We start from the raw sequence: 57,671 nt of genomic DNA, 5'->3' as shown, positions 1-57,671 counted from the left end.
AGCCGCTCGAAAGAACGGCGGCGCAGCCGATCATCCGCATTGGCGGGAATATAAACGAGCATTAAGTTTCCGTAAGTCTCCAAGCGATCTAGCTCATGGAGCGGTATTTGTTGGATATTTTCCTGCCCGGCCACGCCAAGCGCTTGTCCTACGGTGACTAGGTGATCGTCCGGGTAGACGTTCATGAGCGTTAATTTAACCTCGGAGGCGGTAAAAGCATCATACACTTGTCCAATAACCGTATGTAAACGTGGCCGCAGGTGCTCTCGAGTAAGATCCGCGGCATCTAGAAGCTGAAAACCTTCAATCGGATCGAAGCCCAGCCGCGTAAAAGCCTGGTCGAGGAAGCTCTCGCCGCCAAGCACGGTTAAGGTGATCCCTTCCTCGGATGCGCGCTGCCGAAGCAATTGCACGGTCCGCTCTGCGACCATCGGGTGACCGGGCACCGTGTAGATGATGTTTTCGTTCATATTTTGTTTCGCCATATTCAGCAATTCGAGCGTTATAGCTTCATAGACAGCTTCGAAGGAGTCTAGACGTTCGTACAGATGATCGAAAGTTTCGAACGAGATATTGCGCAGCTTGAGGTCGGCAATCGCCGGGTGGTCGGCCGTCCGCGCATAACGACGGGGCGATTGCTCCAGAACCTTGAGCATGCAAAGAGTTAGTTGATCTTCTCCGCCGGAGCCAAGTCCGACGACTGTAATTGAGGGTGGCATTGTAAGGATCATCCTTCCCGCGATTGCGAGGGTTTATTATTGCGTATAGCGAGACTGTGAAGACGGAGAAGCCAGGTTTCTATGCGGCTGCCGGGAAGACCCGGCAGCTCGCGCCATTGCTGCGGAGCGACGGCGCCCAGGGCGACGAGCGCCGCGGCGAAGACGGCGGCCCCGACGAAGACGCCCGGCAGGGCGACGAGGAGGGCCGCAGCGCGCGCGGGCAAGGCGGCGGTTAGCGCGCCGAGCCCGAGCGCACTGGCCGCGGCCGCGGCGGCCATAGCCGCCAGCGCAGCGGTCGAGCGCCACGCGACGGCTAGGCGCGGGGCGGGCAGTAGAACACGCTGACGCAAGGACAGCGCGTTCAGCACTGCGGCGGTGGCGAATGCCAGCGCCATCGCGGCGGCTGCGCCGCGTATGCCGTACGCGGGCACCAGCACCGCGTTGAGCGTGAGCTTAAGCAGCGCGGCTGCGGCCAGGTTGACGGCGGGCGACCGCAGATCGCCCATGCCCTGCAAAAGCGCCGCGCTCACCGCTTGAAGCGTGCCGCCTACGGCGGCAAAAGCGACGATCGCCATCGCGGCGGTGCCGCTGCCGTCGGCAAACAAAGCTTTATTGATCGGCGACGCAAGTACCGCCAATCCTACCGCGGACGCCCCGCCAATCCACCAGGCGAGGCGCAAAGCAAAGAGCGCGCGCGCCGTATACTCCGCATCATCGCCGCGAGCCCTCGCTGCCGTCAGCGCCGGAACGATCGCCGACGCCGCGCCCGCAGCTCCCATAATGACAAGCTGCAGCAGGGCGACTCCGCGATTGTAAACGCCGAACTGCGCCATGGACCAAGCCGCTTCTATATCCTTCTGTTGCAGCAACCGCGGAATTGAGAATGCATCGATCAACCCGAACAAGGGAGCGACAATGGAGGCAATCGCGACGGGAATAGCTACCGCAGCAATCCGCTTAAGCAAAGCCCGCCGAGATTCCGGCATTTTAACCAAACGTATCGAAGCCCCCGATGCCCCTGAAACCCCTGATGCTCCTGATGCTCCTGATGCTCCTGATGCTCCTGATGCTCCTGATGCTCCTGATGCTCCTGATGCTCCTGATGCCCCCGATGCCCCTGAAACTCCTGATTCCCCTGAAACTCCTGATTCCCCTGAACCCCCGGAAGCTTCGAAACTCTTCCTCGCGCCTGTCGAGCGGATCACAAACGGCTTGTTCCGGTTGCTGCCCGTATGCCATAGCATCGCGATCAGCCCGGCAACAGCTCCGGTTGCCAGACCTCCATGAACGGCCGCTGCCGTGGAAGAAGGCGACCAGGAAGCGTGGATTGCCCAAATCAGGGCTGCGAGCATAAATGCGACACGGGCGGTTTGTTCGCTAAGCTGCGATACTGCAGGTCGAATCATCTGCATCCGGCCCTGACGATAACCTCTAAGAACCGCTGTCGCAGGCGCGAATAACAGAGCCAGAGACGACATTCTAATAGCCGGAGCAGCCGACTCTAACCCCATCCAAGAAGCAAACCTATCCGCTCCCAACCACAGTAAACAGAACATAAAAAGCCCACTTATTCCGAGCAGCCCCAGCGACCACCGAAGAACCCGCTGCGCTCCCTGCTCGTCGCCGTGCGCTGTCCTTTCCGCTACGAGTACGCTTACAGCTACGGGAATCCCGGCCGAAGCCAACGTCATCCACATCACCGCCAAAGCGTACACCGCGCTGTACAAGCCGAACACTTCATCTCCGGCCATGTTTTGCAACGGTATTTTCTGCAGCGTTCCGATCAGCTTAGATAGCAAAGCCGCTCCGCCAAGCAATGCCGCTCCTTGCCAAAGCGCCTTTTTACCTAAATTCTCGGTCTCATATTCCACTCGCATTCCGCCGCATTCCCCATTCCCTATCGAACAACCAAATCTCCGGCTTCCGCAATCTCCCGCTTCATGGCTTATGGTTTAGATTATAAACGAAAGCCGTAAAGCAAAAAAGCTTCCCGATGAACAGATATCGCTTCTGCTCGGGAAACTTTTCCGCACGGCCGATTAGCCTACTGCTCCATTTGCTTAGCGAGAAAACCAGCTGCCGTCTCTACCATCTTGCTTTCCATATCCGCCATGTTTACCTGTTCGTCCTTGCTGAGCAATACGACGGTTCCGATAGGGTCGCCGCCCGCAACGATCGGCGCGGCAACGAAGGAACTTATCGTTTCGGTAATATCGCGCAATATTTCATAACTGCCAGGCGAATTCTCCATAATGATTTTCCTGTTCTCCATACAGCTCTCGAGCAGGTTTCCGATCGCTTTGTCGAGGTACTCCTTCTTGGAAGCACCCGCCACGGCAATAAAGGTGTCCCGATCGGAAATCATGGCAATGTGTCCCGTGCTCTCAGACAAAGATTCCGCATATTCCTTGGCGAAGTCGCCCAGTTCACCGATTGGGGAATATTTTTTGAGAATGACTTCGCCATCCCGGTCCACGAAAATTTCGAGCGGATCCCCTTCCCGGATACGTAACGTGCGGCGAATTTCTTTCGGAATGACGACCCGTCCGAGGTCATCAATACGGCGTACAATCCCGGTTGCTTTCATAGCTCGTGTTGCCCCACTTTCATTGGTGTATTCACTCTGCGCTACCGGCGCGAATGACTTGCCGGCCTTTATGACGAACACTAGCACAAACGGAAAAAGGTGACATTGAATCGTGAATGTAGTATTCAACCTCTCCCATTTTCTTATGCGTTCACCCTGCACTGGAGGAAACATCCATTTAAAGGGGTTTGGCTTTCTCCGTTAATTTACCCGGTTCCGCAGCGGGACCCGTACTCTTCATCATTAGCTTCCAGATCATCTGCGCCGCTTGCTTTACCGTGCGCGGGCGCTGATCTCCGGCTCCTTGCAGCAAGCGGAACGGCCGGGCCAGCCGAGGCAGATGAAGCGACGCCCGCTCCAGCAGTTCGTCCTCGTATAATAAATCGACGGTTCCCGACGCGATTAGCTTACCCTCTTTAAGCAGCAGGACATGGTCAGCCCATTCAGCCGCAAAATCGACGTCGTGCGTGGCGACCACAATGGTCAGTCCCATCCGATGCATGTTTTCCAGCAAAGCTTGCAGCTCATCGCGGCCTTTCGGGTCAAGGAACGACATAGGCTCGTCAAGAATGATCAGTTCCGGCCTCATCGCCAGCACACCCGCTATAGCAACTCGGCGCTTCTGTCCGTAACTGAGCTCGAAGGGAGACCGTTTGCTCATCTCCTTCATTCCGACGCTAATAAGCGCCTGCTCGACCCGCTCCAGGACCTCCTCCTCGTTCAATCCGAGGTTTCGGGGTCCGAACGCCACATCTTCTTCGACCGACATGGAAAAAATTTGATCATCGGGATCTTGATAGACGACTCCGACTCTCCGGCGCAATTGGTGTCCATTATCCCGCTTCACTTCCTCTCCGAATAAACGGACTTCGCCCTTCTGGGAAAGCTCCAGCCCGTTCAACAAAGAAATAAGCGTCGATTTGCCCGCGCCGTTAGGACCCATTAACGCAACCTTGGTACCGACGGGGATGTCGAAGGATACCCCGTTCAGCGCTTTAATATTCCCATAGGTATAGGTTACTTCCCGAACCTCAATGGCCAATGGGGCATCACCCGATTCCCTTAAAACTTTATTAACTCGCGACTCCATCTGATTTTTTTGCATAACCGGCATCTCCCCTTCCAATCCGCCTCTTGCCGACATCGCGATATAGATTCGTTGGCTTCGCTGGTAAGCTCTGAGAAATAACACCCCAATCAATTCACCGAAGCGCCGGTACGTTCTTACGTTCCATGACCAACCGGCAAACCTCATCCCCCGAGACCGCTGCGCCTTGGACATGCTGACCGCTTCGTCCTTGAGCAGAAAAAAGTATCTGAGCATCAACATCATGAGTTCCAGCAAAATAGCCGGCACCCCAACGGTACGCAAGCTGCGAAGAAGAACGAACAAAGGAGTAACAGAGAGCAGATAGGTCAGGAGCAGGTTCGCATTGACGAGCTTTAGCAAAATAACAGTCGCCCGCAGCACCCCTTCCTCCGTCGCCGTGAAGCCTAGGAAATCAAAAACCGGAATGCCCGGCGTATGAAAAGGGATGAAAATAGCTGCCCCTGCGCCAAAAGGCAACAAAAGCAGCATTCTGCCCAAAATATTCTGAATCGATATTCCGCACCACAGCAGCATGAACAGGAACAACCCAGCGGACACGGCAAGAATGCCGGGCTGCCATAAGACCACAACGGTACAAAGAAGCGCAAGAACCGTCCACAAACGGTATGAAGGTTTGTTGATCAGAGGTTTGATCCCTTCCCGCTCATGAAGGGTGATGATCGTTTTCCCCGACATGATCTTCCTCCTCGCGGCGCGTTAGCTTCGACGTCAATCCGTACAATACCAAGAACAACAGAGCCACTCCGATGATACCCGCTAGCCCTACCTTCAGGATAGGGATCGCAATACCCGGAAGCTCATATCCGGAAATCCATGCGGTCCACGATGGTTTCTTGGCCTCATCCAAAAATCCATGATCCGCGGCAACTCTCTCTAATCCATCGGGGTGCGAAGATGCGAAAAAGGAAATAATTCCTGCCGCAATTAACGTAATAATAGCCATGACGATCCACTTGCGCTTATTGCCCGTTACGGTCAAAGGTTTGCTCATGTCGGCGTCACCTCCGGTTTCGGTTGCAGTCCTTCCATATCCACGTTGCGTTCCGTCAAGTAAGCGACAGCAAGCGCGGTAAGCAAACCTTCGCCGATTCCGATCAAGCTATGCCAACCCGCCATCGCTTGAAGCGCAACTCCAATGGGAAAAGTACCGGACCAAGCGAGCAGCAAAGCCACGCCGCAGGCGGCGGAGACGATCGAGCACCACGCGGCCACGAACGTGACTGCTTTCGTCAGGCGGCCCCGCAGCATGATTAAACCAAGGCGGTACACGCCATAACCTGCGTATGAACCGATTACGCCCGTACACAAAATGTTCGCTCCGAGAACCGTAAGCCCTCCATCCTGAAAGATCAACGCTTGAATTATGAGCACCGCGGACATAATGACGACGGCTACCGCAGGTCCGAATAAAATCGATGCCATCGCTCCGCCAAGGAAATGGCCCGAAGTCGCACCGGCAATCGGAAAATTAAGCATCTGCGCAGCAAAAATGAACGCGCCCGTCAGAGCAATCATGGGCACCTGCCGTCGGGACAAGGATACGCGCGTTTTCCTTAGGCTGTAGGCAACCGCGCCCGCTCCGACAATCCCCGTGGTTATACATGTTTTTACGTCTAAGAAGCCATCTGGAATATGCATATCATCTCTCCTCCCTCCGCCAATGAAATAAATCGGCTTAGCCGTCTATAGGACGACACTACACGTTTGTATCGAGCGTTCAAATGAGTATATAGTCAGATGCAGCATGTCAGGAATAAAATAACCGCAAAAAAGAAATAAAAGGACAATTACTGTTATTCCTACAATAATGGTTTACTCCCATTACTATAACTGTAAAAATACCGTTATTATTAATAATAACGGCATACAACAGCAAACGAACGGTAAACTTATGCGATTTATGAGAAAGCCTCATCCATTTTTGTTAATATTCTATCAATGCGCCGTCAAAGCCGTCAACATTCATGGCAGGTATTCTTACTCTTCCTTATGTTTCAATAAGGCAGTTAACTCTCTTCTCAGCTTGAGGAACTCCGGGTGCTCCCGCACCTCGGATGTGCGCTCTGCGGGCAGCGTAACGGGATATTCCTTCAGAATGCGGCCCGGGCCTGCGCCCATGACGACGATACGCTGCGACAAGAAAATCGCTTCGTCGATGTCATGCGTAATAAATAGAACGGTCGTCTTCTCCTTCTCCCATACGTCGAGAAGCGCCTCCTGCATCTCCAGCTTCGTCTGCGCGTCAAGCGCTCCGAACGGTTCGTCCATGAGCAATACTTTGGGTCCGTTAGCCAACGCCCTTGCGATGGCCACCCGCTGCTTCATCCCGCCCGATAGCTGCTTCGGGAATCGGTTCGCGAATGACTCCAGCCGGGTGATGCGCAAATAACGGTTGGAGATGGCTCGACGCTCCAAGATTGAAATGCCCTTAAGCTTCGGGCCATACTCGATATTCTGTCTGACGGTTAACCACGGGAAAAGCGTATAGCCTTGAAACACCATGCCGCGATCCGCGCCGGGTCCGACGACCAAATCGCCGTCCACGCCCACGTCTCCCTCGCTAGCCTCTTCCAATCCCGCTACTATACGTAATAATGTGGATTTCCCGCATCCGGACGGGCCTACGATCGTTACGAATTCATTGGCTCCGATTTCAAGATCGATATTTTCCAATGCCCGGAAAGTCGTCTTCCCCGTCGCGAATGATTTGCCTATGCCTTGGATCGAAATCGAGCCTAAACCGCCCGAAGCCGCACCCTTGTCGTACTTAATCGCCGCCTGCGCGTTATCTGCCATTTTTTCCACCACCTCTATCGCTTTACTCATGGTTTCTGCCTCCCTATGATTCCATTTATGCCCACGGATACAAACGACGGTTAAGGAAAGCAAAGATGCGATCGCTGATCAATCCAAGCAACCCGATAACGATAATTCCGACGAAGATTTGCTCTGTATTGAGAAATCTTTGGGCTTTCATAATGGCGTAACCGAGGCCGCTATTTACGGCGACGAGCTCTGCGACGACCAGATAAGTCCAAGCCCAACCAAGCATCAGTCTAAGCGTGTTAAGCAATCTCGGCTGCACGGCCGGAATAATAACGGTTTGGATCGCTTGCCAGCGGCTAGCCCCCAAGGTGAACGAAGCTTGAACAAGGTCTTTGGATACCAAGCGCGTGTCCGCGGCAACCATCAGAACGAGTTGGAAAAAACACCCGATGAAGATCAGCAAAATTTTGGCCCACTCGCCGATTCCCGCCCAAACCATAATAAGCGGGATGAAAGCGACGGCCGGCATGTAACGGATAAATTCCATTGGCGGCTCAACGAACGCTTCTCCATAACGATAAGTACCGGCTAACAAACCGATTGGGATCGCTACTATGGAGGCAAGCACGAAACCCGCGGATACCCGAAAAATACTGATTCCGATATGGTGCCAGTAGACGCTCGTGCCTAGCTGCTCGAATAAGCTTGTGAGAACTTTATCCGGAGTAGGCAGGAAAATGGGATTAACGAGCTCCCCATAGCTGAGCAATGACCAGAAAGCGAGCATGACGAGAAAAGATAGGGTGGCGGTGATCCCAAAGCCGCGCTTCGGGATATCCTCGAAAATTTGCATGGCATGGCGTTTTCTTTTCACCGCTTGATTCGGCTTACTCATGCGCCATCATCCCCCCGCTGCTTTTTGAACGAACTTAGGCTCCAGCAAAACGTCGACATCCGGAATATCCGAGATCATATCAAGCTTCTTAAGGAACTCAGCCGTTTTCTTCCCCGTGAAAGACAACGAGGTATACTCTTCACGTTTGCCGAATGCATTTACGTTATCTTCTTTCGTGAACAGCTTAATGCTCTCCAGTCCGAGCTTGAAATCCTCAGGCGTCGTCTCGGCCTTCTTGGCCATAATCTCTATGGATTCAGCCTCATGGCCTTTGAAATACTCCAGCGCGTCGAACCAGGCATCGATAATCTTCTGAACATCATCCGCACGATCTTCTACGACGCTTTGGCGGAATACGAGCAAATCGGGAATGAGACCAGGCGTTTCCTTGGACGAAAATAAAACCTTGCCCTTGCCTTCTTTAACCGCCTTCGTTTGGAACGGCTCCCACAATACGGAAGCATCCGTATTGCCCGCGATGAAAGCAGGACCCGCATCGTTAACCGTCATATTTACATAATTGATATCGGTCTCGCCCAATCCGTTTTTCTCCAAGGCGGTCAGCAATAACAAGTGATCTACGGTACCCAGCTCCGTTGCAACCGTCTTGCCCTTCAAATCCTTTACGCTTCCAATGTCAGGCTTGCTGACAATAGCGTCTCCGCCATTCGAATTGTCGTTGACGAGCACGGCTTTCAGCTTAATTCCTTTGGCAGCTGCCGGCAGCGTATCGGATAACGTCTGGCTGTTGGCATCGACTTTACCCGTGGCTAGCGCCTGCAAAGAGTCGCTGTAGACAGGAAACCACTCAAGCTTTACGTTAACGCCGTGTTTCTCGAAGAATCCTTTCTCTTCGACCAGGTACCAGAAGAACCAGCCCGGCCAAGGGCTTAGCGCGATGGAAATCGGCTCGCTTGTGCTTCCCGAGCTATCTTTCTTATTGCAGGCAGATAGAACACAAACCGTGACTAGCAAAATGGACAAAGCGATGAACAAGGTGCTGCGTGGACGTTTCCAAGTTAGGTTCATGACGATCCCACTCCTTTATATTTAGCTTACAGACAAACAAGGCGGTGAAAATAACAAAAGCCTGAGAGAGAGGGTCTCCCAGGCTTTTGTCCTTCCGTGTGATATGGCGGGTCGTCCTTAGCTAACTCCCCCATTGCCATACGCCATCTCTCGGACCAGCTTGACCTTACGCCAACGGAACCCTAGACGACTTTTGCGTTCCCTGTTAAGCGGAACCTTTATTCAATTGTTAATTTTGTTTACATTCTACCAATTACGGCCGTCAATCGTCAACCTTTATGTTAGATATTATTACATAATATTAAAACAATTTAGATTGTTAAATGTTTCATAACGGCCGGATCGTCCAAATCCTCTCGTCCACCCTGCCATACGATGGAACCTTTCTCCATAATGTAGAAACGGTCTCCGACGCTGCGCACGAAATCCAAGCTCTGTTCCACCAAGAGGATGGCCGTCTTCCCTTCATCGTGAATTGAACGGATTACATCTTGGATATCGTCCACGATGGATGGCTGTATCCCTTCCGTCGGTTCGTCGAGCACCAGCAATTCCGGATCCGAAATCAGTGCTCTCGCGAACGCGAGCTGCTGCTGCTGGCCGCCGCTCAAGTCTCCGCCTCGACGCTTGTAGAAGGTCGGAAGAATCGGGAACTTCTCGATCGCTTCCGGGGGAATCACTTTGCTTCTGCGCTTGGTAGAATCCGGGTTCGCCTCAAGCCCGATTCGCAGGTTCTCGTAAACGGACAGCTGGGAGAAAATCTCGCGCCCTTGAGGAACATAACCGATTCCGCTCTTGGCCCTCTCGCCCGGCGCCCGCTTCGTCACGTCTTTTCCCTTGAAGAAAACAGAGCCCTTCCTTGCCCTGAGCAGCCCCATGATGCTCTTGATCAGAGTTGTTTTGCCCACGCCGTTACGCCCCATCAGACAGACGACTTGACCCGGCTCAACCGTAAGCGATACATCTCGCAAAATGACGCTCTCGCCATAACCCGCTTCAAGCTGATGAACTGACAACATCGTAATCCCGCCTTTTTTGGCCCAAATACACTTCCGCTACCCGGTCGTCTCTCTGCACCTCGTCCATGGAGCCTTCCTTAAGGAGCCTTCCTTCATGCATAACCGTGACTTTGCTGGCGAAATTACGAACGAACTCCATGTCATGCTCTACGACGACTACCGTTCGTTTAAGCACGATTTGCTGCAAAAGCTCACCTGTTTTGTCGGTTTCCTTGTCCGTCATCCCCGCTACCGGTTCGTCCAGCAGCAGAATTTCCGGTTCTTGAAGCAGCATCATGCCAATCTCCAGCCATTGCTTCTCCCCATGGGACAGAAGGCCGGCGCGAAGCCGTTTCTTGTCTCCCAATCCAATAAGCTCAAGCTCGGCATCCATTCGTTCCTGGTCCGTCTTATTCATAGATGCGCGCAAAGTAGCCCAAACCCCGCGGTTTTGCGACATCGCGATTTCCAGATTCTCCTCTACCGTCAAGCCGGAGAAAATCGAAGGCGTCTGGAATTTACGACCGATGCCAAGTTGGGCAATCTCATGCTCCTTGCGCCGCGTTACGTCGACCGTACCCTTCCGCCCGTGGAAGGACACCGAACCCGCAGCAGGCTTCACCTTGCCGCATATCGCGTCAAGCATCGTGGTTTTCCCGGCGCCGTTCGGCCCGATGAGAAACCGAAGCTCGCCCGCGGCAAGCTCCAAGCTCATGTCCTGCACCGCCTTAAATCCGTCAAACGACACCGTTACTTTCTGGCACGATAGGATTGAGGTTGATTTCATTCGTTTTCCGCCTCCTTGTTAGCGCTTGGCGCAATTGCCGAACCAAACCGACAATTCCGCCCGGTAAGAACACAGTGACCACGATGAATAATGCCCCGAGGAAAAATAACCAAAAATCCGGGTAGGACGCGCTGAGCTCGCTCTTTGCTTGCGTCATAATAATGGCCCCGATAACAGCCCCGATCAGCGTCCCCCGTCCCCCGATAGCAACAAGAAGCACCATCTCGATCGAAGGTACGATCGCCATCATTGTCGGAGAAATAATGCCGACATGCAGAACGAACAGCATTCCGGCGATCCCCGCAAGCCCCGCGGATACCGCGAAAGCCGCCACCTGGTACATAGCCGGATCGTAGCCCAGAAACCGGGTGCGGTTCTCCCCGTCCCTTATCGCTCTAAGCACTTTGCCGAAGCGGCTTTTGACCAAATATCTGCATAGGAGGAACGAAAAAATTAAGGCCACGACGGTAGCGAGGTACACCATCGTCTTGGCGGTGTCAGATTTCAAACCGTAGCCGAACAGCTTCGTGTAACCCGTAAGCCCGTTCGTTCCGCCCGTATAGGCCTGCTGGCCGACGAATAACGTTACCGTAATAATAACCAGCGCCTGAGTCAGTATCGTGAAATAAACGCCGCGGATCCGGTTGCGGAAAGTAAAGAATCCTAGCAATAGCGCCAAACCCGCCGGAATGGCGATTCCCATTACAGCGGCAAAAGCAAAGCTCTTGAAAGGCTCCCAGAACCAAGGAAGCTTGGTAAGCCCCATCCAATCCATGAAATCGGGAATTCTCGTGCCGCTGGACACCAGCTTTAAGTGCATCGCCATCGCATAAGCGCCTAATCCGAAGAACACCCCATGCCCCAAACTCAAAATCCCCGTATAACCCCACAGCAGATCGAGTCCAAGCGCCACGATGGCAAACGCTAAACACTTCGCAAGCAAGTTCAGCCGAAAATCGTTCAAATAAAGCGGCGCGGAGAACAAAGCTGCCGCAGCGACGGCATAGCCGATCAATAACCAGACACGGCGCGGAATCAAAGTTGAGGACAGCACCGCGATCACCTTCTTCCTTACGTTAATCTGTTTTCTAGTCTAAGGACCGGGTTCGAACCGCGAACATCCCCATCGGCTTCCATTGCAGGAAAGCCACGATGCATAGAAATACGAGCACCTTGCCAAGAGAGGCATCCGTCCACCACTCGAACAGCGTATTGAACACTCCGATGCCAAGCGCTCCCGCCACCGTACCCACTAGCTTACCAACCCCGCCTAGCACGACTACCATGAAGGCATCCACGATATAGTAGGTGCCGATCGAAGGTCCGATAGGACCGATCAACGTAAGCGCGCACCCCGCGATCCCGGCTATGCCGGATCCGATTGCAAAAGTGAAAGCATCCACGCGTCTCGTCGAGATGCCGAGGCAGGCCGCCATGTCGCGATTTTGCATGACTGCCCGCATCCGCCGCCCGGCGTTGCTGCGGTAAATGTACAAATACATGGCGAAGAGACAGGATGCGACTAGTGCGATAATAAACAACCTTTTATAAGGAAGCACCGTCCCCGAAAACAAAGTTAGCCCGCCATCCAGCCACGATGGACTCGCTACCGCAACGTTGGGCGCTCCGAAAATGGAACGAGCAAGCTGCTGGAGCATCAATCCGACTCCCCAGGTGGCGAGCAAACTATCAAGCGGCCTCCCGTAGAGGAAACGGATAAGCGTCACTTCGAGCAAATAGCCTATCGCGAACGCAATAACGAAGCTAATAACAATCGCCACGGGAAAGTAGGCGTCGAATAGGCTTTTGGGAAGGTACGACTTGAAAATCTGCTGCGTCATATACGCCCCGTAGGCGCCGATCATGATAAATTCTCCATGCGCCATATTGATGACTCTCATGAGGCCGAAAGTAATCGCGAGGCCTAGAGCAATAAGTAACAGGATGGAACTCACGCTTAATCCGTTAAAAACCTGCGATACCCATACTTCCATTGCGTTACCCCCTGATCCTATAGCCTTAAAGATATAAGCGAGGGGAAGCCCCGGTTTACACCGAACACTTCCCCCAGCTTGTGCAATGACTAATCTGCTATTTGTCGCTCAGGCCTTTAGCCCAATCATAGGTTTTCAAGTAAGGATCCGGTTTAACAGGGCCGCCGGAGTTCCACAACTCGACGATTTGTCCATCAGCCTTAATTTCGCCGATGCGTACGGTTTTGTAGATATGCTGATTGTCGCCGTCAATCGTCACTTTGCCTTCAGGAGCGTTGAACTCGATTCCTTTGGCCGCCGCCTTAACTTTATCGACTTCGAAGGAACCCGCTTTCTCGGCCGCGGCAGCCCACAAGTAAACCGCTACGTAACCAGCTTCCATCGGATCGCTTGTTACGCTGTCCGCGCCGTATTCTTTCTTGAAATTCTCGACGAAAACTTTGTTTTCCGGCGTATCCGTCGTTTGATAGTAATCCCATGCGACGAGGTGACCGGTTAAGTATTCGGGTCCGATGCCCTTCACTTCTTCTTCTGCGACGCTGACCGAGATCGTCATAAGATCCGCGGAGGTAATGCCGGCATCTTTCAGTTGTTTGAAGAACGCCACGTTGCTATCGCCATTCAGCGTGTTGTACACGACGTCAGGCTTCGCTTCTTTGATTTTCGCGATAATCGTCGTGTAATCCGTATGCCCGAGCGGGGTATATTCTTCGGCTACCGTTTCTCCGCCTTTAGCGGCTAATTGTGCCTTGATGATTTTGTTGGCGGTGCGAGGGAATACGTAGTCGGAACCAAGCAAGAATACTTTCTTCTTGCCTTTCTCGAGCAAGAAATCGACCGAAGGGATGATCTGTTGGTTAGTCGTAGCGCCCGTGTAGAAAATGTTAGGGGATGATTCCAAACCTTCGTATTGTACCGGGTACCACAGGAGTCCGTTCAGTTCTTCGAATACCGGCAGCATCGCTTTCCGGCTGGAGGAAGTCCATCCTCCGAATACCGTTGCGACTTTATCTTCCGTAAGTAGCTTGCGGGCTTTCTCCGCGAATGTCGGCCAGTCAGACGCTCCGTCTTCCACGACCGCTTCGATCTGTTTACCCAATACGCCGCCCTTAGCATTGATCTCTTTAATCGCCATCAGTTCCGAGTTTTTAACCGTTACTTCACTGATGGACATCGTACCGCTGAGGGAATGCAAAATACCAACCTTCACCGTATCTCCGCCTGCTGCCGCAGCCGATGATGCCGGCGCCGACGATGACGCCTCCGAAGATGTCGGTGCCGAAGACGAAGCTGAGCTTGACGCCTCATTGTTGTTCTTGCCTCCGCACCCAGCCAACACCAAGCTCGCCGTCATTGCCAGAACCAGTCCCTTTAACCAATTTCCCTTCTTCATCCTTCCACTCCCCGATCCTTAGTATGGTTTTCTCTCTAAATCCGAACGTTCGGTTCTCTCCACAGACCTGCCGTTCGTAATGACATTATATGGTTATGTCAGCTTTTGTGTCAATATACCTTACACAATTTATAAAAATTAGAACCGTAAATTAGATTATTTCAATATCTATGTTATATATTATGACAAACATCATTTGTATAGCAGTGATTTTACGTCTGTGTTCAATTATGTAACATGAATGATTAGAGACGATGGTCCGCTTTCTGAACTTTTGCCCCCCAATTGAGGAATCCAACGCTGTAAGTCCACTTTTCTAGCGAACAGCTTCCCTGTCATAGTCGGAAAAACCGACTTTGGGAGCAAACTAACAAGCAACTTTCCCGTCATAGTCGAAAAAACCGACTTTGGGAACAAGCTACCGAGCAATATCCCCGTCATAGTCGGAAAAACCGACTTTGGGAACAAGCTACCGAGCAATATCCCTGTCATAGTCGGAAAAACCGACTTTGGGAGCAAACCGTCTTTATGCGGGTGCGGGGTGCGGGGGTGCGGGGTGCGGGGCGCAATTTGCCCGGAGAGTTTTCACTACGAAAAAAAGACGTGCCCGGAACCGATCGTTAAATCCGATCGAGATCCAGCACACGTCTTTGATTCGTTAAATAGTTATTATTTAGCGGAAGCCGATGGAGATGCAGACGGCGACGCACTTGGTGATGCGGAAGGCGAAGCGCTAGGAGAACCCGATGCGCTTGGAGAAGGTTCTGGCGGCAACGTAACCTTAATCGCCAGCTTGTCCTGTTCCGCTTTAATGAAATCCGTCAATTTCGTCGTCGCGACTGCAACTCTTAATTTGTCTTTATCTTCTGTGGTCAGTTTATCGTAAGGTGTCGGCTCGCGGCTTTCGACCTTCATGACATGATAACCGAATTGCGTGCGTACTGGATCACCGACTTTACCGATTTCCTGCTTGTTGGCCGCTTCCTTAAATTCAGCTACCCAACCGTTCGCTTTCTGCTTCTCATACAGGCCGCCCTTGTCTTTCGAACCGGTATCCGTGGAAAACTCCTTCGCAAGAGCGTTCCAATCTCCGCCCGCTTCCAGCTTAGCCTTTACATCCTTGGCAACCTTGAGCGCATCCTCATCGGATTTTAACTGCGCTTGCGTATTCGGATCGACCGTTCCAATCAGAATATGGCGAACCGTTACAACGTTAAAATCGGATGGATCCTTATCGAACTGGGTTTTAATTTCTGCTTCCGTCACTTTAGGCTTAAACTCTTCGCCTTTAGATACGTAGTATCCCTGCATCGCTCGATCATGCTGGAAGAACGCAACGACATCGCTAACGGTAAGCTTGTTTTTATCCATGTAATCTTTTAGCTGGGCTTGCGTCTTGATCGCTTCCTCCAATTGCTTCTTGAAGTCCGCGGCTGCTGTTTTGGCGGCATCTAAATCTTTCTTGGATACATTTTTAACCAGTACCTTGCTTACGATATACTGTTTAATATTTTCTTCCTTGAACTGCGGGATGGACATGTACATGGCTTTTTGTTGATCTACGAACGGAGTATAGGCCACATATTTATCGAACTCTGTGTCTGTGACTTCCCCGCCCTTATAAGTGGCTATGACCTTGCCTTTGCCGGCCCCCGGCATTTCACCGTCTTTTTTGCCGCAAGCGGACATCATTGCGACTAGCATGACCGCTGCCAGCGTGAACATAGCGAGCCGGCGGTACGGCATGCGATTATGGTGCAACATCCTGCAGTTCTCCCTTCGATTTCGTCGCTTCTTTGTATTGTAACAGAAAATCCTCTACGAGCGCCAATAAAGCGTTCTCATCCATCCCTCTTACCTTAAAGCGAATAAGCAGCTGTTGAGCGGTAATAGCCGATACCATTCGTCCCTGGAACTTGGATTCCAGAGCTTTGAGCTTAACCAGATCGACGTCTTCCCGACGGCGTTCTTCGAGCTTCAGCGTAATTTCATCCCCTCGACGAACGATGGATTCAATGCCATATTTGCGGCCGTATACTTTCAGCCTGGCAACCGTCATTAGGTTAAGTACCGCTTTAGGCGGATCGCCGAAACGGTCCATCAGTTCTTCGAATAAGTCCGCGACATCCTCCAATGAAGCTGCCGTCGCGACTTTCTTATAGATTTCAATTTTCTGTATGCTGTCGTAAATATATTCGGGAGGCAGATAAGCATCCACGCCCAAATCGAGCTGCGTATTTACAGGCTGCGGCGGCAGCACGACCCCGCCCATCTCGGACTTGCGGCTTTGGATTTCTTCCGCGAGCATCTGGGAATACAAATCGAAACCGACCGAAGCAATGAATCCATGCTGCTCGGCACCAAGCAAATTACCCGCTCCGCGGATGGACAAGTCGCGCATGGCGATCTTGAAGCCGGAGCCTAGCTCCGTGAATTCTTTGATCGATTGCAGTCGTTTCTCCGCTACTTCCGTCAATACCTTGTCCCGTTGGTACGTAAAATACGCGTAAGCGATACGATTAGAACGTCCGACACGACCCCGAAGCTGATACAGCTGGGACAGCCCCATTCGATCCGCATCGTGCACAAGTAATGTATTGACGTTCGGAATATCGACCCCGGTTTCAATAATGCTCGTACTCACCAGCACGTCGTATTCCCCATCAAGGAAATCTAGGATCGTCCGCTCGAGCTCCTGCTCCGACATTTGGCCATGAGCGACGGCGACCCTAGCATCCGGTACGAGGGCACTGATCTGCTCTGCCATCTGATAGATGCCTTGAACCCGATTAAACAAATAATAGACCTGTCCATCCCTCGCCAACTCCCGCTCCACGGCTTCCCGTACAAGCGTAGGGCTATACTCGACCACATAGGTCTGAACGGGAAAACGATTTTCCGGAGGCGTCTCGATGACCGACAAATCTCGGACGCCGAGCATGGACATATGCAGCGTACGCGGTATAGGCGTAGCCGTTAAGGTCAATACGTCCACGTTGGTTTTGATCTTCTTCAGCTTTTCTTTATGGGTAACGCCGAAACGCTGCTCTTCATCCACGATAAGCAACCCGAGCTCTTTAAAAACGATATCCTGCGACAGCAAGCGATGCGTGCCAATAACGACATCAACGGTGCCCGACTTCAAGCCTTTCATCGTATCCGTCTGCTCCTTGCGCGTCCGAAAACGGCTAAGCACTTTGATTTGGAAAGGATATCCCGAGAATCTCTCCCGAAACGTCTCATAATGCTGCTGAGCAAGAATCGTCGTCGGTACGAGTACTGCGACTTGTTTACCTTCGATAGCAGCTTTGAACGCCGCACGAATCGCGACTTCCGTTTTTCCGTAACCGACGTCCCCGCACAAGAGTCGGTCCATCGGTCGAGGAGTTTGCATGTCTTCTTTAATCTCCCGAATGGCGCGGAGCTGATCCGCCGTTTCTTCATAAGGGAACATCTCTTCGAATTCCTGCTGGTACGGAGTATCCTCCCCGAATCCGAAGCCTACCGTCGATTGCCGAGCCGCATATAGTTTGATCAAGTCATCCGCAATGTCTTGAACGGAAGTGCGAACCTTTGATTTAACCCGGTTCCATTCCGCCCCGCCCAGCTTGCTTACTTTCGGCTCCTTGTCCTCGTTGCCGATATATTTTTGTATAAGATCGAATTGCTCAACAGGAACGGAAAGACGGTCTCCTGCCGCATAGACGATATGAAGGTAATCCTTGTGAATGCCGCCGACTTCGAGCGTTCCGATGCCCAAGTATTTGCCGACGCCATGATTCTGATGCACGACATAGTCGCCGACCTTGAGCTCGGTATAGCTTTTGATACGCTCTGCATTATCCAGGTGTCGGTCGACGCGGCGTGCCTTGCGCTGCTTCTGCGTGAACATCTCGCCTTCCGTGATGACGACCAGCTTACTCGAAGGCAGCTCAAACCCGCTCTGCAGGTTGCCTTGCAGAATTTCGGGCGTATCAATCTGATAGTCTTCGAGTACCCGCCTCATTCTCTCGGCGCGTTCAGAGTTGCCCGCCAGCATCAGAATCCGAATTCCGCTTTTGCGCCAACGTTCCATCTCCGCCTTCAGCACGTTCATCTGACCATGGAAATTTTGCATCGCGCGACAGACGAAATTAACGATATTTTGCGGCTGCGTGTGGGGAATCTGACGCACGAACAGCGACATGTAGACGGTCTGGTAGCCCTTCGGATAGAGCGCTTGCTCCGCGGAGACGGCCAGCACGAATCCCGGCAACGACTTGCCTTGCTGCAGCAGATGGGTCGTCCACTCGGATTCGTCGCGTTCGAGCTGGCGCGCGGTTTCACCAAGCCTGTTCGGCTCATCCATGAGCAAGACCGTATCCTTCGGAATATAGTCTAGCAGCGTTTGCCGCTCCGGATAGAGTAAAGATATGTATTTGTAAATTTCGGAAAAATAAACATTTTGTCGTAAAAGCTCGATTTCCCGGGAAATTTCCGATTGCAGGCGCTCTTTCGCTTGCCGATCGGCCATCTTCTCCAACTGCTTATCCAATAAATCATGGGCATGCTGAGCGGCATTCTGGAATCTTCTCTCGCCCGCAATCCATTCGCGACAGGGCTGTACCGTATACGTTTCCATCTTGTCGATGGATCGTTGATCCGTGGGATCAAAAGTACGGATGGAATCGACCTCATCGTCAAACCACTCCACACGATATGCAGAAGCTGAAGCTAGTGGGAAGAAATCGACGATTCCCCCGCGAACGCTAAGATGACCCTTCTGTTCCACGCGATCTACCCGCTCATAACCTAGCTCAATCATTCCTCGAAGGAATTGATCCATAGGCAGCGTATGGCCGACCTGAAGATCAATGTGCGCCTCCGACATCGTTTTCCGATCGGGCTGGAATTTCCGAATTCCCGCGAACGGCACGACAATAACGCCGCGGAAGCCTTCCGCGAGCTTAAGCAGAACTTCTAATCGGCGAGCCGACGTTTCCGGGCTTGAGATCGCTGTCTCCGCCGCAATAAGCTCATTGGCCGGATAGAGCAAAACCTCATCGGTTGAAAGACACTCCTGCAGGTCGTCTGCCATCTTCTGCGCCGAGAACATATTATGCGTGATGACTACGATGGGCCTTTGCAGTTCCCGATACATTCCAGCAATAGCCGCTTGGCGTGCGGAACCGGACAATCCAGCAACGAGCTGCTCCCGCATTCCGCCTTTCAGCCCTTGTATAATGCTAATTAAATCGGGATCCGTGACCAACGATTGGATTAGCGGCTTCATGGCATTTCCCCTTTCTTACGTAAATCCACTCTGTAGAATCATGAAAAAAGCCCCGGCACATGCCAAGGACTCCTTGAGGATGTCGGAACGTGAAACTCTGCGTTTATTGCAGCGGATTAGACAATAACGCCAGCTCCGGATGAGCATCTAAAGTCTGGCTGCAGTATTCGCATATGACCCGTACGGTCACGTCCCCGTTGGAATTATACGCTATTATACGCTTTCGCTCTTCAGGGGTCAAGAAATGCAGACCAAGACGGTATTCCGGGACTTCCCCATCCTCAAACCGCCCAAGAGACATGCTGCAATGCCGGCAAATATAGTTTACAGCCATATGTATGCCTCCTGAAGTAAGGTTATGCGGCACGTGCCGCCTCTTCCTCCAGTATTCCCGAAAAAACCCTATTCTAAGCGTCTCCGCCCTTGGCATTGAACTTGGCCATCGTCTGTTCGAAGGAGTGCTGAAAAGAAAATTCGATGGCATCGCAAGCATCCTCGACCGATCTGCGCAAATCGTCCTTCTCCGCCTTGGCGAAAGGCGACAGAACGTAATCCGATATGACCATTCCGGGCTTCGGCCTTGAGATGCCTACGCGGACACGGTTAAAAGTCTGAGTCCCCGTATGCTGAATAATGGATTTAATGCCATTATGCCCGCCAGGGCTCCCTTGATACCTAAGCCTAATACGTCCTACTTCTGTATCCAAATCGTCATAGACGACGATAAGATCCTCGAGCTTCACCTTATAATAATCCATGAACGCTCTGAGCGACTCTCCGGACAAATTCATATAAGTCATCGGCTTAAGCAAAGCCACTTTCGTATCCCCGATACGGGCTTCCCCGACAAGCGCCTTGCACTTCTGCGTGCCGACTTCAATATTAAGCCTGCGAGCCAATTCATCGATAACCATAAAGCCCGCGTTATGTCGTGTGCTTGCATAAGCGGCGCCGGGATTCCCTAGTCCGACAATCCAACGCATGAAGTGCCTCAACCTCCAGTTGATTATTAGAAAATTTTTTTATTCATGCAACGATTGTTGCCCCTCGCGTGTCCTAAAGAATACAGAGTCTTAAGAGACCATTATAGAAAGCGGGGCAATTGATGTGTACATGAATGGCCAGATGATTTTTGATGACCGGCATTTCCTGGATCATATGTGTTCCGAAGTACCGGTCCAAATTTACTGCGGGCGGCGGCACAGCGATATCGGGTTCATCGAATATTATGGCAAAGAATTCGTACAGGTCAATAACATTTTCTACAGCCGCAAGCAATTTACCTTTGTTTCTCGTCCGGGTTATTAAAAGCACTTCATTTATTGACAAAAAAGGGACCGCTCCAATGTAGGAGCGCGGTCCCTTTTTTTCGTTCTTTTCGCCCATCTATCCTAAATTTTATCGACCGCCTGAGCAGCCTCTGAATGCTTGCGATCTTCCTCGGCTTCATCGTTAAGCGCTTCGACTTCCTCTTCCGTACGCTCTTTCTGCGGAGCCAACACAGCCAAGATCACGGTTGTCGGATCTTGCTTCGCCTCGACTCCGGCCGGAAGCTTCAAATCGCTAATGGAAAGATGATCACCCATCCCTAAGCTGCTTACATCGACCGCAATGGAATCCGGAATGTCCTTCGGATAACACTCAATCTCAATTTCGTGCTGCACAAGTTGGAGCATGCCGCCTTCTTTTTCCCCAGGGGAAACCCCTGTAACATCCAATCGCGCAGCCGTCGTAATCTTCTCGTTCATATTGATTCGATGGAAATCGATATGCATCACCTGACGGGAGAGAGAATCTCTCTGCAACTCCGCCATCATGACCGGATGTTTACCGGCTCCAGGTACATCGATTTCAACTACGGCGTGCGGGTTGCTCCTAAGCATCGCATCCAGGTCTTTCGCATCTACGGAAATGTTCGAGGGAGCAGCTAAACCCTTGCCATAAACAACGCCCGGAACCTTACCTTCGGAACGGATGCGGCGCAGGTCGCCTTTACTTGTAGCTTTGCGTGCTTGTACCCGTAGTGTCGTACTCATAAGAATACCTCCCAAGTAAAACGATTCCGCCGTCCATTGGACGGTGGTTTACGTTTGTATCAAATACGTATAACGTAGTTTTACCCTAGGGAGGAGGCGATTAAACATTAAATGTGAGGTTCGAACAGTTTGCTGATCGATTGGTGCTTATGAATGCGAACGATAGCTTCACCCATAAGAGGTGCTACGGACAATACGCGAATCTTGGAGGTGCCCACCGGCTCCCGAAGCGGTATCGTATCGGTGACAACGATTTCGACGATCGGAGAGGCCTCTAGACGCTCTATTGCTGGACCAGAGAGCACCGGATGAGTGCAGCAAGCATAAATATCCGCCGCCCCTGCTTCCTTCAGCGCATTGGCCGCTAGTGCGATCGTTCCCGCCGTGTCGATAATATCGTCGATCAGAATCGCCGTGCGGCCCGATACATCCCCGATAATATTCATCACTTCGACGACGCCCGGCTCCGGCCTCCGCTTATCGATGATAGCCAGCGGCGCCTGTAGAGTATCCGCCAGCCTGCGTGCCCGAACGACTCCGCCATGATCGGGAGAAACAACTACGGGCGAAAAGAGACCCTTCTCATGAAAATAATCCCCGAGGATCGGAACGCCCAGCAAATGATCGACGGGAATATCGAAGAAACCTTGAATCTGCATCGCGTGCAAATCCATGGCAATAACGCGGTGAGCCCCCGCCGTCTCGATCAGGTTAGCCACAAGCTTCGCCGTAATGGGATCCCGGGAACGGGCTTTGCGATCTTGCCTTGCATAGCCGTAATAAGGCATAACAACATTGATCGTCTTGGCCGATGCCCGCTTAAGGGCATCCACCATAACGAGCAGCTCGATCAAATGGTCGTTTACCGGGGCTGAGGTCGACTGAATGACGTAAACGTCGCTCCCTCTAACGCTGTCATCAAGGCGAATATGGATTTCCCCATCGCTAAACCGGTTCACGACGGATTTGCCCAGCTCAACTCCGATATATTTGGCGATGGCATGCGCAAGCTCCAGATTGGAGCTGCATGAAAATAGTTTTAATGTCGGATCCGAATAGGACATCGTTTAACCGCCTTTTGTTTAATCGGTTTCTCTATCCTTCTTGGCGCGGGCGCGGGCTCGGGCTCTTAACTTTTCTGCATAACCAGGTTTGTTCACTTGGCGCTCGCGTGCAATGGCCATGTCGTTGTCTGCTACATTATGCGTAATGGTTGACCCCGCTACGATGTATGCCCCATTGCCGACCGTGAGGGGGGCAATGAGATTGGCGTTGCTGCCTACGAACACATTGTCGCCTATTTCGGTCTTCGATTTATTATATCCGTCATAATTGGCCGTAATCGCGCCGCAGCCGATATTGACGTTAGAGCCGACTACAGCATCTCCGACATAACTCAAATGCGGTACTTTGCTATGTTCACCTATTACCGTATTCTTAATCTCAACGAAATCCCCTACTTTAACTTGGCGACCCAGCTTCGTTCCCGGACGCAAGAAAGCAAACGGACCGACATTGCATTCCTCGCCGACCTCCGCGCCTTCCGCTACCGTCTGCCGAATCGTAGACCCGTTGCCGACAATCGTGTCGCTGAGTTCCGTTGAAGGACCAATTACGCAATCCGATCCGATCGAAGTCCGACCGCGAAGTAGGGATCCCGGATACACGGTCGTATCCGCTCCGATCGTTACGTCCGCTTCGATATACGTGTGCTCCGCATCGATTAAGGTAACGCCGTTCAATTGATGACCGGCATTAATGCGTCGGCGCATAAGTCGTTCCGCTTCGCCAAGCGCAACTTTATCATTTACCCCAATGGCTTCCGACGGATCTTCGACAAGGCAAGCAACGATGGAATTACCCTCGCTTTGCAGGATTCCAATCACGTCGGTTAAATAATATTCCCCTTGAGCATTGTTATTTGTAACTTTATCGAGCGTTTGAAACAGTTTTCGATTATCGAAGCAATACGTTCCCGTGTTGATTTCTTTGATCGCCAACTCTTCAGGCGAACAGTCTTTGTGCTCCACGATACGAAGAACGCCATTGTTTGCTCCCCGAACGATCCGCCCATACCCAGACGGTTCATTTAATTCAGCTGTCAAGACCGTTGCTGCTGCCCCTTGCTGGAGATGGAGGGCGATCATAGCTTCTACGGTTTCCTTACGCACAAGCGGCGTATCTCCGCAAATGACAACCGTTACGCCGTCTTCTTGAGCCAGCATGGACTTTGCCTGCATAACGGCGTGCCCCGTGCCGAGTTGCTCGGCCTGCAGGGCATATTCAACCGACTGCCCCAGTACGCTCTGAACGGCATCCGCCCCATGGCCGACAATAACGATAGAACGCTCGCAAGATGCTCCCCGAACCGCTTCCAATACGTGGCTGACCATCGGTTTCCCGCAGACGGGATGCAGTACTTTATATAGTTTCGATTTCATGCGCTTGCCTTGTCCAGCAGCAAGCACGATCGCCATCTTCTTCATCAGGTAAATGAGCTCCTCTCCGCATAAACCTTCTAATTGCTCCAAAATCATAACTTATTCTAACGCAAATGAAAAGAGAGCCTTCGGGGGCTCTCTTTTCGAATTTAAACATTATTATGCCCCTTCGACCATAACTTCTTCTTCTTGCGCAGCCCGTTCGTACTCTGCCAGTACGGCAGCCTGGATTTTCTCCCGCGTTCCGGAAGAAATCGGGTGGGCGATATCGCGAAACTCTCCGTCCGGAGTCCGTTTGCTCGGCATGGCGACGAACATCCCATTGTTACCGTCAATGACGCGAATGTCGTGTACCACGAATTCGTTGTCGATGGTAATCGAAGCAATGGCTTTCATACGCCCCTCCGAATTGACGCGGCGGAGTCTCACATCTGTAATTTGCACTTGTGTTCACCACCTTTGTCCATCAGAAAGACTTGGTGTAATATTCCACAAGCCAATGCGAATTCCTTCTTAAATCTGGAAAAACTACTGCTAAATTTGAAATTATTTTTTAAAGTTCTGGACTTTCGACACGGATCGTCGCGATCACTTCTATTTCGACAAAAACATCCCTCGGAAGCCTTGCCACTTCTACGGTTGAACGGGCTGGCGCATGCTCTCCAAAGTAAGATGCGTAAACCGAATTGAACTCCGCGAATTGGTTCATATCCTTTAAAAACACGGTCGCTTTAATGACGTCTTGAAGAGTAGCGCCTTCTGCTTTCAAGACCGCTTTTAAGTTGCTCAGAACTTGATGGGTTTGCTCCTGAATTCCTCCGGTTACGAGCTCGCCGGATGGCGTTAATGGAATCTGCCCGGAAGTGAACAATAAGTTGCCTGAGCGAACCGCTTGCGCATAGGGGCCGATTGCGGCAGGGGCTTCTTGGGTGGAAACGATCTTAAGTGACATTGAGCAATCCTCCAAACCATATATTTAACTGAAATCGCGAATTAGAAAAAGTTACCCGGTTGAATGGTAATATGACGGGTTTTCAAGTCTACTTCCGTTAATCGGGCCAACGATACGTAATCATGCAATAATCGTTCTTCGTTATCTACCTCGCCGGATTCAACGAAGACGCCCACTCCGGCGACGACTGCGCGGAACTCGTGCAGTAAATCGACCATTCCTTGGATCGTTCCGCCCGCCTTCATGAAATCATCGATAATAAGAACACGCGACTCTTCCTTAAGCGCTCGGCGTGCGAGCGACATCGTTTGAATCCGCTTCGTCGAGCCGGATACGTAATTGATGCTTACGGCCGAGCCCTCCGTCACTTTATGATCCCTGCGCACGATGACGACAGGCAAGTTCAAATATTGTGCCGTCGCATGCGCGAGAGGGATTCCTTTGGTTTCGACCGTCATAATGACATCGATATTCCTATCCGCGAAAGCGGAAGCGAACATCCGGCCTACCTCCTGCATCAACGCAGGCTGTCCAAGCAAATCCGTCATATATAGATAACCGCCCGGCAGAAGCCGGTCCGGCTGCTCTAACTCTCGGCATATCGTAACGATTTTCTCCAAAGCCAGATCTTTACGACACTTAGGAACGAACCGCACACCGCCGGCAGCTCCCGCTAACGTATTAAGTTCCCCAATTCCTTCGTCTTCGAATACCTCTTTAATAATCGCCAAATCTTCGCTTATGGACGACTTGGCCGATTGGTAACGTTCGGCGAACGCTGTAAGGGAAATTAACGTATGAGGACGGGCCAATAAATACTGCGTCATTTCAACGAGCCTAGCGCTTCGTTTCAACTTCTTCACGTTCCCCTCTCCCGTCCAAATCCGAATATTTTATGTCCATCATAACATTTTTATACGGTTTTGGGCAAGAAGTTCGAAGCTGACCGGCGTTTACGCAAGTTTTATGTCAGCATTCTTACCACATATACTTCTTTACAGAAGCCTCTTAAGGCATTATAGACACGTGCGACTTTGATTTCTTTGGACACGAGGCCGAACACGGTTGGTCCGCTGCCGGACATCAATACGCCATCGGCTCCCGCTTTCACCATGCAGTCTTTAATTTGCCGTACCTCCGGGTAACGATTAAGAGTTACGGACTCGAGCACATTGCCTAAACAGTCGCACATGCCGGAGAAGGATTGCCGGGATAGAGCATCCAGCATGTCCGGAATAGAGGGATGTTTCTTTAATTCGTTCACTCGAAATTTCCCATACACGTCAGCCGTCGATACGTTGATCGGGGGTTTAGCGAGGATGACCCAGCATTGAGGCGGGGGAGAGATGCTTTCGAGCTTCTCGCCCCGTCCCCGGGCAAGGGCGGTTCCCCCGCGTATGCAAAAGGGCACATCCGACCCTAGCTCTGCTCCGAGCACTTCGAGCTCATCCGTTGACAGCTCAAGGTTCCATAACCGATTAAGTCCTCTTAGAGTTGCGGCCGCGTCGCTGCTTCCTCCAGCCAAGCCTGCGGCAACCGGTATTTGTTTATCCAAATGAATGTAGACGCCCCGTTTGACCCCGTAGCGCTCCTTAATGAGCTTGGCAGCTTGGAAGGCGAGGTTCTTCTCGTCCAAGGGGATGAAGCCCACCTGACTGGAGAGGACGATCTGATCCCGTGGAAGCTCTTCCATCTCAAGGCGGTCAGCCAAATCCACCATCGTCATAATCATCTCTACTTCATGAAAACCGTCTTCCCTCTTGCGCAGCACGTCCAGCAGTAAATTGATCTTGGCGGGAGCCTTCTCATAGATCTTAGTCAATTTCATCACCACTTCCCAAGTAAGACGGGTTATTTGTTCACATCCGGGCTCCAAAAAACCTTTACATATTATAACAAACAGAGTCCCTAAATGCGAAAAAAGAGGTCGAATCCCCGCGAACAGGAACCCGCCCTCCGATTTGCCTAGCTTATCCTCTACGTCTGCGGAGACTTAGCCGCCGTCTGCTCGGCGATTTGAATCGCCCGTTTCACCATATTTCCGGCGTCCTTGGTGCGGATTCCGCCCCAGCCTTCGCGCTGCACCGTTTCATAAAATCCAAGATCCTTCGCCAACTCTGCCTTGAATTGCTCGGACATGACGCTTCTTCTTCGAGTCATACTGTCGCCTCCTATGCGTGATGTAACACCAAGCGGCGTACTCCCATAGGATGCCTTGAAGGAAGCCTGTACATGCAAAACGGGCAGCTCAGCGCTCAAAGCGCCATGCTGCCCGTGCAATTAACCGTGTCAGTGCGATAAATAGTTGATGCGAACCTGGCCATCTTCATTGCACAGCATAACTTCCACGGATTCAGTCAAAATATCAGCGTAACTGTACGAAACCCGCTTAAACGCGTGCTGTTCCTGATCCAGTTTAACAATGAAAACCGATGGGTAGATTTCTTCCAGTACGCCCGTGCGTTCGATGGTTTTGCGGCGGCCACCGTTGGCGCGGAGCATGATTTTGGAGCCGACGTGCGGTTCCAGGCTTCGTTTGATCTCTAGAAGCGCGTTTTTAGCCATGATCCACTACCACCTCTTTCCCTGTAAATTATATCTAAAAACAGGGGAGGTGTCAAATGAGCAGAATATTATATCAACGAAGCGGATTTAATGTCAACGGTCATTTTCCTTGAGGATATGGGCTTTTTCTAAAGTTCTCTTCATTTTCGTCACACAATGTTCACATTATGTTCGGAACTTGCAGCTTTTAGATTCGGAACGCCGATGCGATATCGTCCCATGGTTTCAATTCCGCCTACCCCTTGCCTTCCGCTAATGGTATGCGCAATAACATCCGAAATGTTAATTGTATCGCGGAAAGGCGTGAACGATGCCCGCACGGCGACATAAACCGGATCAAGCGCATGAATCATAATGCGTCCGGGAGAGCTTGCAAAATTCGAGCCTGCTTGAAGAAGTGCCTCGAAATGGGATTGGCAAGCGCCGGCGATGACGACGAGCGAATCGCGATTGCGCTCATAATCCCTTGCAACGTTTACCGCCTGAACGAAATTCAAGGAATTCTTATAGCTGCTAAGATGCTGTAAGTCCTCCCGTTGCTTCAGCACGCCGTCATGACCGGTTATAACGACAATATCGGGATGGAATTGCGGGAGCATTCGAAGCAGAACTTGCGCCATTTGCGACTCATGGCAATTCACGCCTTCTGCCGGAACCCTTAGCTGAGCGTACACTTGCATACTTTTCTTTAAGTAATTAGCGTCGCCGTCCAGGTGAAGGACTTTGCCGGGCATTTCAAAGAATGGCTGCCGGCGATCGTCTAGAGCCGATGTAAACCCCGCACGCCCGGTTTGCCGATTACGTTCCTCGTTCATCCGCCGCAGCGATTCCGTTGCGTGTATGCGCGCCTGGCGCGTCCCTCCGAGCTCGTCCGGATTTCGCACCGTTTGAAGATCGTGGGCGGGGGCGTCGGCGAGCAAGCGATAATCCATCCCTCTAAGCACGGCCTGGCTGCCGGCGAATGCGGCAACTCGGAACAGCACATCTCCGCCATAGGATTTGCGAACGACTAGATCCCCCTGCTTCATGGGCAAATCACCTCTTCGTCTATCCTATGGAGCTAAGCGCCTTCCTGTGCGCGTCCGGATGCACTTCCGTTTAAACGAGCATGCCGCTATCCATTAGCGCTTCACAAACGATTGCGAATTCCTGAAGAGAAAGCGTCTCCGCACGGCGTTCGGGCTGAATGCCGATTCGCTGCAGCATTTCGGAAAGTTCACCTTTGCGCTCTTTCCCCGAGAAAGCCGAAAGGTTATTGGCCAGAGTTTTGCGCCGCTGCGCAAAAGCGGTCTGGACGACGTGGAAATACTTCGCTTCATCACGCACGCTTACGACCGGCTCCTGGCGCCGCTTGAGCTTAATGACAGCGGAATCCACGTTAGGAGCAGGGATGAACGCTTTGCCGGGGACAACGCATACCAGCTCGGGCTCGCAATAGTACTGAACGGCAATGCTTAGGCTTCCGAACTCTTTGCCTCCGGGCTTGGCTGCCATCCTCTCCGCGACTTCCTTCTGCACCATGACCACGATATTTTCCAAAGGCAGACGTTCTTCCAACAGCTTCATGATAATCGGCGTCGTCACGTAGTACGGCAGGTTGGCAACTACGCTTACCCCCGCAAGACCGGTGAACTGCTCCGTCCACAGCTGCTTCAAATCCGTCTTAAGGATGTCGCTCTGAACAATGCTGACGTTCTTATACGGGGACATTACTTCCTGCAAAATAGGAATGAGACGCCGATCGATTTCCACAGCCGCCACTTTACCCGCAGCTTTAGCCAACTGCTCCGTGAGCGATCCAATGCCTGGACCGATCTCTAGCGCTCCACGCGTCTCATCCAAGCCTGCTGCGGCAATGATCTGATCGAGCACGTCCCCATCAATCAGAAAATTTTGTCCCAAGCTCTTCTTAAAGGTGAACCGATGTTTGCGAATGATATCGCGCGTACGGCTAGAGGTGGCAATTTCCTTCAGAATGTCTTTAGGAGGGGCAGCAGCCGCGCTTTTTATAAGGGCTGCGTCGGTCGGCTTGGAAGAATTGAAATGCTGATACGGCTTTGTGTGGGGCCCATACTTCTTAGCCCCTCCGTTCTTGTCTGTCGGTTTCTTCATGGTCATCTATAATCCTTCCCGCTCCAGTTGTTCCAATGCGGTCAGAAATTCGAGCCGCGTAATCCGGAACATGAGACATCGTTTGTAAAATTGTTTGCCGTTGGCATAACCGATCCCAAGCAGCTCCCCCATGCGCTCCCTGCGGCGGGCGGATGAAGGCTGGACGATAAGCCCCGTAGTGAGCAAGTCGCTCCATTCGATCTCTCCAAGCTCCCCGGAATCGCTCTCAGGGCTTCGAACGCCATCCAGCGCCCTGCGAATGGCGTCGTCTGACGCATGCTCAACACCGATGCCCCGGCGCCCTCTAGCCTCATCCTTCGTCAGAAAAGCATGTTTGCAGCCCGGTACGCGTTCCGCCACGATTTTGCGGATACGCTCTCCAGGAGCGTCCGGATCGGTTAGGATGATGACTCCTCTGCGTGCTTGAGCAAGCTCAATGCGGCGCAGCACGTCTTCTCCGATCGCGGAACCTCCCGTTTCGATCGTATCGGCGCTCACAGCCCTCTGAACGGCTGTCGTGTCGTCTTTGCCTTCAACGACAATCATTTCTCTAAGCATACAATTTCATTCCGCCTTTATTAAGCCATTCCTATTAGCGTATACGAGATTAAGGCAGACAGCAAGAAAAACGGCTTCGCCGTCCTATGGACGGGAAGCCGATATATCCCCAAGCTATAGCCGGAACCGTTTAATCCGCGGACGGTTTAACCGGACCGATCACATATACGGTATAGCCGCGTTTCAATCCGAAATTGTTGGCATGCTTCTCGCTGTCGTAATAGACGTCGATCTTCTTGCCCTTAACGGCGCTGCCCGTATCTTCCGCTCGTCTGAACCCGATGCCTTCGATGTAAACCCACCAGCCAATCGGAATAACCCTAGGGTCTACGGCAATTGTGCGTCCTTCTCGGACGGTTGCGCCGGATGAAGTCACTCCGAAACCGGAATCTCCCTTGGATTTACCCGTTGAAGCAAACCCTGCGGAATAGGCAGTCAGAGTTACATTGTTCAGCATGCGTTTAACTTTGACGCTTTGGCCGTTTAACTTCACGACTTTGGCTTCCGCCGATGAAGGAGGTCCCTTATAGGATAGAGTGACGATCTCTGGTTTCTTTTTCGTTCCAATAGCTACGACCTGCTGCACAGCAGGCTGCGCAACGGTTTTCTCGACCATTTCTTGACTAACCAGCTTGCCGTTCTCAAAGACCCGTTCCGTCTTGAAGACGACTAGCCCATTTTTACCCGTCGTTACGACCTTCTGCTTGCCTGACTCTAAATCTTTACTCTTCTGCTGCACAACCGTAAAGGCGATCGGGTACTTGGTCTCTGTGACTTCTTTACGAACCCTTACAACCTCAACGGTCATTCCCTCTTTCAAGGGACTGTTCAGAGCCGGACTTATCCGATCATCTCCAGACAGCGATAATTTAAGCGAGCTTATGACTCCCCCAACCGTATGCTCGGTCGTGTAGGTAACCGCTTGTTTGCCGTCCGCCTTAACTGTAACTCCCACCGCACGATCGATGACGATCCGGCTTCCCTCATCGAGTGAATCCGAAGGGAGCATGGAAAGGCGATCGTAAGGCCCGACATGGATTCCCTGCTCTTCGAGAAAACCGGTTACGTTCGAAGTCTGGGTTACGAGAACGGAAGATACTCCGTTGTCGATAATCGTAATGTTCTTGCTGGCTGCTTTCTGCAACAACGACATGAACATGATGGTGATGGCAAAAACGAGAATTGCGCCCAATAGTATTACGCGCAAATGCTCATGCTTCCATCGCAGTGCGATAAGCTTGCCGGTCGGTCGTGGATCATGGGTTTCCTCAACAGGAATAACGCCCATTTTCTCGCTCCTCCTTCATAGCCCCGCCGTCGACTGTGATGCATGATACTTGTCTGACGCGACTAATCCAATTTTGATAACGACACTTAGATTTCATGCCCATAACCATTCGTTCCGGCTGTGAATCTAAGTACCGCCTTAACCAGTTCGTGCTCGCTTATACGTATGTACAAGCATGCATAACCCTTTTTTTCAACACAAAAAGCCATCGAGACAGAGGACCTGTTCGTGGCTTCCGCATGTAGAAGAATGTAAGGAAATAGCGCGGCACGAGGTTGACCTCTCTCTATAACGCTTGCGGGGTTAGCTGTCGGATTCGGACAAAGAGAGTTGCCCTAATCGCTGCATAACAGGTCGAGTCACTCAGATAGAGCCTCGTCACTATTACTTGCGATATTCACCCCAAGATTGCTCGGACCGCTTTGGACGCATAACTATAATCGTCGCCGCGTTGGGTCCCCCACTCTCCCTTTCGGGAGATTAAGCGCACTGGAAAAGGAATGTCATATTCGAACTTCTGTTGTTGATAATAACCTCTACCTAGCAGTGGTGTAAAGAAGGTGCATCGGACGAATTTCCCCATTTTGACGGAATTTAACCAGTACTTTAGGATTATTCGCAACAAAAGCCAGTTTTTTCTACGTACCGGTCTGTTTTTCTCCTTGATAATCGATTTATCTCGTTATGCCCAAACAGCGGCGTCCATTATCGCTCGTGATTTTTGCAATTTCTTCCAGAGATATGCCTTTTATCTCGGCCGCGGTCTCCGCGACAAGACGAACGTAAGCCGACTCGTTTCGTTTCCCCCGATAAGGGTGCGGAGTTAAATAAGGCGCGTCCGTTTCCAGCAATATTCGGTCGAGCGGAACGCGTTCCAACACCTCTTTGGGAACCCTTGCGTTCTTGAAAGTAACCGGTCCCCCGAATGAAATATGGAAGTTCATATCAAGACATTGCTTAGCCGTTTCCCAGCTGCCGGAGAAACAATGCATAATGCCGCCGACTTCGGATGCTTTCTCTTCCTTCAGCAATCTTAAAATATCTTCATGGGCATCGCGGTTGTGAATGACGATTGGTTTGTTAAGCCGCCTGGCTAATCGAATCTGCTCTCGGAATACCGTATGCTGGATGTCCTTCGGCGAAGTATCCCAATGGTAGTCGAGCCCAATTTCGCCGATGGCTACCACTTTGGGGTGACTGCAGAGCTGCTCAATCCAAGCCAAGTCCTCTTCCAGCTTCATATCGATGGCATCTGTAGGGTGCCAACCGACGACAGCGTATATAAAATCATATTTCTCGGCGAGGGCCATTGTCGTGGGAATGGTTTCCCGGTTAAAGCCGATGTTGACGATCGTGTCGATTCCCGCCTGCCGCGCGCGGAAAATGACCTCTTCGCGATCGTTGTCGAACTTAGGAGAATCAAGGTGGGCATGGGTGTCGATAAGCATGTCGGAGTTTGTCTCCCTTCTATTATATAGACAGTTTTTTGCGGGTATCTGAACTTAGCTTGTGAGCGTGTGGGAGCACGTTTTCCTCTGGATAATAAATGTAGTATTTCCCCCTCTGCAAACCCGCAATAGATTGGATAATATCCGACTTCACCGATATTTCCGTCAACTGCTCTTGATCATCCAAGAGCAGGATGGGAGGCTTCTCTTTACCATCCGGCAAAGTCCCCGGCTTGTATACGTCGTAAGGCGAATCCATCGGGGTATCGACTTCCATATGGTAGTCCGGATTTAATCCGATTTGTCGCCATTCTTGTTTAATTTCATCCAGCCAACTGCTATCCTGCTGCTCCAATTGAACGTATTTATAAAGCTGCCGGTTCAAGAAACGTCCGCATAGATCGGACAGCAACTCGTCCTTCTCCTCCTGCCATTGTCCGAACGCCGTTTGCAGCATAGCTTCATCTAATTTTAAGTAATGGCGCAACGATATGGAACCTTCCAACAGCCCTCGAATCGGCGGCAGCATAAATCCGAATTCGTATCCTTCCTTATGCAGTTCGCTCGCCCTTCGCAAAATTTGTCGCAGAACGATTTCCGAGCTTCGGGTCACGGGATGAAAATAAACTTGCCAGTACATCTGATAGCGTGACATTAAATAATCTTCCACCGCATGCATTCCGCTTTCCTTCACCACGATTTTACCTTTATAGGGACGTAATACGCGAAGAATGCGATCCAAGTCGAACGTCCCGTAATTTACGCCGGTGAAATATGCGTCCCGCAGCAAATAATCCATGCGATCCGCGTCCATCTGACTGGATACAAGGCTAACGACTATGGGCTTCTCATATTTCTTGCAGATGACGGAAGCCACTTTGTCCGGAAACTGAGGGTCGACGTCTCGCAATACACGATTAACTTCGGTTTGTCCAAGTATGATATCGCAGGTCCATTGCTCATGGTCAGTATGGAAGATTTGCTCCAAGGAATGGGAGAACGGACCATGACCTACATCGTGCAACAACGCTGCGCAAAGACTTAGTAATTTTTCCTCTTGCGGCCAATCCGTGAATCCATTACGCTCGAATTGAGAAATAATTTTCCGAGTAATTTCATAGACACCCAAGGAATGGGAAAAACGGCTATGCTCCGCTCCATGAAAGGTCAGATAGGAGGTGCCCAGCTGGCGTATTCTTCTGAGACGCTGGAACTCTGGCGTGTTAATGAGTTTCCAGATGGTCATGTCCTGCACATAAATGGAATGATGAACAGGGTCCTTGAAAACCTTCTCTTCTTGCAGCTGCGTGAGCATAGGTATCACCTCAAATAGGTTCATCATTCGACAAAATATTTGCATTAAGTCGAATAATGTCGAATTATGTCGTTTAACAGTTTCCTAATGTCCCCCCCTTCTATCAAAGGTGTTTTGTTCTTGGTATTGCCCTATTTTATAGGATTTAAGGCGATTCTATCATTTCAAACCTATCAAATCAGGTTGACTTTTTTGGGAATCGTTGGTACGATAGAAATCGGAAAACAGAGAACTTTGTCGAATGCTGGCGAATACGGACAAGCTCTACATATGGTGGTCCGTTGTTTTTATTCTAACCTTATGAGAGGGGTATTACCAAATGATGAAATCAACGGGTATTGTGCGGAAAGTCGATGAACTGGGTCGGGTGGTCATTCCGATCGAATTGCGCCGCACGTTAGGCATCGGAGAGAAAGACGCTCTTGAGATTTATGTTGATGGAGAGCGTATCATGCTGAAGAAATACGAGCCTGCTTGCATCTTCTGCGGCAACGCGGAGAACGTAACTTATTTCAAAGGAAAAATAGTTTGCAGAGAATGTTTGAAGGATTTACCTTCACCTGTGACAAATTAAAGAAAATAAGTTATAATGAAAATGTGATCTAATAATTGTTAATTCCAACCTTTTTATACTCCTTGCAAACCCTCCCGATATCGATCTCGGGAGGATTTTTTTTGTCCTAGTTTTCCGTCTCGTCCTCGACATCCAACAGTGCTTGATAAACGTCTCTCCGAGAAATACCGCGATCCATCGCCACTGACTTCATCGCTTCCTTGGGTTTAAGCTTAAGGGATTCGTAATGTTTAACATGCTGGCCTAGCGTCAATGCCGACCACCAGGCGGAAGCAGCTTCCGCTTCATCGTCAGCCGTACGCTTCGCTTCGGATAATCCCTGCATAACGATGCAGCACTCGCCTAGCGGAGGGAACTCTTCAACATGGCTTAAACAAGCTTGAACGGTCCCCCTAACTGCTTCTTCGTGACGTTTGGTCAGTTCGCGTACGATAGCCATGCTTCGGTCGCCCCAGCGCTCTGCTACGATGGTCAGCGTCTTCTTAATGCGATGCGGCGATTCATAGAACAGGAGAGTCCCGCTTTCGTTCTCCAACCCGTCGAGAAACTTATTGAGTCCTTTGCGATCGCGCGGCGGAAATCCGACAAATAGAAACCGATCCGTCGGCAACCCGGAAATGATCAAGGCGGACAATGCCGCATTCGCTCCGGGAATCGGGACGACCGCAATGCCTTCCGCAACGGCATCGCGAACGAGCTCGGCTCCGGGGTCGGATATTGCCGGAATACCGGCATCGCTAACGAGCGCGATATTGTGTCCTTCCGCCAGCAGTCTGATCATCTCAGGTCCGCTCGCTTCCTTATTGTGTTCATGATAGCTTACCAGCCGATTCTGGATTTCGTAATGAGTCAACAGCTTTCGCGTTTGCCGGGTATCCTCCGCGGCGATAAGCTGAACCTCTCGCAACGTTCGGATCGCCCGGAAGGTCATATCCTCCAGGTTGCCGATCGGAGTCGCGACTAAGTAAAGCGTTCCAAGTTTGTCGCGGGGAGTGAAGCTGCGTTGAACCGCAACCTTCGCGGATAAATTCGTTTCATTGAGAGTCACTGTTTACACTTCCCCCTCCATTACCCTTTTCCCGTTTAACCGCAACCGGTGCACGTCCGTTGTTCCGTTTAAAATCCGGCAACTCTGCGGCCTTGCCATAGAACACCGCAAGCAGTTCCGGTGAATAATCCCCATCTTCTCCATATACGATCAATGGCGGTAACAGCCTGACCTCCGGCTTGCCTTCCCGTGAAGCTTCTATTAATACCATGTTCGATTCCGCCTCTTGGCGGGGATGAACGAATCGAATGCGTTTAGGCTCCAGCCGATACCTTCGCATGCAGTCGATAATATCCACGAGGCGTGAGGGTCGATGCACCATCGATACCCTGCCGCCCGGACGAACGGCACGCGACGTGGCAGCGATGACATCCTCTAGGTTGCAACCAATCTCATGGCGAGCCATGGCTTGATGGGGGTTGCCTTTGTGGTCTCCGCTTTGCAAGGGCAGATAAGGCGGATTAACCGTAACGGCATCGTATAACTCCCCTTCCACTTTCCACTCGCGCAAGTCGCTTTCTATAATCTTAATTTTATGGGATAGTCCATTTAACTGAACGCTTCTTCTTGCCATATCCGCTAGCCGCGGCTGTATTTCCACGCCATCGATCGAAGCATCCGTTCGAGTCGTGAGCAATAACGGGATAACCCCGTTGCCGGTGCAAAGATCGAGCATGCGTCCCCGAGGCGGCACTCCTGCGAACCTCGCCAGCAGCACCGCATCCAGCGAGAAGCTGAATACTTCGGGGCTTTGGATGATCTTAAGATTATGGGTGAGCAGGTCATCCAATCGTTCTCCCATTTGCAATCGGGCGGTTGATTCATCCACTGGGTTCATAAGACAGCTTCCCCTTTCAGCATACTTGAGAGGCTTCACGCCCATTAGCTTACTCGACTTCTTGGATAGATGCAATTCCGAAAACCCAAATTACAGGGTTTCCCATAGGATTTGGCCGTTACAGCAACAAGAATTCCTAAGTTTCATATTGCAAAGGCCTTTTGGGTCCTTAGAAGATCTTGGAGAGTTGATTTGCCGAACAAGTACCCGCGCTTATATTCACAATCGACGATCATTAAATTTCCTATACTATGAAAAAATCCAAAACCCCTGAACTTCCCGCAGGGGTTTCGGAATGTATGATCAAACAGGAAGGCTAATCGGTTTTTTTAATCTCGTATCCGAGCTCTTTCGAAATCGCGACCGCGGTTTCCTTGATTTTCTCTCCGATTACCGGGAGCAAGTCGGCGGGCAAGTCCGATTTCAATGCGGTAATACTTATGGCTGCGATCACTTTGCCTTCGTGATCAAAGATCGGTGCACCTACGCATCGAACGCCGATTTCCCCTTCCTCATCTTCAATGGAATACCCGTTTATTCTAATCCGGCTAAGCACTTGTTTGAACAACTCGGGCTCGGTAATCGTGTTCGGCGTATATCTTCCCATACCTACTGCCTCAATCGCCCGGTCTACTTCTTCTTCAGGCAAGAAAGCAGCGATGGCTTTGCCTAAACTGCTATTGTGAATATCTGAGCGCATCCCCGGAAAAGTACTGAATTTAATGAAAGATTGAAGCTCAACCTTCTCAACGAACAAGATTCGATTATCACTCATAATTCCAAGGTGCGCTGTAAATTTCGTTTCTTGGGCAAGGCGGTTCATAAAGGGCTTTGCAATTTGTTTAATATCTATTTTGGTCATGTAAGCCATTCCGAGTTCGTAAATTTTCGGCCCAAGCGAATAGCATCCATGGGTATCCTTCTTAACCATTCCGTACCCTTCAAGAACGCTTAATATCATGAATACAGTGCCTTTGGGAATATCTAATTGGGAGTGAATTTCCGTAACTGTATAATCCTGCTCCGATTCTGCAAACAGTTTGAAGATTGCCATCGTTTTATCGATTGCAGGCACGCTATATTTTTTCACACCACGATTTCCTTTCTTCCCGGCAAGACCGGATCTTCTTTTCTTCCTGAATAAGGATATTCGATATTTGTTGGCGAAATCCCTTCCATATGATGAATTCCGTTCATTTTTCGAATAATAGCCAACCAAAACATTCCGGGATATGAAAATTAATTTTGCCTGTCGGCGACCAAGCAGAATATTCGTCTCCGAACCTTTCGCTGCGGTCGATCCGATAACAATTCATTGTCCACCGGTCGTCCGGAGAAGGACAGCCTACCTCAAAGCATTCGAAGGGGATTTCCCACACGGACACAAATCCAGACCGGGCTTGATCGATATCAAATTCCGTTCGCCAGCCTGCTGCATGCCAGCTTCTGTTTACCTGGATATCGCTCTTCAGGTCATTGATGATATCGGCATCGAATTTCACATTCGCCGGGCTTAGCTCGAATTCCTTATATCGGTTCATACTGCCCGTCTCGCTGAGAAACAGCTCGATCACGTCCTCCATGTATAAAGGGTCATCATGCTCCAAAAATGTACTTACAATCCCGTCGTCCGCTCCAACGAAGCGGAAACAGATGCTGCTTCTGTCTTGGCTCCAATAAGCTTGTACCGCAGTCGCTAAGCGTGGAGGACCACCGGATTCGGTTTCTTTCAACTCCATGAACGGCAAGGATAACCAAATCTCATCGCGCAAACCGGGAAATCGTCCGATCTCCCGCCGCGCGCATCCATAAACCGGTCTAGAGAACCCCATATTTTTCGTAGACGTCCTTCAGCAGCTTTCCTTCCTGCAGTTCCCTGCGCGTATGGTTCTCCCGCTCCACCTTATCAAGCGCGTTGCTTACGACCTGTTCCACAAGCGCTTTAGGAATAACCGCAACACCGTCGATATCTGCGAATATGACATCTCCGGGATATACTTGAATACCGCCCACGACTACCGGACAATCGTAATCAATGACGATACCCCGCCCCTTGGAATCCACGGGTTTGAACCCGGTACAGAAAACTGGAAAATCGAGTTTTAATATTTGTTTCGTATCGCGGATCAGGCCTTCGACGATCGCACCCGTTCCGCCTCTCATCAGGGTAGCCGTCGATAGCAGCTCCCCCCATATCCCATTGTTCTTCGATTGGTTCGTGCAGACGACGGCAACTTCTCCCGGTTTAATGCTATCAAGTGCATTGATCTCCATCTCGTAGGGATTGTCGTGAATATAATAAACGTCCGCGGCCAAGATCGTCTTGGCTCTGCCTACGATAATCATATCTGTATGGATTGGGCGAATGCTTTCATGCATCGCTTGATTTCTGCAGCCGATCTCATCCATACTATCGCAGATGACTCCCGTATACAATTTATCCTTCATGACTTCAAAGAGAGTTTTATCGTTTGGATATTCCATTGTTTATTCCTCCTGAAAATAGATTTTTATTCCGCTCCATGGATATTTCGATTGCCTTGGTTAAGCTCAGACTGTATATGCCCTCCGACGTTCCAGGAACAAACGGATGCTCCGAACGAATTCCCGCAACGAATCGATCCAATTGAATGCGGAAACAGCTTTCCCACCAGTCTTCTTCATGCACCTCTCGCTCCGTCGTCTCTCTTGTTCTGAGTTCAACATAGCGCTTGAATCGATCAAATACAGCTAAGCCCTTTGGTCCCAGAACTTCAAACTCCCCCTGAGGAAATACCGGGTAAAACCAACTAATCTCCAGCTTAGCCATATCACCGTTCGCGAAACGAATAACGGAGGTATCATAGTTCGATGTCGGGAATTCCGGTCGGCTTTGCAATCCGAAAGCTTCCACATGGGAAACTGGAGAATCCGTTAACATGTTCAGAAAGTCCGCAATATGTGCTCCATCATGAATGGACGGAATGCCGTGCTCCATCGTCTTATGGATTCGATCATAATGTTCCGGATTCCCGATCGGATCCCATATCTCATCGTATATGCCTAGTCTGAACACGAGCGGCGAACCTAGCCGATCTGCTCGGATCCAATCCCGGAGCTTCTCCAGCAGCGGGTCGTGCCGATAAGTAAAGCCAATCTGCACTTTTCTTCCCGTCTCCTCCTCCACTTGTGAAACCTGCTTGGCTGTCTCCAGATCGAGAGCCATCGGTTTCTCGCATAACACGTCTTTCCCTGCCTTTAGAAAATCCATCGTGATCTTAGGGGTCACCCATGGAGGCGTCGCAACAATGACGGCATCGATCCCATCATCGGTTAACAGCGTACGGTAATCGTCCGTGCATGACCGTACTCCATTCTGGGAAGCTAGAGGCTTAACGCGAGTGATGTCGGAATCACAAAGCGCGACAAGCTCAGTCTCCGAGTGATTCATAATCGTCGGAATATGGCGGGTAACAGCAATATCCCCGCAACCGACGACAGCGAGCCGAACCTTGTCGTTCACCGGCTACTCGCCTCCTTCCCTAGCCTTTGATTGCGGTGCATTCGATTTCGACCATGAATCCGTTAAGCTTGCATTCCACCACGCAGCGTGTGGGATAAGGCGGATTGAAATACTGTCCGTATATTTCATTAAAGGTCACCCAATGAGAAATATCGCTTAGATAGACCGTTGAACGAACAATATCATCCATATGAAAGCCATTGTCTTCAAGAACGTAACGGATGTTCTGCATCGTCTTGTGTGTCTGAATGGCGAAATCGTCTTTACCAATCAGTTGTTGATTTTCGTCGAACGGCCCGTGTCCTGAAAGGAAAAGCATATCTCCTTTAAGCACCGCCGTGGAATACGCACCGAAAGGTTTGGCAACATGAGAGGATTCGATCGCTTGTTTAGTCATGGGTTATTCCCGCTTTCCTATAGCATTAAATTCTTTGACAAAGACGTCCAACCGTTCCGATATCGCTTCGTAAAACCGACGTCCTTTGTCAGCGCTAGCCAACGTTGGTTTGCCGAAAACTCCTGAAGAAGTAATCTCATCGAAGTTGATAACGCGGGAAGCCGTGCTGCCGTGCTGCATTTCCGAACGGAACATGGAGCCTTCCGCTTGCTCGCCATCATCTTGTATCCGGTCTTGTCGAACACCAGATTCCTTCATATATAGATATAAGGAAGTCTCCATCTCGCAAGCATGGCCGAGTCCTCCGAAGCCCGATTCGCGGATGGCGCCGATTTCTCCCCTAGCAATATTCCAATACTCCGCGGAAGCCACGATACGATCCGGGTTTTCATTCTTTAATTGCTGCAGGACGATGGAGAGCGGAACACGGTTTCCTCCGTGACCGTTCAATATCCAAATTTTGCGTGCCCCCATGGAAATGTACGACTTGCAAATGCCGACGATCATGGCGATATAGGGTTCATGGTAGAGCGACAACGTTCCGCCGAACGAAAGGTGATGAGGCGAGTGACCGAGCCATACGGTAGGTGTCAGCAGCATCGATCCGGCATTGCGGCGCTCTAACTCCTCTGCGAGGCGGGTCACGATCAAGGTGTCGGTATCAACGGGAAGATGCGGGCCATGCTGCTCGGTTGCCCCTACCGGAACAACTACCGCAGTCTCGTTCCAATTGACGTTCCCCAGCTCTTGCCAAGTCATTTGATGAAAAATCAACGGGAACCACCTACCACCGGATTGTTTTTCTCGTATTTGCGCAGCAGTTCGACGGCATTGCTATATAAGATTTTTTCCTTCATATTGTCGGAACAAGGCAAGTATTTCACCTGTTTGATTCTCTCGAGAATATCCTGTTCCTTGGCGGCGGGATAATCGGAGCCCCATACGATCCGTTCCCCGTTCATCCGTTCGGTCATTTCTTTCATGCCCCAGAAGGGCGTGCCGCAGAAACAGAGCCAGACGTTATCGTATTTAAGCGCCGACAGCATCGATTCGTGCCACAGATCGGGCAAACCTGCATGTCCGAGTACGATTGTCAAATCAGGAAACCTCTTCGCCAGCTCAGCCAGTTGGAACGGCTCTGAGTAAGGCGGTGTTCCGTCATGAAAGAAAAACAATGCTTTGCGCCGGTTCCCCTCTTCAGCTAGCCTCATGAAATCGACGTCCAGCGGACCGAATGCCTGCAGCCAGGAATGGAATTTGAAGCCGATCAGATTTGTCTCATCCAGACAGCGGTCGATTTCACGCAAGGCCGTCTCACCCTGCCTAGGATCGATCGTACCTAACCCCGCGAACCGCTCTGGATACCGGCCTACAATTTCCGATACCAGATCGTTGTCCTCGCGAAAATCGCTGAAGAAGCCGTCAAAGGGAAGTAATAAGCTCTTCTCGATCCCATTCTTACCCATGACTGAAATGAAGTGCTCCGCATCTGACTTCTCCGAATAAACGCCGCCGTTGAAATGCGTATGAAAATCGATGATCATCTTACCGTCTCCCTCCTTCCAGAATCGCCTTCATATTGTCTCGCCCAATTAATTGCCGCTCTTCCTCCGTTATGCTGAGAGACAACAGCTTATCGATCTCATTGTCGAGAGAGAGATACGGAGCATCGGAGGAAAATAAAACCCGCTCCGCGCCAAGCGTCTTCACCGCGTGCTCAATTGTGGATATCGCATTGTAGGCGATGTCCACGTAAATGTTCGGCCGATGCTCGACCGAAGGAATCGAGTCGATCCAGAAATCGGGAAACCCGAAATGCCCTTGTATAAACGTGCCTTCCGGATATAGATCGGCTACATAAGCTAGCTGCATTGGCATCGCGGCAACTGGTGTACCGGTCGGGATGTAAATGGGCAAACTATAGGTAAGTGCTTTCTCGATGATAGGCAAGACGAACGGATCTGAAATTTGGAAGCCTTGATAAGGCGGGTGAAGCTTTAAACCTTTCGTTCCAAGCGCGACACACCGGTCGATTTCCTCTAAAGCCCGGTAACCAAACCAAGGATTTACAGTGCAGAAAGAAATCAGACGGTCTGGATATTTAGCCGCTAATTCAAGGGTGAACATGTTACCCTCTTCGTTGTCGACCGCAATCGCCCGGTCCCATGGTAAGATGACCGCCTGCTCGATCTCGAGCCGATCCATGTCAGCTAGCAGCTTATCCGCATCTAACCCATTCATGATTCCTTGACCGACATGGCAGTGCGCATCGATCCATTTCATCGTCTCATCTTCTCCAATCTATCGAAATCGATCGTTACCCCGAGGCCGGGACCTTTCGGAACTTGCAGGTAACCTTCTGATATTATCAAGTCTTCGTTCGTTACATCCTGCACGTAAGCGGTAAAACCGCGGATATCCGACGCATGATTAGATAAGTTAGGCATCGCCGCCGCTACGTGAGCGGAAGCCGCCGCACCTATTCGTCCTTCAGGCATCGAACCGATCGTACAATCCGTGCCGTGCAAAGCCGCTAGCTCGAAGATCGATTTGGAGCCCGCGATACCTCCCGCTTCGGAAATATAGACATGAAGCATGTCCGCCGCCCGACTATCCAAGTTTCTCTTGGCATCATGCACATCCCATACGCCCTCGTCGATCAAGATGAGCGCCCTCGTATTGTCGCGAAGCCACGCCAAATCTGCAAGCTGCGTGTCCGGCAACGGCTGCTCCACGATACCCACGCCTTCCTCCACCATCTCGTCGATAAGTTCCTTTGCCCTTTTTGCGTTTTTCCAAGCCATGTTAGCATCGACACGCAATTGGATCTGATCGGGAATAGCTGCCCTTATACAGCGAACTGCTTCCAAGTCCCTGTTATCATCCAGGCCAACCTTCAGCTTTAATTCCTTATACCCTTCGGAAACCCGCTGTACGGCACCTTCCACCATCCGGTCAACCGAACCCATCGGAAAACCGCCCGTCAGCTTTAATCTATCCCTCTGTTTGCCGCCAATTAATTGATAGACGGGTACGTGTAACGTTTTCCCGATAAGATCCCAAACCGCCATCTCTACGCCGGCTTTTGCTAACAAGTGCCGCTTGGAGAACGGACAGAAAGAGTCTAATAGAGCAATAATTCCTGCAGTATCGTATATACTCATTCCAATCAAGCGCGGTGCCCACATCTCGTTCACTTCATCGCATAAGCGGAAAGCTCCTCCGAACCAGGCGAACGCAATTTCGCCTGCTCCGTACTCTCCGGAATCGCTCCGAACAATGACGATACCGTGATTGGAAGACTCGTATTTGCCCCAGCTATCGCTTACCGGCTCCTGAAACGGCAAATTGACGGGAACTGCTTCTACGGACACGATCTTCATTCCGGGTAAACCCCTTCCTTATACAAGCCCCAGCACTTCAGGCGCATTTTTGTTCAAGATCTTGTCGATTACTCGATCGGGAATGCGCGGTAAATTCGTGCCTTCGACCAAACGGTTTAACCCCGTCAACGCGTCGACCGTTTGTTCGACGGTGAAGTTTGGGTAGTCCGTCCCGAACAACAACTTGTCTTCGATGCCGTACTCAATCGCTTCGATCATCGCGTTATACATTTGCCATGGCCTTTTGCCAAGCGCGGATATATCCGCGAACAGGTTCGGATGCTTGCGTACGACACTTATCGCTTCTCCCATCCAGGGATGGCCGAGATGCGCGATGATCATCTTTAGATCCGGGAACGAACGAGCAACTGGGTCAAGGAAAACGGGCCGGGAAATATCTAGTGGACCCTGTGAAGGATAAGACGTTCCTTGATGCCACATGACCGGCAGCTTCAGCTCCTGGGCCTTAGCATATACGGGATAAGCGATATTCGCTTGCGGGTGGAAGTTCTGATAGATGGGGGCCAGCTTCAGCCCGACCAATCCCAGCTCCCTAACCGCATTCTCCAGAATATTCTCCGCTCCAATTCGGTTCGGATCGACGCTAGCGAAACCGAACATACGGGTTGGATCCTTGGCCACGTATTCCGCAACATATTCATTCGGTACATTAAAGCCAATATAAGGAGCGTCAACGGCCAGTACGATCGCTCCCGAGCAATCTTTCATCGCTTCGCTATGTTGGGAATAAGTACTAGTCATGTTGTAATCTTGTCCCCCTACTCGAAGGGCGTCGCTTAGGAAGTTTCCCGTCAGATGTTCCTTCTCTATAAGATGGGTATGACAATCAAAGATCAAGAGGAGCCCCTCGCTTCCGTTGTTTAAACTAAGCCAAGCGCTTCAGGAATGTTTTTATTTAGAATTTTGTCGATAACCCGCTCCGGGATACGCGGATAATTCGTGCCCTCCAACATACCGTTCAGGCCCATTAATGCCGTGATCGTCCGCTCGACATTAAAGAAAGGAAAATCAGTGCCGAACAACAGCTTGTCTTCGATGCCGTATTCCACAGCTTCAATTAGTGCACGATACATTTGCCAAGGGCGACTCCCGAGTGCCGATATATCCGCGAATAGATTTGCATGTTTCCGAACGGTAGCTATCGCTTCTCCCATCCAAGGATGACCGAGATGAGCGATGATCATCTTGAGCTCGGGAAACGAACGAGCGACCGGGTCAAGCAGCACCGGCATTGACTTCTCCAGTGGCCCCTCACGCACGAACGATGTTCCTTGATGCCACATAACCGGCAGCTTCAATTGCTGAGCTTTAGCATAGACCGGGTACGCCATGCTGTCCAACGGGTGAAAGTTCTGATAAATGGGAGCAAGCTTCAACCCTTTGAGCCCCAGCTCCTTCACCGCCGACTCTAGCAAACGATCCGCCCCGATCCGGTTCGGATCAACGCTGGCGAAGCCGAACAGACGGCTTGGATCCTCGGCTACATATTCAGCTACATATTCGTTTGGAACATTGAAGCCAATATACGGAGCGTCCAATGCTAGAATGATTGCGCCGCTGCACGACTTCATCGCCTCGCGATGTTCCTTAGGAGTGCAGGCAAGACGGAAATCTGAACCCCATGCTTGCTGCGCATCGCTTAGAAACGAACCAGATATATGCTCCTTCTCCGCCAAATGCGTGTGACAATCAAATACCATACGGCCCTCTCCTTCTGATTGCGCTTGCGAGACCTATAATTTAATCGCTCCTTGAGATATGCCGCGGGAAAATTGTTTCTGGAACAACGCTAGAAGCAGGAGTACAGGGATACAGCTAATTGCCATCCCTGCGAACAGTATCGTCCACTTACCCGAATATTCCGCACCTTGGTTGAGATAGAACAAGCCAATTGGCAAAGTCAGCTTCGTCTTGTCTCCCAAGAAAACAAGCGCGAAGAGAAACTCATTCCAGAAAGCCAGTATGTTAATAATTGCGCATGCGGCCAATGCCGGCATTGTGAGCGGCATCATAATCGTGAAGAACGTCCGGAGCGGAGAAGCTCCGTCAATCGCCGCAGCTTCTTCAAATTCCGTTGGCAAGCTTCTATAGAAGCTTGTCAGCACGTAAACGTTCATCGGAATTTGTATCGTCACATAGACCAGAACTAATCCGTTTAGGCTATTTAACAACAACAAACTGTCTAATACGGAGAACAAAGGAATAACGATCATGAACGGCGGAACCATCATCCCGAGCATGAATACCAATTGAACAATCCCTCTGCCCCGGAATGGAATCCTTCCTAGTATATAAGCCGCCATGCTGGACACAACAAGACAAACCACGGTCGATATTCCCGTCACATAGGCGCTATTAGCGAAAAATTCACCGATATGTCCGACTTTCCACGCTTCTTTGAAGTTCGTTAAGTTAAACGCTTCGGGCGGCGACCAGGGGCTTGTAGCGAAAAACTCCGATTGCCCCTTCATTGCCGTGAGGAAAATCCACACGAAAACCAGTAAATTAAAAACGCTGTACAAGCTTAGGTAAACATAAGCCAAGCGCATTCCTTTCGATTTTCCGGTCATACTCCCCCTCCTTTCTGCCTAATACTCGATCGAATCCCGCTTCATCAGGCGATTGCCGACGAAGCTGAAGACGAGAATGGATACAGCCATCACAAGAGCCATCGCAGCCCCATAAGCGAAATTGTTGCCGGTGAACGCCATTTTGTACAGATAAGAGCCCATTACTTCTGAATTTCCCTGCGGCCCTCCGTCTGTCATGATATAGATGAAGGAGAAGGTTTGCAGAGCGCCAATGAAAGCCAGGATGATCAACGTTTTCAGAACATCCCAGACGAGTGGGAACGTTATTTTCCAGAAGGACTGCCATCCCGTCGCTCCATCGATGCTAGCTGCTTCATGCAGATCAGGTGAAATCCTATCGAGCCCAGCAATGAGCAGAACCACCCATGTGCCGATGCCGTGCCAGATGGATGCCACCGAGACAGCGACCAATACCGTCGAGCTGTCTCCAAGCCATATTCGCGTAATCGATTCCAATCCAAGCGCTTCTAATCCCGAATTGATAAGGCCCATATTGGGGTTGTATAGGAACTTCCACAATACCGCCGCAACCGTTACAGATAAAACGACAGGAGCAATAATCATAAACTGAAAAATATATTTACCCCTCTTAATCGCGTGCAAGGGGATCGCAAGCAAGAACATGATCGGAAACATTAAGACAAGCATGGTTCCGAAGAAGAGGAACGTATTTCTGACTGCCTGGAGGAAGTACGGATCTTCCCACAACCTACTATAATTAGCCCAGCCCACATATCCGTTCGTTCTGAAAATTCCGTTCCAATTGGAAAAGGAAATACCGATGTTCTGAATAACGGGATAGATGAAAAAAACAACGATAAACGCGAGTCCCGGGAGCAGAAAAGGCAGAATCAACTTACGCCTGGCGGATTGGAACAATCCTGTCTCCTCCTTTAATAGCCCGAATTCTTCTGGGCAGGTATAAACCAACGAAGGGATGTCGCCCGGCGGGCACCACCTGCACCACCGGGCACACCCGAACTAAGATAACGTTTTGTCCGTAAGCTCCTAGGAGCTTAATATCTTCTTATTTTGCAAATTTCTTAGCGATTGTATCTAGGCCGTCAATGAATTGCTCTGCCGTGCTTTTGCCAAACATTAACTTGGATACCTCGATTCCGTATGCATTGTTTAGATCGGTGTCATTCTCGAGACCTAAGTAACGCATAACCATGTCGCCGCTGGAGAGCGCATCTTTCAATCCAATTACCTTGTCGGAAATTTCAACGCCCTTAATGGAAGGAATAGAGTTTTGCTCTTCGACCATTCTCGTCTGGGACGCTTTGCTCGTTAGCTGTTTGGCATATTCGATAGCGAGCTCAGGATTTTTCTCGGATTTGGCGATAGAGAACATGATTGCCGATCCGAATACCGCATGCTGATCTCCTGCACCGTTCGTAGCCGGGAATGGAACAACTCCCATTTGGAAATCCGCCGGTGTAGAATCTTTCATTTCCGCGGACAACCAGCTTCCCATCAGTATCATGCCAGTTTTGCCCTGAACGTAAGCCATTTGCGCTGCGGTGAAGTCGGTTCCTTTAAAACCCTTCATGAAGTAGCCTTTTTTGACCATATCTTCGAGTTTCTTCGCTGCATCGAGGAACTTCGGATTGTCCTTGAAGCCGCCGGCACGGATAGCTTTTACCGTCTCATCGTAACCGGCTTCGCGTTGCAGAAGGTAATCCGACCACATTTGCATATAAGGATTGAACGTTCCCGTAACCGCCACCGGATCAATCTTATTCTGTTTGAGCGTTTCACTTGCTGTCATGAACTCATCCCAAGTTGTCGGAGGCTTGATTCCCAGATCTTCGAACATTTTCTTGTTGTAATAGAGAAGGAAGACGGAAACGTTAGTTGGCACGCTGTAAATTTTATTGTTGTAAGTAAGAAGAGGTTTGATGGCTGGCAAGAAGGAATCTCCCCATAACATATCTTGACCGATAGCAGGACTGTCCATGTAAGGAGTCAAGTCGAGCAGCTTATCTTGATCAACGAACTCATGCGTTTTCGCAATCATGCCGTTGAAAATTTGGAAATCGATGGCCGGCGGATTTCCCGCTCTCCAACGTTGATCGATAGCAGGTCTCGCTTTGCTGTTAACGAATGTGAACTTGATATCGGTACCCGGATTGTTCTTCATGATTTCATCGGCTACCGCTTTCTCGATCGGATCATTCTCGTACAACGTACCGACTTCGATCGATCCGGTCAGCTTCGCCACGGACGGTTCAGCCGACGACGATTCGGACGGGCTTGCCGACGACTCGCTTGCGCTGGCACTTGGGGAGTTGCTTGCGTTATTATTGTTGTTTCCACCGCAAGCCGCAATGGCTACAACAAACAGCATACAAACCAACATCAGGCTTAACGCTTTAAATACTTTTGCATTTTTCATTTCGTAACCCTCCCGATTTGTTTATCCAAAGAACGTTGATTCCCACTGCCGCACGGTTGCAAGTATTGGGTCCAACCGCCTTGACCCTCCTCCCAACCACCTCCTTAAATAGTAACATTTTTGTTTTCTATATAAAACAATTAATCGAAAATTCTCAAAATTGTTTCTGGAAAGACTGTACAGGATAAGCCATTTGCGAAAAAACAACACGTCATATTTTAATTACATATATACCCTCTCCAGTTCGAGTATAATTAGTTAATTTGTAAAACCTTTTGTTTTTATATAAAAATTGATTTTAAGATATAGACTGGATTACATTTATGCCACGCGGTCAACACGATAAAAAGAGGTCCCAATAAAAAACCAAAGCTCACTTTTCGGTATGCACTTTCATTAGTTGCTTGAAATATCGCGCTGAAAACGGTTTGTTTTCGCATCATGGCCCTTTGGTTGTGATCATTAATGGGATTGAATTTATTTTATATATAAAATCTTGTTTTATATAAACAAAATATATCGCTTATTTTGCAAAATGTCAATTGTATATTTCTCTATTTGACCACTTAACTCCTTTTTGTTTTATATACAAAATATATGGAATCCGATTGCTCTTTCTCTTGCTAATCATCCCGCATCAGGAACTCAATCAACTGCTTCTCCCTGCGTATCGACTCCAATTGACGGTCGATTTCCACGATCGTTTCCAATCCTGTCGACCTTTCACTCAAAGAAAAAACCGCCTTCCCATTAGGAAAAGCGGCGTCATTATCGGATATTCGCAACGTTCACTTATTTACTTAAGAAAGATAAACAGAACAAGCAATCGCCTTCCATTCGCAAATGTCCATAGTACACATTACAGATATGGAAGCCTTCGTGATACAGTCGGGCTAGATTATCATAGCCCTCTCCAACGCCCATCACCATTGGTGACTTGTCTCCCTTGGCGGCAGCCGGTTCTTCCACCGCTTCCAGGGCTACTGCGGGTTCTGTTTCCCGCTTGAGTACTTTTCTTAACTGCTGATTTTCAATTCTAAGCCGTTGGTTTTCTTCCAACAACTCCTTGATCTTCAGCTTGAGATTCCCGAATTCTTCATGTACGGTTCCCAAATGCGATTCGAGTTCATCCACGCGAAGGAAAATGTCTTTCATGAACAACTATCCACCTCAAGGCACCCGATTGTGTCGATTACTTCACTTGATGACGACGTCGTCAAATGGCAGCTCTTTCACTTTGCCAAGATCGAACAACTGAACGTGTACGCTGCGACTGCCGGCGTTAATGCCTACGACTTTGCCTTCACCCATCGATGTGACAACCGTCTTGCCAACCGCAGGCAATTCTTCCTTGGCACTCTCGTAATTGTCATGCTCGTATTTCAAACAGCACATCAGTCGGCCGCACAAGCCCGATATCTTCGTAGGGTTCAGCGATAAGTTCTGGTCTTTAGCCATCTTGATGGAGACCGGTTCGAAGTCGCCTAACCACGAAGAACAACAGAGCACACGCCCGCACGGACCGATTCCGCCGAGCATCTTAGCTTCATCCCGTACGCCGATTTGCCGCAATTCTATGCGGGTCCGGAATACGCCGGCCAAATCTTTGACCAACTCCCGGAAATCGACGCGCCCTTCAGCCGTAAAATAAAAGATGATTTTGTTCCGGTCAAACGTGTATTCCACGTCCACGAGCTTCATCTTAAGCGCGTGATCCTTAATTTTCTGCAGTCCAACGGTAAAAGCGTTTTTCGCTGCTCCGCGGTTTTCTTCAACCGCCTTGGCATCTGGATCGCCCGCCACACGAATGACCTTCTTCAAAGGAAGAACGACATCCGACTCACCTACCGTCTTCGGGCCAACAACGACTTTGCCGTATTCTACGCCACGCGCCGTCTCCACGATGACATGCTGATCTTTGGATACCGGATGCTCGGCGGGATCGAAATAATAGATTTTGCCCGCTTTCTTGAAGCGGACTCCCACCACATCGTACAAATCTATCCCTCCCGCACGTTCACCAGAAATTGCTCGAGCGCTAATTGCGGCGCCACATGAGCTTTTATACGTCTAGCCGCCGTCAGCGCAGATTCCATTACCGTTACCCATGACTGGATAGATCGGCTCCAGGCTTGCTTCGAGATCCACTCCCCTTGATCCGGGAATACCATCTGATTATGGCGGTCAGTCATTGCGTAAATCATATCTCTATACCACAAAGCTAACAGCTGCAGCAAAGTTTCGACATGTTCAGAGAGATCCGTTTTAAAAACCTGCTGCTGCGCTTGAAGCAGGCTCGCAGTGAACCGGGACGGATTCTCCTTTCCCAATTGTATCACTACATTTCGGATATCTGCAAACCAATTCTCATCTACCAATTTACGGCTCGCATTCAGACCGGATGCCAGATTCACCGCGGCACGTGTCAGAAGCGGAGGTTTCCCTTCCGCGACTAGGGCCGTTTCCAATGCTTCCCGATCTCCCGGAACGAAAGCAATGAGCTGCGATCTCGATAAAATCGTGGGGAGTACAGCTTGCGCGCTAGGAGCGAGGAGAATCGCGACAACCGGTGAAGGAGGTTCTTCTAGAAATTTAAGCAAACTATTCGCCGCCTGTACGGTCATGGTCTCGGCGCCTTCTATGATGTAAACCTTATAGCCCGACCCCACGCTTCGGTAAGAAAGCTCACGCTGGAGCGCCCGGATCTGTTCGATCTTCACGGTTGCGCCGTCCGGAACGACGAGATGCAGATCCGGGTGGTTCCCATGCAGTACCTTCCGACATTCCAGGCACTCGCCGCACGCGTCGTTCCCGCCCTTCTCGCAGAACAAGGCTTGGGCAAATACATTCGCCATTTCTCGGCGGCCTGAACCAACGGGGCCCGCGAACAAATAGGCATGTGCGATCTTCTTAGAGGCAAGTGCGTTTTGCAGCAAGGCTTTCGCCCGATCTTGCCCCGCAATTTGTTGAAAACCCATGAAACGAACTCCTTAAAAAACCAAGTTAATCAATATGCCGCGAATTTCGCCGACTTTATGAAGAAGATCTATTCTGCCCTCTTCGCTTTGCAGCAGTTCTTCCCCCATGCTCACGAGCATCGCATCGACTTCTTCCAGCAATTTATATCGTTTGCCGCGACCGCGCCGGTCCCAGCCTTTCGTCTCCTTCAAGGCGATACCGCGACGAACGGTATCCTCCAGAAAAACCTTAACCATTTGCCGGTACAGTACCAACTCCCGAACCGTCATGGAACGGGTTAACCGATCTCCCTGCAAACGGATATCTTCCAATTTCCGCTGAAGCTCTTCGTGAGTTCGCTGCTCTTCATTCTGCTGCATGAAGTCTCCGAAATTTTGCGCTTGCGTTGGCCTGTTGGCCGACTCACCGCGCTGCAACGTCTTATTGACGGGATAGAAGCCCGTTTGGATTTTCATCTCCGCTCACCGCCCGGCCACATCAAAAGTGCTCGAAACGTTCGACTGGAAGCACGAACACGGCGGCTCCACCAACCTGCACTTCGACCGGAAACGGAATATAGGAATCCGCGGCTCCACTGACAGGCGACACCGGCGTGACAAGCTGATCGCGCACTTTGCAATTGGCGCGTATAACGTCTAAAGCGCTCTGAATCCGATCGTCCTCGATTCCGATGAGGAAGGTCGTATTGCCCGCACGGAGGAACCCTCCGGTGCTGGCCAGCTTGGTTGCCCGGAACCCTTCTTTGATAAGCGCGTTCGACAATCGGTTGCTATCCTTATCTTGAATGACCGCAATAAGTAATTTCATTGTTCAGGCCCTCCTCTAATCTCATTAATGGGGTCTGTCGCTTATTATATAAATTGGACACGCTTACGCTAAAATCCTCTTTTTATACGAGTTTTCCCGCCAGATGCTTCCAAGCTTCTTCGACAATCCGTTCTGGCGACTCCGAAGCGTCTATCGTGACAAACCGATCTGCAAATCGAGCTTCTACGAGCTTATAACCCTCTCTAACCTTTCGATGAAAAGCCAAGCTCTCCAGATCAAGACGGTTGACCTCGCGCTCGCCGTTCTGCTCGATTCTCTGCAATCCGATTTCCGGATCCAAATCCAAATAAAGCGTCAAATCCGGCATGCAGCCTTCCGTAGCGAACCTGTTAATTTCCCACACCGCCTCTATCCCTAATCCCCGTGCATGTCCTTGATAAGCGAGGCTGCTGTCTACGAATCGATCGCATATGACCACTGCGTCCTTCTGCAAGGCGGGTATAACCTTCTCGGCTAAGTGCTGCCTACGGGCTGCCGCATAGAGAAGAGCTTCCGTTCGCGCATCCATAGCCGTATTTTCCTTATTCAAGATCACCGCACGTATCGCTTCCGCGATCGGAATACCCCCCGGCTCCCGTGTAATCATCACTTCATGGCCCAATGTCTGCGCTTTGTGCGCCAATGCGTGTATGAGCGTTGTTTTGCCAGCGCCCTCTCCGCCTTCTATCGTGATGAATAATCCGCCTCGCACTGCTGTTTCCCCTTTCAAAGTCGACCCTTATGTCCGCTTTCGCCGTTCAGCGAGTTTCGCAAGCCCGAAGGCTGCCGCCATTACCGCGCTTACTCCCATCATATCAAAGCAGACATTAAACATAAACAGATGCTTACCCAAATCGGCCTCCCCATCGCCAATTAAAGGTACGATACATGAAAATACCCCCGCAATCGCTACAACGGCCATGGTTTCAACCACCAGCCGCCGCCTTCGAGAAGAGGAGCTCCACCAGAGGATTCCTAGAACGGCAAAGTACAAAATGTACGTCCCCAAATACCACGCAAACTTGCGCGGCATATGCTCGACTTTCCACTGACTCCACCCGCTGTACTTATAGATGATTGCACCGGGCGGCTTCCCCGCGGATTGATCATAATTACCCAGGTAATACGGCCGTATAAACATAGCGTTGGCCGCGGCACGATCAAGCTTCTGCATAAATCTCGAAGGATGCCGCAAATAATAGAAGGCGATGTCCTTATGACTCAGTTTTTCCAGTACTTCCTTTCTCAAGACGGGGTCGCTCTGCGGAATAGCCGTATCTTTCTGAAAATAATTCGTTCCCGCCAGCACGGAATACTTCTTGGGTATTCCTAGCTCCTCCATATCCCGGGCAACATCCGGTGAATCCTTCAACACGCCGAAGAAAATAGACTGGTATAAGTTTGTATTCCTTAACCGATCCGGTGCTACCGCAATCATCAGCGCTGAGCCGAGAACAAGCACGACTATTCCGACCAAAGCTTGGCGTTTCCATCTCTTATCCGTACGCAAGCCATACATTCTCCAAGCCAGCAAAGCAAAAGCAAAACCGAGGGGCGCATTTTGTATTTTCGAAGTGGCGACAGCGAATGCAGCGATAACGAATAACGTTAGAAGACTACCTGTCGGTTTATCCGTTGAAGCTAATGCTACCGCTGACGCAACCATGAGCAGCATGCCGATGAGGGCGTACGGCTCACCGAAGAAGGATTGAAAATACGCCAAATAGCCGATATCCCCGAATACGAACAACAAGCTAAGCGACATAACAATCGCCAAGATGATCGTATTTTTTCGAGAATTCGTTAGGGGTGCATTCTTAACCATAAGGGCGATGGCCCATATGAATAAAATCGAATAACAAACTCCAAGAACGCGGATATCAAACGCCTCGCCGTTAATGATTCTTCCGATTAATCCTGCACCGGCGACGAGTATGACATGCGTGGAAATATACCCGCCGAGCGTATAACCCCCATAACCGAAATGCTGATGCGCATAATGGAAATATTGTTCATAATACGACTCGTTTCGGTTCAGCACCGACAACCCGGTAACCCCTAACACGCGGCCGAAATCACCGCTATCCGCTATGCCTATAACCGGAGATGTCATGATTAAGCTCGCAATAAGAACGCCCGCGACTATACCCGTTATCCACGCAACAATAGTCCGAATATCTTTACCCTTCTTAATCATTACAATCTCCTTTGTTATTTCTCAGGTTTTCGACTGTACTTGAATGAATTGAAGCTCGGGATCCTGCGCTCCTTGGATTTGCGCGCCTTCATGCTTCCAATGTTGTAATTGCTTCACGATGTCCGAAGTAATCGTTTCTCCTGGGTAAAGGACAGGTATGCCCGGCGGATAAGGAATTACCCATTCCGCAGCCGTTAATCCTACGCTATGGTCAAGAGGAACGGTTTGCACGGGAAAGATATGACGTGTGAACACAATGGGTTCGGGGATGTGGATCTCATTATTAGATTGTAAAGCAGGATTATTTTCTCTCGTTATGGATGGGATGATTCCTGTGTATGTATGATTCGCAATATCTTTTAAGGCGGCCATCAAGCTCTCTCCGTCGGAAAGAGTAGATCCCGTTCCGAATGCCATAACAACACAACGTGAGTCGGCCATTTCCGCTACGCATTTCCTTTTCAGCAGCGCATCTCTAAGCTCAAAACCATTTTGCTTTCCAGACTTATCGAACAAAACTAATTTTAGCGGGTCATAAGTGATCTCATTATTCGCATATTCCCCATACCCCAATGCTCGGAATGGCGTACTGTCTAATTGGGCCGTGACGAGTTCCACCGCTTCGAGTGCCGAATGAAAAGCATTTGCGCCTAACGTATGAAGCTGTCTTCTAGCCAAGTCCAGCGATGCCATAATGGGAAAAGAAGGACTGGAGCTTTGCACCATCGTAAGTGCTTGACGCACGGACTCCCTCGGAATCCGATTTCCTTGCATATGAAGCATGGCGCCCATCGTCATCGCCGATAACATTTTATGTGTCGATTGGACGACTATATCCGCGCCAGCGTGCAGAGCAGAAGTTGGAAAAGCCGGATGAAAACCAAAATGGGGCCCATGCGCTTCGTCAACAAGTACGGGTATCCCATATTCATGAGCAAGTTGTATTAGCGAATTCAGATCGGGACTCATTCCGTAATAATTGGGGGCAGAGAGAATGACGGCTTTGGCTTCGGGATATTGCTCTAACGCAGCTTTCAATAATTGATCTCTTGGTGCAGTCGCTAATCCGGATACCGGATCAATATCGGGAGGTAACATTACAGCTCTCGCTCCCGCCATCATTAATCCATGGATAACGGATTTATGAACATTACGCTGAAGGATGATCAAGTCACCCGGATCACATATTCCTATAATCATCGCCAGATTACCTGCAGTGCTCCCCCCGACAAGAAACCGGGTTTCATCCGCACCCCAACAATCCGCTGCAAGCCTCTGAGCATCCGCTAATGGGCCTTCCGGATGATGCAAATCGTCGGTGTCGGACAGCTCCGTCAAGTCGAGCGCGAGCACGGAGCCATAGTATGAAGCTGCCAGCTCGTCTTCCCACGCTGCATGCTGCTTATGCCCAGGAACATGAAAGGCCCGCGCCTCGAGACGAGCATGTGCATCCAGCGCTTCGTATAGAGGCGCTCTATATTTATCTAAAGCCGTATTCGTCACCTTCATGCCTCCAACCCGATTTTTTCCCATTGTATCAAGTCCGATATCTTCTGCCAAATTTAATCAGCAAAAAGCGCCAAAGCCTTGTTAGGCCCCGACGCTCCTGATCCCTGTCCGCTAAGCATGAAACCGAACCCACAATTGCCTCAGCTGCCGAACGAAAAAGGGATATCTCTCGTCTTCTACTTTTGTCTGAACCATTTCCGATTCGCATGACGTACAGATAAATTCGGTTACAATCGTGATACCTTCTTCTTTAGGCTCGCCGCAAACGATGCAGGTCTTTCGTTCAATTTCTTCCATGAACCTCCCTGCCCTTCCTATTGATGCATCTATTATGTCCGAATTCTATGAAAATATACGTATTCATAGCGAGGATTGTATAGAAACCATAACATTCCGCCCGTCTCAGACCGATACAATGAACAGAGCATGTTTCGTGTCCGGGAGGATAGTTAAGGATGAGCAACTCACCAGCAATAAATGACCCAACCTTCTATAATTATAAACTCATTCGCAAAATAGCACTACGCCCAGAAAGTAAGTATAGTTACATGGCTACTGCTTTATTGGTTGTTTCGGCCTTATATTTAATCTACGGATGGCTTGGTATAATCTATACGGTACTTGCTATTATTCTGATGTTACTCGTACATGCGCTCGTCTTAAGAATAACCTTACGTCGGGTAGATGAGCTTTCCGAGAAAAGATGGACCTTCCGCCGAGATTGGCCTTGGATCGGTCCGCTGCCCATCATGGATACGCAATTGTCCCTCTTCCGTCGTCTACACTTCCATCTGTTCCTCGTAGGCTGCTGCATTGCCGGACTGTTCTATCCCTGGGCCCATTCTTCTCTTGTTATCTCAATGCTTTACTGGCATTTATGGCTGCTGACTCCGCGTATCCGACTCTTATTAGCGTTACGGCGCGAACGAAGCAATGGTGTCATCCGTTTGGAGTCCAAAGAAGTATCCTATTATCATCAATAGATTATCGTACATAACAAAAAAGCACCCTTCGCGGGTGCTTTTTCTTTGATCTCCGGCCTGGCAACGTCCTACTCTCCCAGGACCCTGCGGTCCAAGTACCATTGGCGCTGGAGGGCTTAACGGTCGTGTTCGAGATGGGTACGCGTGGAACCCCTCCGCCATTATTACCAGACCAGAT

Annotated in this window: 61 protein-coding genes, 1 rRNA gene and 2 riboswitches (1 of these 64 running past the window's edge); of the genes, 3 read left to right on the top strand and 59 right to left on the bottom strand. The window is 50.5% G+C overall.

All coding sequences use genetic code 11. The annotated features are described in order from the left end of the window. The 18 genes from yabN to pth all read right to left on the bottom strand — a co-directional run. Positions 1-719, bottom strand: the 5' portion of a protein-coding gene (gene yabN, locus K7P76_RS31360; RefSeq protein WP_232190044.1) for a bifunctional methyltransferase/pyrophosphohydrolase YabN. It extends 769 nt beyond the left edge of the window; 719 of the gene's 1,488 nt are visible here — the first part of the coding sequence; its start codon is at positions 717-719; its stop codon lies beyond the left edge, outside the window. 8 nt (positions 720-727) lie between these two features. Then, on the bottom strand, positions 728-2,596 hold the full coding sequence (locus K7P76_RS31355; protein ID WP_232190043.1) for a polysaccharide biosynthesis protein: 1,869 nt from the start codon (positions 2,594-2,596) through the stop codon (positions 728-730). Positions 2,597-2,763: 167 nt separating this feature from the next. Continuing rightward, positions 2,764-3,306: a stage V sporulation protein T gene (gene spoVT, locus K7P76_RS31350; protein ID WP_232190042.1), complete on the bottom strand. Its 543-nt coding sequence runs from the start codon at positions 3,304-3,306 to the stop codon at positions 2,764-2,766. Between the two features lie 178 nt (positions 3,307-3,484). Next, the gene (cbiQ, locus tag K7P76_RS31345) at positions 3,485-5,092 is read right to left on the bottom strand and encodes a cobalt ECF transporter T component CbiQ (RefSeq protein WP_232190041.1); all 1,608 of its coding nucleotides are present in this window, start codon (positions 5,090-5,092) and stop codon (positions 3,485-3,487) included. After that, entirely contained in the window at positions 5,061-5,408 is a 348-nt protein-coding gene (locus K7P76_RS31340) for a PDGLE domain-containing protein (protein ID WP_232190040.1), read from the bottom strand. Before K7P76_RS31340 ends, cbiQ begins: the two co-directional genes overlap by 32 nt. Then, positions 5,405-6,055, bottom strand: a complete 651-nt coding sequence (locus K7P76_RS31335) for an energy-coupling factor ABC transporter permease (protein WP_232190039.1) — start codon at positions 6,053-6,055, stop codon at positions 5,405-5,407. The genes K7P76_RS31340 and K7P76_RS31335 overlap by 4 nt, the downstream gene beginning before the upstream one ends. 339 nt (positions 6,056-6,394) lie before the next feature. Continuing rightward, the gene (locus K7P76_RS31330; protein WP_232190038.1) at positions 6,395-7,243 is read right to left on the bottom strand and encodes an ABC transporter ATP-binding protein; all 849 of its coding nucleotides are present in this window, start codon (positions 7,241-7,243) and stop codon (positions 6,395-6,397) included. A 25-nt stretch (positions 7,244-7,268) separates the two neighbouring features. Beyond that, positions 7,269-8,078, bottom strand: coding sequence for an ABC transporter permease (locus K7P76_RS31325; RefSeq protein WP_232190037.1), 810 nt, complete (start codon positions 8,076-8,078; stop codon positions 7,269-7,271). Between the two features lie 6 nt (positions 8,079-8,084). Next, complete coding sequence (locus K7P76_RS31320; protein ID WP_232190036.1) at positions 8,085-9,107, bottom strand: ABC transporter substrate-binding protein; 1,023 nt, start codon at positions 9,105-9,107, stop codon at positions 8,085-8,087. Between the two features lie 73 nt (positions 9,108-9,180). Continuing rightward, positions 9,181-9,304: riboswitch (guanidine-I (ykkC/yxkD leader) on the bottom strand. A 114-nt stretch (positions 9,305-9,418) separates the two neighbouring features. Then, positions 9,419-10,126 (bottom strand): urea ABC transporter ATP-binding subunit UrtE, encoded by a 708-nt coding sequence (urtE, locus tag K7P76_RS31315; protein WP_232190035.1) that lies wholly within the window; start codon positions 10,124-10,126, stop codon positions 9,419-9,421. After that, the gene (gene urtD, locus K7P76_RS31310; RefSeq protein ID WP_232190034.1) at positions 10,104-10,892 is read right to left on the bottom strand and encodes an urea ABC transporter ATP-binding protein UrtD; all 789 of its coding nucleotides are present in this window, start codon (positions 10,890-10,892) and stop codon (positions 10,104-10,106) included. The genes urtE and urtD overlap by 23 nt, the downstream gene beginning before the upstream one ends. After that, positions 10,843-11,943, bottom strand: a complete 1,101-nt coding sequence (gene urtC, locus K7P76_RS31305) for an urea ABC transporter permease subunit UrtC (RefSeq protein WP_255678962.1) — start codon at positions 11,941-11,943, stop codon at positions 10,843-10,845. The genes urtD and urtC overlap by 50 nt, the downstream gene beginning before the upstream one ends. Before the next feature lie 37 nt (positions 11,944-11,980). After that, on the bottom strand, positions 11,981-12,886 hold the full coding sequence (urtB, locus tag K7P76_RS31300; RefSeq protein ID WP_232190032.1) for an urea ABC transporter permease subunit UrtB: 906 nt from the start codon (positions 12,884-12,886) through the stop codon (positions 11,981-11,983). Between the two features lie 97 nt (positions 12,887-12,983). Beyond that, positions 12,984-14,279: an urea ABC transporter substrate-binding protein gene (gene urtA / locus K7P76_RS31295; RefSeq protein WP_232190031.1), complete on the bottom strand. Its 1,296-nt coding sequence runs from the start codon at positions 14,277-14,279 to the stop codon at positions 12,984-12,986. Positions 14,280-14,948: 669 nt separating this feature from the next. Continuing rightward, the gene (locus K7P76_RS31290; RefSeq protein WP_232190030.1) at positions 14,949-16,043 is read right to left on the bottom strand and encodes a peptidylprolyl isomerase; all 1,095 of its coding nucleotides are present in this window, start codon (positions 16,041-16,043) and stop codon (positions 14,949-14,951) included. Beyond that, positions 16,030-19,551 (bottom strand): transcription-repair coupling factor, encoded by a 3,522-nt coding sequence (mfd, locus tag K7P76_RS31285; protein ID WP_232190029.1) that lies wholly within the window; start codon positions 19,549-19,551, stop codon positions 16,030-16,032. Before mfd ends, K7P76_RS31290 begins: the two co-directional genes overlap by 14 nt. A 103-nt stretch (positions 19,552-19,654) precedes the next feature. Beyond that, complete coding sequence (gene fin / locus K7P76_RS31280; RefSeq protein ID WP_232190028.1) at positions 19,655-19,885, bottom strand: anti-sigma-F factor Fin; 231 nt, start codon at positions 19,883-19,885, stop codon at positions 19,655-19,657. Between the two features lie 73 nt (positions 19,886-19,958). Then, the gene (gene pth / locus K7P76_RS31275) at positions 19,959-20,534 is read right to left on the bottom strand and encodes an aminoacyl-tRNA hydrolase (protein ID WP_232190027.1); all 576 of its coding nucleotides are present in this window, start codon (positions 20,532-20,534) and stop codon (positions 19,959-19,961) included. A 130-nt stretch (positions 20,535-20,664) separates the two neighbouring features. On the opposite strand from pth, the gene K7P76_RS31270 reads away from it, so the two are divergent. Next, positions 20,665-20,859 (top strand): hypothetical protein, encoded by a 195-nt coding sequence (locus K7P76_RS31270; protein ID WP_232190078.1) that lies wholly within the window; start codon positions 20,665-20,667, stop codon positions 20,857-20,859. Between the two features lie 83 nt (positions 20,860-20,942). Here K7P76_RS31270 and K7P76_RS31265 read toward each other — a convergent pair whose 3' ends face one another. From K7P76_RS31265 to K7P76_RS31195, 15 genes are all read right to left on the bottom strand, one after another. Continuing rightward, positions 20,943-21,587: a 50S ribosomal protein L25 gene (locus K7P76_RS31265; RefSeq protein WP_232190026.1), complete on the bottom strand. Its 645-nt coding sequence runs from the start codon at positions 21,585-21,587 to the stop codon at positions 20,943-20,945. A 107-nt stretch (positions 21,588-21,694) separates the two neighbouring features. Further along, complete coding sequence (locus K7P76_RS31260) at positions 21,695-22,651, bottom strand: ribose-phosphate diphosphokinase (RefSeq protein WP_232190025.1); 957 nt, start codon at positions 22,649-22,651, stop codon at positions 21,695-21,697. An 18-nt stretch (positions 22,652-22,669) separates the two neighbouring features. After that, positions 22,670-24,073 (bottom strand): bifunctional UDP-N-acetylglucosamine diphosphorylase/glucosamine-1-phosphate N-acetyltransferase GlmU, encoded by a 1,404-nt coding sequence (glmU, locus tag K7P76_RS31255; protein ID WP_304518435.1) that lies wholly within the window; start codon positions 24,071-24,073, stop codon positions 22,670-22,672. A 114-nt stretch (positions 24,074-24,187) separates the two neighbouring features. After that, entirely contained in the window at positions 24,188-24,472 is a 285-nt protein-coding gene (spoVG, locus tag K7P76_RS31250) for a septation regulator SpoVG (RefSeq protein WP_115995948.1), read from the bottom strand. A gap of 109 nt (positions 24,473-24,581) precedes the next feature. Beyond that, positions 24,582-24,980, bottom strand: coding sequence for a RidA family protein (locus K7P76_RS31245; protein ID WP_232190024.1), 399 nt, complete (start codon positions 24,978-24,980; stop codon positions 24,582-24,584). A gap of 41 nt (positions 24,981-25,021) precedes the next feature. Further along, complete coding sequence (purR, locus tag K7P76_RS31240) at positions 25,022-25,843, bottom strand: pur operon repressor (RefSeq protein WP_232190023.1); 822 nt, start codon at positions 25,841-25,843, stop codon at positions 25,022-25,024. A 101-nt stretch (positions 25,844-25,944) separates the two neighbouring features. Further along, a complete protein-coding gene (gene ispE, locus K7P76_RS31235) occupies positions 25,945-26,808 on the bottom strand; it encodes a 4-(cytidine 5'-diphospho)-2-C-methyl-D-erythritol kinase (RefSeq protein ID WP_232190022.1) in 864 nt (287 codons plus the stop codon). Positions 26,809-26,957: 149 nt separating this feature from the next. Continuing rightward, positions 26,958-27,140 carry a small, acid-soluble spore protein, alpha/beta type gene (locus tag K7P76_RS31230; protein WP_232190021.1) on the bottom strand — a complete coding sequence of 61 codons (183 nt, stop codon included), beginning with the start codon at positions 27,138-27,140 and terminating at the stop codon, positions 26,958-26,960. Between the two features lie 129 nt (positions 27,141-27,269). Beyond that, positions 27,270-27,545 (bottom strand): biofilm formation stimulator Veg, encoded by a 276-nt coding sequence (gene veg / locus K7P76_RS31225; RefSeq protein ID WP_232190020.1) that lies wholly within the window; start codon positions 27,543-27,545, stop codon positions 27,270-27,272. Positions 27,546-27,694: 149 nt separating this feature from the next. After that, entirely contained in the window at positions 27,695-28,573 is an 879-nt protein-coding gene (yabG, locus tag K7P76_RS31220; RefSeq protein WP_232190019.1) for a sporulation peptidase YabG, read from the bottom strand. 70 nt (positions 28,574-28,643) lie between these two features. Continuing rightward, positions 28,644-29,663 carry a 16S rRNA (adenine(1518)-N(6)/adenine(1519)-N(6))-dimethyltransferase RsmA gene (gene rsmA / locus K7P76_RS31215; RefSeq protein ID WP_304518434.1) on the bottom strand — a complete coding sequence of 340 codons (1,020 nt, stop codon included), beginning with the start codon at positions 29,661-29,663 and terminating at the stop codon, positions 28,644-28,646. After that, positions 29,664-30,215, bottom strand: a complete 552-nt coding sequence (gene rnmV / locus K7P76_RS31210) for a ribonuclease M5 (protein WP_232190018.1) — start codon at positions 30,213-30,215, stop codon at positions 29,664-29,666. A 130-nt stretch (positions 30,216-30,345) separates the two neighbouring features. Next, positions 30,346-31,503 carry a resuscitation-promoting factor gene (locus K7P76_RS31205; RefSeq protein ID WP_232190017.1) on the bottom strand — a complete coding sequence of 386 codons (1,158 nt, stop codon included), beginning with the start codon at positions 31,501-31,503 and terminating at the stop codon, positions 30,346-30,348. Positions 31,504-31,780: 277 nt separating this feature from the next. Further along, positions 31,781-32,000, bottom strand: a riboswitch (cyclic di-AMP (ydaO/yuaA leader). Between the two features lie 177 nt (positions 32,001-32,177). Beyond that, complete coding sequence (locus K7P76_RS31200; RefSeq protein WP_232190016.1) at positions 32,178-32,951, bottom strand: TatD family hydrolase; 774 nt, start codon at positions 32,949-32,951, stop codon at positions 32,178-32,180. Positions 32,952-32,973: 22 nt separating this feature from the next. Further along, the gene (locus K7P76_RS31195) at positions 32,974-34,266 is read right to left on the bottom strand and encodes an HD domain-containing protein (protein WP_232190015.1); all 1,293 of its coding nucleotides are present in this window, start codon (positions 34,264-34,266) and stop codon (positions 32,974-32,976) included. Between the two features lie 319 nt (positions 34,267-34,585). On the opposite strand from K7P76_RS31195, the gene K7P76_RS31190 reads away from it, so the two are divergent. Then, on the top strand, positions 34,586-34,840 hold the full coding sequence (locus K7P76_RS31190) for an AbrB/MazE/SpoVT family DNA-binding domain-containing protein (protein ID WP_027086730.1): 255 nt from the start codon (positions 34,586-34,588) through the stop codon (positions 34,838-34,840). A 106-nt stretch (positions 34,841-34,946) separates the two neighbouring features. Here K7P76_RS31190 and rsmI read toward each other — a convergent pair whose 3' ends face one another. From rsmI to K7P76_RS31065, 25 genes are all read right to left on the bottom strand, one after another. Next, the gene (gene rsmI / locus K7P76_RS31185; RefSeq protein WP_232190014.1) at positions 34,947-35,888 is read right to left on the bottom strand and encodes a 16S rRNA (cytidine(1402)-2'-O)-methyltransferase; all 942 of its coding nucleotides are present in this window, start codon (positions 35,886-35,888) and stop codon (positions 34,947-34,949) included. Further along, complete coding sequence (locus K7P76_RS31180) at positions 35,875-36,726, bottom strand: tRNA1(Val) (adenine(37)-N6)-methyltransferase (RefSeq protein ID WP_232190013.1); 852 nt, start codon at positions 36,724-36,726, stop codon at positions 35,875-35,877. Before K7P76_RS31180 ends, rsmI begins: the two co-directional genes overlap by 14 nt. Before the next feature lie 316 nt (positions 36,727-37,042). Then, positions 37,043-37,816: an IclR family transcriptional regulator gene (locus tag K7P76_RS31175; RefSeq protein ID WP_232190012.1), complete on the bottom strand. Its 774-nt coding sequence runs from the start codon at positions 37,814-37,816 to the stop codon at positions 37,043-37,045. Between the two features lie 103 nt (positions 37,817-37,919). Further along, complete coding sequence (locus K7P76_RS31170) at positions 37,920-38,558, bottom strand: carbohydrate-binding family 9-like protein (protein WP_232190011.1); 639 nt, start codon at positions 38,556-38,558, stop codon at positions 37,920-37,922. Beyond that, complete coding sequence (locus K7P76_RS31165) at positions 38,545-39,210, bottom strand: RraA family protein (protein ID WP_232190010.1); 666 nt, start codon at positions 39,208-39,210, stop codon at positions 38,545-38,547. Before K7P76_RS31165 ends, K7P76_RS31170 begins: the two co-directional genes overlap by 14 nt. Continuing rightward, entirely contained in the window at positions 39,191-40,228 is a 1,038-nt protein-coding gene (locus K7P76_RS31160; protein WP_232190009.1) for a Gfo/Idh/MocA family protein, read from the bottom strand. The genes K7P76_RS31165 and K7P76_RS31160 overlap by 20 nt, the downstream gene beginning before the upstream one ends. 19 nt (positions 40,229-40,247) lie before the next feature. Further along, complete coding sequence (locus tag K7P76_RS31155) at positions 40,248-40,625, bottom strand: RidA family protein (RefSeq protein WP_232190008.1); 378 nt, start codon at positions 40,623-40,625, stop codon at positions 40,248-40,250. A 3-nt stretch (positions 40,626-40,628) separates the two neighbouring features. Then, a complete protein-coding gene (locus K7P76_RS31150) occupies positions 40,629-41,399 on the bottom strand; it encodes a creatininase family protein (RefSeq protein ID WP_232190007.1) in 771 nt (256 codons plus the stop codon). After that, entirely contained in the window at positions 41,396-42,169 is a 774-nt protein-coding gene (locus K7P76_RS31145) for an amidohydrolase family protein (protein ID WP_232190006.1), read from the bottom strand. The genes K7P76_RS31150 and K7P76_RS31145 overlap by 4 nt, the downstream gene beginning before the upstream one ends. Position 42,170: 1 nt before the next feature. After that, positions 42,171-42,908: an amidohydrolase family protein gene (locus K7P76_RS31140; RefSeq protein WP_232190005.1), complete on the bottom strand. Its 738-nt coding sequence runs from the start codon at positions 42,906-42,908 to the stop codon at positions 42,171-42,173. Then, a complete protein-coding gene (locus K7P76_RS31135; RefSeq protein ID WP_232190004.1) occupies positions 42,905-44,008 on the bottom strand; it encodes a mandelate racemase/muconate lactonizing enzyme family protein in 1,104 nt (367 codons plus the stop codon). Before K7P76_RS31135 ends, K7P76_RS31140 begins: the two co-directional genes overlap by 4 nt. Before the next feature lie 18 nt (positions 44,009-44,026). Further along, entirely contained in the window at positions 44,027-44,866 is an 840-nt protein-coding gene (locus tag K7P76_RS31130) for an amidohydrolase family protein (RefSeq protein ID WP_232190003.1), read from the bottom strand. Between the two features lie 23 nt (positions 44,867-44,889). Next, complete coding sequence (locus tag K7P76_RS31125; RefSeq protein WP_232190002.1) at positions 44,890-45,729, bottom strand: amidohydrolase family protein; 840 nt, start codon at positions 45,727-45,729, stop codon at positions 44,890-44,892. Positions 45,730-45,762: 33 nt separating this feature from the next. Then, a complete protein-coding gene (locus K7P76_RS31120) occupies positions 45,763-46,599 on the bottom strand; it encodes a carbohydrate ABC transporter permease (protein ID WP_232190001.1) in 837 nt (278 codons plus the stop codon). A gap of 18 nt (positions 46,600-46,617) precedes the next feature. Continuing rightward, entirely contained in the window at positions 46,618-47,499 is an 882-nt protein-coding gene (locus K7P76_RS31115; RefSeq protein ID WP_232190000.1) for a carbohydrate ABC transporter permease, read from the bottom strand. 148 nt (positions 47,500-47,647) lie between these two features. Further along, positions 47,648-49,018, bottom strand: coding sequence for an ABC transporter substrate-binding protein (locus tag K7P76_RS31110; RefSeq protein ID WP_232189999.1), 1,371 nt, complete (start codon positions 49,016-49,018; stop codon positions 47,648-47,650). Positions 49,019-49,810: 792 nt separating this feature from the next. Next, positions 49,811-50,173 carry a DNA replication initiation control protein YabA gene (gene yabA, locus K7P76_RS31105; protein ID WP_373692548.1) on the bottom strand — a complete coding sequence of 121 codons (363 nt, stop codon included), beginning with the start codon at positions 50,171-50,173 and terminating at the stop codon, positions 49,811-49,813. Positions 50,174-50,215: 42 nt separating this feature from the next. Continuing rightward, positions 50,216-51,016: a PSP1 domain-containing protein gene (locus tag K7P76_RS31100; RefSeq protein ID WP_232189997.1), complete on the bottom strand. Its 801-nt coding sequence runs from the start codon at positions 51,014-51,016 to the stop codon at positions 50,216-50,218. A 2-nt stretch (positions 51,017-51,018) separates the two neighbouring features. Further along, positions 51,019-51,996 carry a DNA polymerase III subunit delta' gene (gene holB / locus K7P76_RS31095; RefSeq protein ID WP_232189996.1) on the bottom strand — a complete coding sequence of 326 codons (978 nt, stop codon included), beginning with the start codon at positions 51,994-51,996 and terminating at the stop codon, positions 51,019-51,021. Positions 51,997-52,008: 12 nt separating this feature from the next. After that, positions 52,009-52,452 carry a YaaR family protein gene (locus K7P76_RS31090; RefSeq protein WP_232189995.1) on the bottom strand — a complete coding sequence of 148 codons (444 nt, stop codon included), beginning with the start codon at positions 52,450-52,452 and terminating at the stop codon, positions 52,009-52,011. Between the two features lie 22 nt (positions 52,453-52,474). Continuing rightward, complete coding sequence (gene darA, locus K7P76_RS31085; protein ID WP_115995932.1) at positions 52,475-52,804, bottom strand: cyclic di-AMP receptor DarA; 330 nt, start codon at positions 52,802-52,804, stop codon at positions 52,475-52,477. A gap of 82 nt (positions 52,805-52,886) precedes the next feature. Beyond that, positions 52,887-53,516, bottom strand: coding sequence for a dTMP kinase (gene tmk, locus K7P76_RS31080; RefSeq protein WP_232189994.1), 630 nt, complete (start codon positions 53,514-53,516; stop codon positions 52,887-52,889). Positions 53,517-53,543: 27 nt separating this feature from the next. Next, positions 53,544-55,001, bottom strand: coding sequence for a glycan biosynthesis hexose transferase WsfD (gene wsfD, locus K7P76_RS31075; RefSeq protein ID WP_232189993.1), 1,458 nt, complete (start codon positions 54,999-55,001; stop codon positions 53,544-53,546). Positions 55,002-55,022: 21 nt separating this feature from the next. Beyond that, positions 55,023-56,504 carry an aminotransferase class I/II-fold pyridoxal phosphate-dependent enzyme gene (locus K7P76_RS31070; protein WP_232189992.1) on the bottom strand — a complete coding sequence of 494 codons (1,482 nt, stop codon included), beginning with the start codon at positions 56,502-56,504 and terminating at the stop codon, positions 55,023-55,025. Positions 56,505-56,621: 117 nt separating this feature from the next. Continuing rightward, on the bottom strand, positions 56,622-56,807 hold the full coding sequence (locus tag K7P76_RS31065; RefSeq protein ID WP_232189991.1) for a sigma factor G inhibitor Gin: 186 nt from the start codon (positions 56,805-56,807) through the stop codon (positions 56,622-56,624). 158 nt (positions 56,808-56,965) lie between these two features. On the opposite strand from K7P76_RS31065, the gene K7P76_RS31060 reads away from it, so the two are divergent. Beyond that, positions 56,966-57,493, top strand: a complete 528-nt coding sequence (locus tag K7P76_RS31060; RefSeq protein WP_232189990.1) for a transposase — start codon at positions 56,966-56,968, stop codon at positions 57,491-57,493. A gap of 55 nt (positions 57,494-57,548) precedes the next feature. Here the strand turns inward: K7P76_RS31060 and rrf are convergent. After that, positions 57,549-57,665 (bottom strand): 5S ribosomal RNA (gene rrf, locus K7P76_RS31055). Positions 57,666-57,671: the final 6 nt, after the last annotated feature.

Source organism: Cohnella silvisoli, assembly GCF_021190915.1.
Classification (GTDB): domain Bacteria; phylum Bacillota; class Bacilli; order Paenibacillales; family Paenibacillaceae; genus Cohnella; species Cohnella silvisoli.
Note: the sequence above shows the minus strand (reverse complement) of the source record. Positions and strands in the feature narration are given on the sequence as shown.

Coding starts and splice junctions, on each gene's coding strand:
- K7P76_RS31330 (WP_232190038.1), bottom strand. CDS start 7,243: ATGAGTAAAGCGATAGAGGTGGTGGAAAAAATGGCAGATAACGCGCAG.
- K7P76_RS31155 (WP_232190008.1), bottom strand. CDS start 40,625: ATGACTAAACAAGCGATCGAATCCTCTCATGTTGCCAAACCTTTCGGT.
- K7P76_RS31065 (WP_232189991.1), bottom strand. CDS start 56,807: ATGGAAGAAATTGAACGAAAGACCTGCATCGTTTGCGGCGAGCCTAAA.
- K7P76_RS31145 (WP_232190006.1), bottom strand. CDS start 42,169: ATGATCATCGATTTTCATACGCATTTCAACGGCGGCGTTTATTCGGAG.
- rnmV (WP_232190018.1), bottom strand. CDS start 30,215: ATGCTTAGAGAAATGATTGTCGTTGAAGGCAAAGACGACACGACAGCC.
- K7P76_RS31265 (WP_232190026.1), bottom strand. CDS start 21,587: ATGAGTACGACACTACGGGTACAAGCACGCAAAGCTACAAGTAAAGGC.
- wsfD (WP_232189993.1), bottom strand. CDS start 55,001: ATGATTAAGAAGGGTAAAGATATTCGGACTATTGTTGCGTGGATAACG.
- yabG (WP_232190019.1), bottom strand. CDS start 28,573: ATGAAGCAGGGGGATCTAGTCGTTCGCAAATCCTATGGCGGAGATGTG.
- K7P76_RS31190 (WP_027086730.1), top strand. CDS start 34,586: ATGATGAAATCAACGGGTATTGTGCGGAAAGTCGATGAACTGGGTCGG.
- K7P76_RS31140 (WP_232190005.1), bottom strand. CDS start 42,908: ATGAAATGGATCGATGCGCACTGCCATGTCGGTCAAGGAATCATGAAT.
- K7P76_RS31355 (WP_232190043.1), bottom strand. CDS start 2,596: ATGCGAGTGGAATATGAGACCGAGAATTTAGGTAAAAAGGCGCTTTGG.
- urtD (WP_232190034.1), bottom strand. CDS start 10,892: ATGAAATCAACCTCAATCCTATCGTGCCAGAAAGTAACGGTGTCGTTT.
- rsmA (WP_304518434.1), bottom strand. CDS start 29,663: ATGACCATGAAGAAACCGACAGACAAGAACGGAGGGGCTAAGAAGTAT.
- K7P76_RS31245 (WP_232190024.1), bottom strand. CDS start 24,980: ATGTCACTTAAGATCGTTTCCACCCAAGAAGCCCCTGCCGCAATCGGC.
- cbiQ (WP_232190041.1), bottom strand. CDS start 5,092: ATGTCGGGGAAAACGATCATCACCCTTCATGAGCGGGAAGGGATCAAA.
- K7P76_RS31110 (WP_232189999.1), bottom strand. CDS start 49,018: ATGAAAAATGCAAAAGTATTTAAAGCGTTAAGCCTGATGTTGGTTTGT.
- holB (WP_232189996.1), bottom strand. CDS start 51,996: ATGGGTTTTCAACAAATTGCGGGGCAAGATCGGGCGAAAGCCTTGCTG.
- pth (WP_232190027.1), bottom strand. CDS start 20,534: ATGCGTTGGATTGTCGGACTAGGGAATCCCGGCGCCGCTTATGCAAGC.
- darA (WP_115995932.1), bottom strand. CDS start 52,804: ATGAAATTACTTATTGCGGTCATTCAAGATAAGGATAGCAACCGATTG.
- K7P76_RS31260 (WP_232190025.1), bottom strand. CDS start 22,651: ATGTCCTATTCGGATCCGACATTAAAACTATTTTCATGCAGCTCCAAT.
- spoVT (WP_232190042.1), bottom strand. CDS start 3,306: ATGAAAGCAACCGGGATTGTACGCCGTATTGATGACCTCGGACGGGTC.
- K7P76_RS31120 (WP_232190001.1), bottom strand. CDS start 46,599: ATGACCGGAAAATCGAAAGGAATGCGCTTGGCTTATGTTTACCTAAGC.
- K7P76_RS31205 (WP_232190017.1), bottom strand. CDS start 31,503: ATGGGCGTTATTCCTGTTGAGGAAACCCATGATCCACGACCGACCGGC.
- glmU (WP_304518435.1), bottom strand. CDS start 24,073: ATGAAGAAGATGGCGATCGTGCTTGCTGCTGGACAAGGCAAGCGCATG.
- K7P76_RS31335 (WP_232190039.1), bottom strand. CDS start 6,055: ATGCATATTCCAGATGGCTTCTTAGACGTAAAAACATGTATAACCACG.
- K7P76_RS31290 (WP_232190030.1), bottom strand. CDS start 16,043: ATGTTGCACCATAATCGCATGCCGTACCGCCGGCTCGCTATGTTCACG.
- urtE (WP_232190035.1), bottom strand. CDS start 10,126: ATGTTGTCAGTTCATCAGCTTGAAGCGGGTTATGGCGAGAGCGTCATT.
- K7P76_RS31340 (WP_232190040.1), bottom strand. CDS start 5,408: ATGAGCAAACCTTTGACCGTAACGGGCAATAAGCGCAAGTGGATCGTC.
- ispE (WP_232190022.1), bottom strand. CDS start 26,808: ATGAAATTGACTAAGATCTATGAGAAGGCTCCCGCCAAGATCAATTTA.
- veg (WP_232190020.1), bottom strand. CDS start 27,545: ATGGCTAAAAACGCGCTTCTAGAGATCAAACGAAGCCTGGAACCGCAC.
- K7P76_RS31270 (WP_232190078.1), top strand. CDS start 20,665: ATGAATGGCCAGATGATTTTTGATGACCGGCATTTCCTGGATCATATG.
- K7P76_RS31230 (WP_232190021.1), bottom strand. CDS start 27,140: ATGACTCGAAGAAGAAGCGTCATGTCCGAGCAATTCAAGGCAGAGTTG.
- urtA (WP_232190031.1), bottom strand. CDS start 14,279: ATGAAGAAGGGAAATTGGTTAAAGGGACTGGTTCTGGCAATGACGGCG.
- mfd (WP_232190029.1), bottom strand. CDS start 19,551: ATGAAGCCGCTAATCCAATCGTTGGTCACGGATCCCGATTTAATTAGC.
- K7P76_RS31125 (WP_232190002.1), bottom strand. CDS start 45,729: ATGGTATTTGATTGTCACACGCATTTGGCGGAGAAGGAGCATATATCT.
- K7P76_RS31060 (WP_232189990.1), top strand. CDS start 56,966: ATGAGCAACTCACCAGCAATAAATGACCCAACCTTCTATAATTATAAA.
- K7P76_RS31320 (WP_232190036.1), bottom strand. CDS start 9,107: ATGAACCTAACTTGGAAACGTCCACGCAGCACCTTGTTCATCGCTTTG.
- K7P76_RS31165 (WP_232190010.1), bottom strand. CDS start 39,210: ATGGAATATCCAAACGATAAAACTCTCTTTGAAGTCATGAAGGATAAA.
- fin (WP_232190028.1), bottom strand. CDS start 19,885: ATGGCTGTAAACTATATTTGCCGGCATTGCAGCATGTCTCTTGGGCGG.
- K7P76_RS31180 (WP_232190013.1), bottom strand. CDS start 36,726: ATGAACCCAGTGGATGAATCAACCGCCCGATTGCAAATGGGAGAACGA.
- K7P76_RS31325 (WP_232190037.1), bottom strand. CDS start 8,078: ATGAGTAAGCCGAATCAAGCGGTGAAAAGAAAACGCCATGCCATGCAA.
- K7P76_RS31195 (WP_232190015.1), bottom strand. CDS start 34,266: ATGCTCACGCAGCTGCAAGAAGAGAAGGTTTTCAAGGACCCTGTTCAT.
- K7P76_RS31170 (WP_232190011.1), bottom strand. CDS start 38,558: ATGGGGTTCTCTAGACCGGTTTATGGATGCGCGCGGCGGGAGATCGGA.
- urtB (WP_232190032.1), bottom strand. CDS start 12,886: ATGGAAGTATGGGTATCGCAGGTTTTTAACGGATTAAGCGTGAGTTCC.
- K7P76_RS31090 (WP_232189995.1), bottom strand. CDS start 52,452: ATGAAAATCCAAACGGGCTTCTATCCCGTCAATAAGACGTTGCAGCGC.
- K7P76_RS31135 (WP_232190004.1), bottom strand. CDS start 44,008: ATGAAGATCGTGTCCGTAGAAGCAGTTCCCGTCAATTTGCCGTTTCAG.
- K7P76_RS31200 (WP_232190016.1), bottom strand. CDS start 32,951: ATGCTTATCGACACCCATGCCCACCTTGATTCTCCTAAGTTCGACAAC.
- yabA (WP_373692548.1), bottom strand. CDS start 50,173: ATGAAAGACATTTTCCTTCGCGTGGATGAACTCGAATCGCATTTGGGA.